Below are 56,826 nucleotides of genomic sequence, written 5' to 3' on the forward strand. Positions count from 1 at the left end.
CGTTGCGGCGGATCGCGGCCGAGCGCAATTTCGCGTTCTGCATCGCCCACCGCTTCAAGCCGATCTACGTGGCCCTGCTGGGTACCGGCCTGCCGGTGATTGGCGTGCACCATGCCTTTGGCGACTACCAGCGCAAGGGGCGGCGCCTCTTCGCCAACCTGTTCAGCAAGCGCCTGAGCCTGCTGGGCGTGTCGGACGCGGTGCGTGACGACATGCGCCGTTGCCTGCCACAGTGGCCGGCCGAGCGCATCCAGACCCTGTACAACCGCATCGACATCGAGGCCCTGCAAGCGGCCCTGGTGCCGCGTGCCGAAGCGCGCCGGGCACTGGGCCTGGATGCGCAGGCGTGGATCGTCGGAAACGTCGGGCGCCTGCACCCGGACAAGGACCAGGCCACGCTGTTGCGTGGTTTTGCCCAGGCGCTGCCCGGGTTGCCAACGGGTGCCCGCCTGGCGATCCTCGGCAAAGGCCGCCTGGAGGCTGAACTCAAGGCCCTGGCCGCCGAGCTGGGCATTGCCGGGCAAGTTGATTTCCTGGGCCAGGTGCCGGATGCACGCCGCTACTTCCAGGCCTTCGACGTGTTCGCCCTGAGCTCCGACCACGAGCCGTTCGGCATGGTCCTGCTCGAAGCCATGGTCGCTGGCGTGCCGGTGCTGGCCACGGCGTGCGGCGGTGCCCGCGAAGTGGTCGAGGGCGTTGGCGTGCTGTTCCCGCTGGGCGATGCTGCGCAGCTGGCACAGGGTCTGAAGCATATGGCCGCGCTGGACACTGCACAGCGTCAGGCGTGTGCCGAGCACATGCTGCAGCGCCTGCACCAACGTTTCTCCGACCATGCGGTGCGTGAGGCCTTCTGGCAGCTGCCGCAGGTGCGTGCGCTGGTGGGGCAGGCCTGATGCTCAATCGTATCCAGGCCTTGCGCGAGCGCGGGTGGCAAGTCATCGACGCCAAGACCTATGCCGAGGCGTGGGGCCGTTTTGGCGGCAGCGTCGCCACCCACCCGCTGGTGGTCGAGCAATTGGCCGACCTGGCCCAGATCCCGGTGCGTTACCTGGGCTGGCATCAGGCGGGCGAGCTCAAGGCCGCGATCCCGACCTGGGGCCGCCACCTGGCGCTGTCCAAGGACGTGCTCAAGCACGCCGGCAAGAAAGCCCTGTTCGACCTCGGCAATGCCGAAATCATCCTGCCGGCGGCGGCCGATGCTGCCGCCCCGCTGCGCCATACCGTGCGCTACCTGTCCGAACTGAACCAGGGCCGTTTCAGCGGCCTCAAGGCGCAGAAGGAACAGCTGGCCATGGCCCGGGCGCCTGAAGATCTGTCGAAGAAGTTCCGCTACAACCAGCGCCGCGAACTGCGCCTGCTGGAAGAGGCGGGTGGCGTGGTACGCCCGATCAGCGACTTCAGCGCGGCGGAAATCGCCAGCATGTACTGCGACCTGTTCCAGCGCCGCTGGGGCTTCCCGGCCACCGGTGCCGAGCGCATGGCCGATGTGCTGCAGCGCCTGCGCGAGCTGCTGATTGGTTCGGTGCTGCTGCTGGACGGCAAGCCGATTGCCATTCAGCTGGTGTACCGCGTCGAAGCGCCGGAATGGATCAGCGTCGAGTACATCAACGGCGGTGTCGACCCTGAAACCAAGGCCTTCAGCCCAGGCAGCGTGCTGAGCTTCCTCAATACCCAGGCCGCCTGGGAAGATGCCCGAGCCCGCAACAAACCACTGCGCTTCTCGTTCGGCCGCGCCGACCGCGAGTACAAGGACCGTTGGTGCAACCCCGTGCCGGTGTACCAGGCGTGAGCCGCAAGCAGCAGTTGCTCAAGCGCCACCGGCGCAACAAGCGCCTGGGCCTGCTGGCAGGCCTGGTTGCGCTGGTCACCCTGGGCGTCTTCACTTGGTGGTGGCTGCCACTGTTGCTGTTGCCGCTGCTCTGGGCTGCCCATGAAGCCTGGTTTGCCGACCACCTGTTCTATGCACCGGCAGAGGACTACGCGTACGACTTCGGTGAGCAGACACAGCAGGTGCCTGCCAGCTTGCATGATGGCCGGCTCAAGGCTGACTGCGTACTGCGGGGCGACGAAACCCTGATTCTTGAGCTACAGGTAAAAAGCAGCTGGCTGGGGCGGTTCCTTGATCCTCGGGTCGAGCTGACGGCTGCCGATCAAGCCGACCGACAAACCTTCGAGCGTGGCGTCGGTGGTGTGCGCTTCCTCAACCTGACCGGGCTGGCCGCGCCGCTGCAAGCCGGTACGTTGCGCTTGCGTGGTCGTCATTGCCGTCTGCTGGGCGAGCCGCGCCTGTGGATAACCCCGGCGGTCGAGCTGCAACGCCGCCGCGTGATGGTGATTGCGCCCCATGCCGACGACGCCGAGCTGGCCGCGTATGGCCTTTACAGCCAGGCTGATGAAACCTGGGTGGTGACGCTGACTGCCGGCGAAATCGAAGCCGGGCACTACCAGCAGATGGGCCTGCAACAAGCCGAGGCCGCTCGCCTGAAGGGCCGCCTGCGCGCCTGGGACAGTATCGCTGTACCGCGCTGGGCCGGTGTGCCGGAATCGCGTTGCGTGCAACTGGGTTACTTCTGCCTGCAATTGCCAGCCATGCAGGCTGCGCCCGATCAGCCGGCTGCTTCACGTGAAGCCGACCTTGCCGATATCCGCGTGTTCCGCCAGTTCAACCCGTTCACGTTGCCGGCCGACAGTGATGGTGCGCCAACCTGGCACAACCTGCTGGCCGACCTGCGCACGTTGCTGGAAATGGCCAAGCCAGAGGTACTGGTGATGCCGCACCCGCAGCTCGATCCACACCCCGACCATATCTGCGCCCAGGCCGCCGTGCTTGAAGCCCTGCAAGGCCTGGCCTGGCAGCCGCAAACCCTGCTGTGCTACGCCAACCACCTGCACGACAACGACCGCTGGCCCATGGGCGACAGCGGCGATGGCGTGGCCCTGCCGCCGCAGTTGAGCGCAGCCCAGGCCTGGGCCCCTTGCAGCCTGGTGTTGGACCTGGCTACCCAGCGCGACAAGGCCATGGCCCTGGGCATGATGCACGACCTGCAACCGCCAGCACCGTTCAAGCGCCGGTTGCGCCGCTTGCTGCAGCGTTGGCTGGCCGGGCGGCGCCCTTCGCCTTACGGGGAGAACGAGTTCTTCCGCAAAGCTGTGCGCCGACACGAACTGTTCTGGCGACGTGAGCTGTAAGCACGCCCCAATGGTTGACCGCGATGGCGCCGAGCGCCCAAGGAACGTTATGAAAGTCCTATTTCTGGTACAGAAGGAACAGCGGGCGATTCTCGACCGCCTGTACGATGGCGTCGCGGCCAATTGCGAGTGCGACCTGCGTTGGCTGACCAGCGAAGACCAGCGCAACCTGCGCCGCTATTTCAAGCGTGAAGTGCAGGCCGAGCGCTATGACCGCATCGTGTTCTTCCTGCGCTTCAAGCAAGAGATCCGGCAGGTGGCGTTCATTCGCACTGTCCCGAACCTGGTCATCCTCGAACACGACGCCTACCAGAACTACATCCCGTGCAAGTACACCGGCAAGTTCAGCGCCCATTACCGCCAGCTGCCATGGGCACGGGTGATCAGCTCTGGTTACATGGTCAGCGAGCGCCTGCGCCAGGAAGGTTTCGATGCGGTGTTCGTGCCCAAGGGCTATGACGAGCAACTGCTGGCTGATCAGGGGCGCGAGCGAGACATCGAGCTGGCCTTCGTCGGCAGTGTCAACAGCGTGGCCTATAGCGGGCGCAAGGCGCTGCTCGACGAGTTGGGGCAAGTCGAGAACCTGCTGGTCACCCGCACCAAATCGGGCGAAGACTACTGCAACACGCTCAACCGTATCCGTTTCTTCGTCAGTGCCGACGTCGGCATGGGCGAATACATGATCAAGAATTTCGAAGCCATGGCCTGTGGCTGTGTGTTGCTGGCGTATGACCAGGGCGAGGAGGAAAACCGCGCATTGGGCCTGCAGGACATGCACAACGTGGTGTTCTATGACACCATCCCGACCCTTCAGGAAAAACTCCGCCGCTTGCGTGCCGAGCCTGATCTGGCCCGGCAGATTGCAGAAAATGGCCGCCACCTGGCGGTTTCCCGTTTCAGTTTCGGCGCAGTTGGCCGTAGCATCGTCGACCACATGCGCCCGGCGCTCAGGCCCCACCCGCCATTGACTGCATGGCAGCGGCTGCGCCTGAAGCTGGGCATCTAACATAAGAGCTTTCGCACCCAGGAGCGGGTGTCGAAAGCCGATAGTCGCAATGCGGAGGGAGTCCGGTGCGCTTTTCAAATGAGAGTGACGTCACGCTCGTCGTGACCAGTTGTGGGCGGTTCGATCTGCTCAAAGACACCCTTGAGAGTTTCGATCGCTACAACACCGCGCCCATTCGCGAGGTATTCATCACCGAAGATTCCGGTGACGATGCCGTGCATGCCGCGGTGCCGGAGCATTGGAAACCGCACTGCAAGGTGTTCGTCAACCGGCCCAAGCTTGGCCAGTTGCCGTCTATCGACCTGGCCTACAGCCAGGTTAAGACGCCGTACATCTTCCACTGCGAAGACGACTGGCATTTCTATCGCCAGGGCTTTGTCGAAGATTCCCAGGCCATCCTGGAGGTCAGCCCCAACCTGTTGCAAGTGTGGCTGCGCAGCCATGCCCATGACCTGGCCATCCACAGCCCGTACATTCACCTGGGCGATCGTCAGGTGATTGCCGGTGTGCCTTGCTACCCGCTGCTGTCCGACAAGGCCGAGTGGCAAGCGTTCTCGCTCAACCCCGGTTTGCGACGCTTGAGCGATTACCAGCGCTGTGCGCCATTTGCCGCCTATGCTGGAGAAAAGGCACTTTCCCGACGCTACGCTGAGTTAAATCTGACAGCGGTCACCTTGGAGGGTGATGCAGTATTGCACACTGGATTTGGTAATCACGTGACCTTGCCCATTGAAGTGGAGCGCAAGGCCAAGCGTCGTCAACGTGATCGGATAAAGCTGGCATTGACGCTGGTGGCGGGTGCCTTGATCGGCATGGGTATCACCATTTTTGTTCAATGAAGTCGCTGTCCCACCTGACATGAGCGGGAGAGGGCCCATGAACATCGTCAATATGATGTGGGCGGGTGGAACGCCGTACATGTCCATCCACAAGGTTCATCGGCAAGTGTTGTCGAACGCAGGTGCCGATGCCCGGATAAGTAACTGGCTGCTGCTGGGCAGCGGGCTGTGCTGTGGGCTCGGCTCGACCCGGGAGTGGCACATGCCGGCACGTGCCCTGAAGGGCCGTCATTTGTGGCGCCTGCTGCGGCCGTGGTTGCGCATGCGTCTTCGCAAGGCGCTGGCCGAGGCCGGGGCGGAAGTCGTGTTGCTCGACGGTATTGGCGTTGCGCGCCTGGTACTGCCGTTGTTGCAGAGCTTTCCCGACGTACGTGCAAAGGTGCTGTTCCATGGCAAGACGCGTCTGCAGGCCAGCGATATCCGCATGCTGCGTATGCTGCCAGCTGAGCGCCTGAGCATTGCCGCAGTGTCGCAGACGTTGGCCGAGTCGCTGGAGCGTGACCTGGGCAGGCCGGTACAGACCCTGCGCATGGCGCTCGACCCACTGGCCTTCGCTGCACCTTTGCTGAGCCGTGACAAGGCCCGGCAGGCCCTGCACCTGCCACAGCCTGCCGGGTTGATGTTGGGTGCGGTAGGGCGCCTGGTAGAGAGCAAAGGTTTCGAGATGCTGATCGATGCCTTCGCCAGGGCCAGTGCCCGGCAACCGGGCCTGCAACTGGCGATTATTGGCGAGGGGCCGCAGCATGTCGCGCTGCAGGAGCGTATTGCTGCACTGGGCCTGGCCGGTCGTGTTCACCTGTGCGGTCACCGTGATGACCTGCAGCAGTTGTATCGCGCGTTCGACTGGCTGCTGGTGCCTTCGCGTTCCGAAGGCCTGGGGCTGGTGGTGCAGGAGGCGGTAATGGCCGATGTGCCGGTGGTGTGCAGCGACCTGCAAGTGTTCCGCGAGCAGTTGCGTGAAACCGGTGGCTACCTGCCGATTGCCGACGAGGGCGCCTGGGCCGAGGCGATCGAGCGCTGCACGGCGCTCAGCGCCTCGGCGGTAGCAGCGAAACAACGCCAGGCGCTGGCACCGGAGCAGGCCTGGCAAGCGTTCTGCAACGGCTCGCAGAGCCTGCTGCGCAGCTGAGACTCAGCGTGCCAGCAGGGCTGCCTCGAAGTCAGCAAGGGGGAACCGGTCGCCCAGGTTCTCCCGTTCGATATAGCGCACCATGTGCTGCACATTGCGACGAATCATGCGCGCCGACAACGGCGGGCGCAGGAAGCGCATGTCGGCCACATCGATCAGGCCCAGGCGCTGGTCAGGGGTGACCACCACATTGCCCAGGTGCAACGAGCGGAAGTACACCCCGCTGCGGTGCAACTGGCGGACCAGCTCGGTCAGTTGCGGGAGGAAGGTGTCCCAGCTGAAGCCCTCATCGCGCGACATTTGCAGCAGCGTGCGCCCTGGCAGCGGCCGATACAGCACGGCGGTGCGGCCAGGCAAGTCGAGCTTGTGCTGGCTGATCACTTCGAGCGTGGGGATGCCCAACTGCGCAAGGCGCGCGGCGTTATCGACGAAGCGTTGCGAGTACGGGCGCAACAAGGCAGATGAAATCAGCCGCTTCCTACGAAAAACCTTGAGGAAATTACCATCCTTGAGCAGGTAGACTTTGGCGCCATGGCTGTCTGCCTCAAGCACCTGTGCGCCTTGTGTCAGCTGATCGAAGTCGACCTGGGTGAGCCGGGAGCATTGCATGAATAGAGCCTTGTCGTCTGGCGAGCAAAATGACCGGCAATAATGCCGAAAATAATGCTGTAGCACCATGGATGGTGTCTTTGATTCATCGGGGGAAAGGATGTTGTATCAAAAAAACTGGGCACGGGCCTGGTTAGGGGTGGGTCTGGTCTGGTTCCTGGCAGCGATTGCCCTGGCGCCCAGCAACAAGGTTTATCAGCAGGGGCTGGTGTTGTTCCTGTGGCTGCCAACGCTGGTTCTGGCGTGGTCTGCCCGCGAGGTGCTGGTGCAAGCCTGGAAGCGACAGCCGGCGCTGTGGATAAGCCTGCTGCTGTTGTTGGGTTGGAGCGGGCTGAGCCTGGCCTGGTCGCCCGCCGAAGACCCGGGGCGTGAGATCAAGCGCCTGGTCTACATCCTGGTGTTCCTGTTGGCGTTCCCGCTGTTGGCCCAGCTTGGCCATGCAAGGATTCGCCAGTTGCTACTGCTTGGTAGCGCATTGCTGGCTATTGCCGCGCTGGTTTCAGTCATCCGTTTCTATGGCGTGCAAGGCATGCCGTTGCTGACCCGGCTCCAAGGCATCGGCGAGATATCGCACCCGATCCTGGGGGCATACGTCATCGGTGCAGCGGTACTGTTCCTGCTTTACGAGCCGCCCCGGCCGCGTGGCCTGCAGCTGTTGTGGCTGCTGGCACTGGCCTGTCTGGGGGCATTCGCCATGCTCAGCCAGAGCCGCGGCGCGCTCCTTGCGCTGGTGCTCACTGTCATCATGGCGCCGCTGTGGTTCCGTGACCGCCATAGCCAGGTGTTTGCCATCCTGGCGGCCATCACTACCGGGCTGGCTTTCTATGCAGTGTACGACCTGATCGCCAAGCGTGGCTCATCGTATCGGCCGGAAATCTTCCATGCCGTGGTCGACATGATTGCCGCGCACCCCTGGACCGGCCTGGGGCTGGGAGCAAGCTACGAAGTGAGCGCCGTCGGCAAGCACTTCGACCATACCCACAACATGTTCACTCATGTCGCCGTGGAAATGGGCCTGCCCGGCATGTTCCTGTGGGTAATGGTGTGGCTCTACACCTTGGGTGAAATCATTCGCGCACGCGGTACGCTGTTCGGCAAGATCCTGCTGGGCTTCTGGGTGTACTCGACCCTGGCCATGCAGTTCGATGCCGCCAGCCTCACCGGCACGCCGCGTGCCGAGTGGTTCATTAGCTGGCTACCTGTGGGCCTTGCCATGATGCTGCCATGGGGGCGTGCCGAAAATGGCGCCTGTGGTAAAATTTCCGGTTCAACCTGAACAGCGAGCTCGATAATGGCCGAAACACCGCGACCGGCGGAGCACACCTCCAGCCTGAAGATCTACTTCCGGCTGCTGGGCTATGTGAAACCCTATGTCGGCATTTTCCTGCTGAGCATTGTCGGTTTTGTGATCTTTGCCTCGACCCAGCCGATGCTGGCCGGCATTCTCAAGTATTTCGTCGATGGGCTGAGCAACCCCGAAGCGGTGTTGTTCCCCAACGTGCCCTACCTGCGCGACCTGCAACTGCTGCAGGCGGTACCGCTGCTGATCATCCTGATTGCGGCGTGGCAGGGCCTGGGTTCGTTCCTTGGCAACTACTTCCTGGCCAAGGTGTCCTTGTGCCTGGTGCATGACCTGCGTGTGGAGTTGTTCAACAAGCTGCTGGTGCTGCCTAACCGCTACTTCGACAACCACAACTCCGGGCACCTGATTTCGCGCATCACCTTCAACGTGACCATGGTTACCGGCGCTGCGACCGACGCCATCAAGGTAGTGATCCGCGAAGGCCTGACCGTGGTGTTCCTGTTCGCCTACCTGCTGTGGATGAACTGGCACCTGACCCTGGTGATGGTTGCCATCCTGCCGGTGATCGCGGTGATGGTGAGCGTGGCCAGCAAGAAATTCCGCAAGCAGAGCAAGAAGATACAGGTGGCCATGGGCGACGTGACCCACGTCGCCTCGGAAACCATCCAGGGCTACCGCGTGGTGCGCAGCTTTGGTGGCGAAGCCTACGAGGAGCAGCGCTTCAGCAAGGCCAGCCAGAGCAACACCGACAAACAGCTGCGCATGACCAAGACCGGCTCGCTGTATACGCCAATGCTGCAATTGGTGATCTACAGCGCCATGGCCGCACTGATGTTCCTGGTACTGTTCCTGCGCGGTGAGTCCACCGCTGGCGACCTGGTGGCCTACATCACTGCTGCCGGCCTGTTGCCCAAGCCGATTCGTCAGCTTTCGGAAGTCAGCTCCACGATCCAGAAGGGCCTGGCAGGTGCCGAGAGCATCTTCGAGCAGCTGGACGAAGAGCCCGAAGTGGACACCGGCACCGTCGAGAAGGAGCGGGTGCAAGGGCGCCTCGAAGTGCGCAACCTGAGCTTCACCTACCCGGGGACCGAGCGTGAAGTGCTGAGCGATATCAGCTTTGTCGCCGAGCCCGGGCAGATGATCGCCCTGGTCGGCCGCTCCGGCAGCGGCAAGTCGACGCTGGCGGCGCTGATCCCGCGCTTCTACCACCACGATCGAGGGCAGATCCTGCTGGATGGCGTGGAAATCGAGAATTACCGCCTGCGCAACTTGCGCCGCCACGTTTCCCAGGTGACCCAGCACGTCACCCTGTTCAACGACACCGTGGCCAACAACATCGCCTATGGCGACCTGGCCGGCGCCCCGCGCGCCGACATCGAGGCCGCTGCGGCCGATGCCTATGCCAAGGAGTTTGTCGACCGGTTGCCGAAAGGCTTTGATACCGATGTGGGTGAAAACGGCGTGCTGCTCTCCGGTGGCCAGCGCCAGCGCCTGGCAATCGCCCGGGCGTTGCTGAAGAATGCGCCGCTGCTGATCCTCGACGAAGCCACCTCGGCGCTGGATACCGAGTCCGAGCGGCACATCCAGGCGGCCCTGGACCATGTAATGCAGGGCCGCACCACGCTGGTGATCGCCCACCGCCTGTCGACCATCGAAAAGGCCGACCAGATCCTGGTCATGGACCAGGGCCGCCTGGTCGAGCGCGGTACCCATGCCGAGCTGCTCGCGGCCAATGGCCATTATGCCCGCCTGCATGCCATGGGGCTGGATGAGCCGGCCAAGGCCGATATCACCTGACCCTACCTGATCGGGGCCGTTGCGGCCCCGATTGTCACGGGAATTTTCCGGGGGTGATCTGGCCATAAAGCCGTCGCTTCCCCTGTGCTAATATCCTGCCCCTGTTCATTATTTCCATATGGGTTGCCCATGAAGTTGTCCATGCCGCGTTTCGATCAAGCCCCGGTACTGGTGGTCGGCGATGTCATGCTCGACCGCTACTGGCATGGCGGTACTTCGCGTATCTCGCCTGAAGCGCCAGTGCCGGTGGTGAAGGTCGATCAGATCGAGGATCGCCCCGGCGGCGCGGCCAACGTTGCCTTGAACATCGCCGCCCTGGGCGCACCGGCTTCATTGATCGGTGTCACCGGCCAGGATGAGGCCGCCGACAGCCTCGCCAACAGCCTGCAGGCTGCTGGCGTGCGCTCGGTGTTCCAGCGCATCGCGCACCAGCCGACCATCGTCAAGCTGCGGGTCATGAGCCGTCACCAGCAGCTGCTGCGTATCGATTTCGAAGAGCCGTTCGCCACCGACCCGCTGTCGCTGGGCGCGGAAGTCGACAGCCTGCTGGAAGGCGTCAAGGTGCTGGTCCTGTCTGACTACGGCAAAGGCGCACTGAAAAACCACCAGAGCCTGATCCAGGCGGCGCGGGCCAAGGGCATTCCGGTGCTGGCCGACCCCAAGGGCAAGGACTTTTCCATCTACCGCGGTGCCAGCCTGATCACCCCGAATCTCAGCGAGTTCGAGACCATCGTTGGCCGTTGTGCCGATGAGGCTGACCTGGTTGCCAAAGGCGTTCAGCTACTGCAAGACCTGGACCTGGGCGCCTTGCTGGTAACCCGCGGCGAGCACGGCATGACCCTGCTGCGCACCGGCCAGCCTGCGTTGCACCTGCCGGCGCGGGCGCGTGAAGTGTTCGATGTGACCGGTGCCGGTGATACCGTCATCTCCACCCTCGCGGCGGCCATTGCGGCTGGCGAGGACCTGCCGCACGCGGTTGCCTTGGCCAACCTGGCTGCAGGCATCGTGGTCGGCAAGCTGGGTACGGCGGCTATCAGCGCCCCCGAACTGCGCCGTGCCATCCAGCGTGAAGAAGGCTCCGAGCGCGGCGTGCTGGGCCTGGAGCAACTGCTGCTGGCCATCGATGATGCGCGGGCGCACAAAGAGAAAATCGTCTTCACCAACGGCTGCTTCGACATCCTGCACGCCGGGCATGTCACCTATCTGGAACAAGCGCGGGCTCAAGGCGATCGCCTGATCGTCGCGGTCAACGACGACGCCTCGGTCAGCCGCTTGAAAGGGCCGGGCCGGCCGATCAACAGCGTTGACCGGCGCATGGCGGTACTGGCCGGGCTGGGTGCGGTGGATTGGGTCATCAGCTTCCCTGAGGGCACGCCGGAAAACCTGCTGAGTCAGGTGAAACCGGATGTGCTGGTCAAGGGTGGCGACTATGGCATTGACCAGGTGGTGGGGGCCGACATCGTCAAGGCCTATGGCGGCACCGTGAAGGTGCTGGGGCTGGTCGAGAACAGCTCGACTACCGCCATTGTCGAGAAAATTCGCAAGAACTGATCGAGCGCCGCTCTTTCACTGGTCCGTGTAGGAGCGGCCTTGTGTCGCGAAAGGGCTGCACAGCAGCCCCAGCTATTTGTGCATTGGCGGTGGAATCCTGGGGCTGCTGCGCAGCCCTTTCGCGACACAAGGCCGCTCCTACAGGGACCACGCAGGTTTCAGAATCTTATTTGTGAAGTGAGGTACGGGCCCGCTCCAGCAACTGCCGTGCCTTGTCACTAAACCGCTGCAGGTGCGACGCCTGCACCGGCTTGCTCTCCACCAGCCCCTGCTGCTTCACCCAGTCCCTCCAGCGCACCCGCTCATCCGTCACTACCCAGCCTTCCTGCCGGGCAAAGCTTTCTGCCAGGTACAGCCCGCGCGTACTTGCCGGCACCAGCTCATCCTTCTTCAGCGTGTACAGCTCAGCCAGCGGCTGGCCGTCCTTCAGCGGCATCAGGTACAGGTCCGGCCGTTTGCGGTTGAGCCGCGCCACCAGCTGGCCGCCCTCCAGCCGCTCGTCAACGTGGAACAGGCTGAGTTTCTTGACTTCCCGGGGTACCTGCAGGCGCATGTCGTAGATCAGCTGTAGCGAAGCGGTGGGCAGGTGCACATAGGCCCTCGGCCGCTCCAGCAGCATCAGGTTACCGCAGTGTACGGGCCGGGCAGCGCCGGATTCCGGAGCCAGCAAGAAGTGCGGTGTTTCGCGATAGTGCAAGGCTGCGGCGTAGGGTACGGGCAGCCAGGTATCGTTGAAACGCCCGCCCAGCCAGCCTTCCGGGGTTTCCAGCAGGCATTCCTCAGCCACTTCCTGTACCGCCGTGTGCAACGGCAGGTTCAGTTCCTGAGCAGGTACATAGCCGGAAATCAGTTTCAGCACCACATCGCCGCGGTCTTGCCGGCGCTGGCGTACCAGTACCCAGTAATCGCGGTTCTGCCAATGCAGGGTAAGGCGCACCGACACACCCAGGTTGGCCAGTTCGACCACGAAGCGCTGCGTGTCGGGCAGCTGGATAGCCTTGCGCCGCTGCTGGGTCTGGGCAAAGTTCAGCGGCATGCCGATGCTCTGGTAGATCAGCCCTTCGGGGGTGGCTTCAACATGCAGTGGCAGTGTCTTGAAGTTGCTCGGGTTCTTGCGGATCAGCGTTCGCGCCACGAGGCTCCTCCTTGCGTCGGGTCATTCGCCTGGCCCTTGGGCCGGGGGCAACTCAGTGCTGGCCCAAAATACGGGCGACGGTGGCCACGTTGTGGGCCAGGTGCAGCGGGTTGATGGTGCCGACGATAGCACTGCTGACGCCCGGGTGGGCGAACAACAGCTCGAAGCTGGCTTGCACAGGGTCAACGCCCGGTGCCAGGCAGACATGCCCACTGGCCAGGGCCTTCTTTACCAGGATGGCCTTGCCATGTTCGGCAGCGTAGTCCAGCACCGGGCGTTCTGCCTGCTCGTTGAGGTTGTAGGTGACCATGGCGCAGTCGCCCTGCTCCAGTGCCTTCAGGCCGCCGGCCACGGTCTTGCCAGACAGGCCGAAGCCGAGGATCTTGCCCTCCTGCTTCAGCGCCGCCAGGGTCTGGTAGACCTCCTGCTGCTCAAGAATCGCCAGGTCGTTGCCGTCGGAATGCACCAGCACCAGTTCGATGCGGTCGGTTTCCAGGCGGCGCAGGCTGCGCTCCACCGAGCGGCGGGTGTGGGCGGCAGTGAAGTCGAAGTGCGACTGGCCGTTGTCGAATTCCTCACCGACCTTGCTGACGATTACCCACTCATCACGTTGGCCGCGCAGCAACGGGCCGAGGCGTTCTTCGCTGCGGCCATAGGCCGGAGCGGTGTCGATGAGGTTGATGCCCAGCTCGCGGGCCTGGGCCAGTAGCAGGCGGGCTTCGTCGTCGCCGGGGATGGTAAAGCCGGTGGGGTACTTCACACCTTGGTCGCGACCCAGCTTGACCGTGCCCAGGCCCAGCGGTGAAACCTTGAAACCGGTGCTGCCCAACGGGCGGTGGAAGTCATGCAGGGTAGGCAGGCTCATGGCAGCAGTTGCTCCCAGGCCGGCACGCCAAGTGGCGGGCGTGGCAGGCCAGCCAGGTCGGCTTGGGCCTGTGGGCGAATACCGTCGCGCTCCAGGTGGCTGATGACCCGGTCGCTGAAGTCTGGCGCCAGCGCCAGCTTGGTTGGCCAGCCGACCAGCAAGCGATCCTGGTCGGCAAGGAAGGCGTTGTCCGGGCGCACCAGGCCTGATTGTGCAGGTTCAGCGCGGTCCACCCGCAGGGTGGCCCAGCGCACCTGGCTTTGGTCGACCCATGGCAGCAGGCTGGCGATTTCCTTTTGTGCTGCGGCAATCTGCGCGGCCGGCTCGCGGGCGACGCCATCGGCTTCGGCCAGGTCGCCACCCAGATACCAGACCCATTGGCCATCGGCGGCCGGGTGGGTAGTGACGGTCACCCGCGGCTTGGGCCCGCCGCCCAGGCAGTGGGCATACAGTGGTTTGAGGTTGGCGCCCTTGGCCATGACCATGTGCAGCGGCCGTGTTTGCATGGCTGGCTGGTTCAGGCCCAGGGCGTGCAGCAGGCCCTCGGTGCCAGCGCCAGCGCTAAGCACGACGCGCTGGGCACGGATGTCGCGGCCATCGACGCGCAGGCCGACCAGTTCGTCATTTTCGCGCAGCGGCTCGATGCGTTCCCCGGCCAGCAGGCTGTCGCCTGCCAGTTCAGCCAGGTTGGCCAGCAAGGTGGGCACGTCGATGACCAGCTCGGCCAGGCGGTAGACCTTGCCCTTGAAGGCACGGTCTTGCAGGGCCGGCGGCAGTTGCTCGCCCTTCACCTGGTCGACCCGGCCACGCACGGCCTTGCTGGCGAAGAAGCTGGTGAGGTTGCCGGCCAGGGTGCCGGGCGACCACAGGTAGTGGGCATCGGATAGCAGGCGGGTGCCGGCAAGATCCAGCTCGCCGCTGCCGCTCAAGGCTTCGCGCCAGCGGCGCGGCATGTCGGCAATGGCTTCCGAGGCGCCGGTCAGCGCACCGTGCAGGGCGTATTTGGTGCCGCCATGGATAATGCCCTGGGACTTGATGGTCTGCTCACCGCCAAGGCTGGCGCGCTCCACCAGCACTGTCGAATACCCCATGCGGCGCAGGCGTGCATTGAGCCAGAGGCCTGCGACCCCGGCGCCGACGATCAGCACGTCAGTGGAAATGGCAGATGGCATGGCGGTACCTCGAAGACTGGGACAGCTGGCAAGTATACAGGGTCGGGCAAAAGGGGGCTGCTATGCAGCCCATCGCGACACAAGGCCGCTCCCACAGGAAACGTGCAAATCCTGAAGCCTACGCGGTTCCCTGTGGGAGCGGCCTTGCGTCGCGATGGGCCGCAAAGCGGCCCCAAGATCCAGAGGCCAACATCAATGCCCAGCCGTCTTCGAAAACAGTTGAATCACCACCACCCCGCCCACGATCATGGCCATGCCCAGCATCGCCGGCACATCCAGCTTCTGCCCGTAGATCACCAGCGCCGCCACACTGATCAGCACAATCCCCAGCCCCGACCAGATTGCATAGGCGATCCCCACGGGAATGCTGCGTACCACCAGGGTCAGCATCCAGAACGCGATCCCATAGCCAACGACCATCAGCAGCAACGGCAAAGGCGTGCTCAGGCCTTTCACCGCTTTCATCGAGGCGGTGGCGATCACTTCGGCGCAGATGGCGATGGCGAGGTAGGTGTAGGCATTCATGGCGGGATTCTCCGGTAACTGGTCGGGCATTCTAGACGTTACGTAGATGGGGTAAAGTCATTACCTATCAATAAGGGAGATAGGTCGATGGCCGAGCAGTGGAATCTGGAACAGCTGCGTACTTTCCTGCGTGTCGCTGAACTGCGCTCGTTCTCCGCCGTGGCACGTGAGCAGCACAAGGCGCAGTCGGCTATCAGCAGCGCAATTGCCATGCTGGAAACTGACTTGGGTGTCACCTTGTTCGAGCGCAGCAGTGGCCGGCAACCCAAGCTGACCGAAAACGGTAGTGCGTTGCTGGAGGACGCCCGTGAGCTGCTGCGCCAGTGCGAGCGCCTGAATGGCCGCGCCCTGGCACTGATGCGCGGGCAAGAGGCCTTGCTGCGGGTGGCCCAGGACGAAGCCATGCCTTACCAGCCAGTGATCGACAGCCTGGACGAACTGGCCAGTCGCTTTCCATTTCTGCAAGTGCAACTGGCCAGTGGCGCTCAAGGGGATGTGGCGCGCAAGCTGGTGGAGCGGCGCGCCGACCTGGGCCTGTTCTTCCACCACGAAAGCATGCCGGCATCGCTGGAGCGGCGCGCCCTGGGCAGCGTGGAAATGGTTACGGTGTGCGCAGTCGGCCACCCGCTGGCCGGCGAAAGGCGGGTCACCCTGCAGCAACTGGCACGTCACCGGCAACTGCTCATCACCCCGCAGCAAAGCGGCTACCCCGGCGGCGAGGCGGTCAGCCCGCAGGTGTGGCGTGCCGACAGCTTCTACGCCATGGCCGAGTTGCTGATGCGCGGCCTGGGCTGGGCCTGGTTGCCGCGGCACGTGGTGCAGTATCCGACTTACCAGGCGCATATGGTCGAACTGGACAGCGAGTGGCGGCCACCGGCGTTGGTGGCGGAACTGGCCTGGCGCCGCGACGAACCCCTGGGGCCTGCTGCGCAGTGGCTGGCCGAGCGCTTTGCAGTGCACCTGCGTGCGATCGGGTAAACTCCGCCGCCATGAACAGAACTCTCTATACCTTGCTGTTTCACCTGGGCCTGCCGCTGGTTGCGCTGCGCCTGTACCTGCGCGCGCGCAAGGCGCCGGCCTATGGCCAGCGTATCGGCGAGCGCTTTGCGTTCAAGCTGCCAGTCATGCGCCAAGGTGGCATCTGGGTGCATGCGGTGTCTGTGGGCGAGAGCATCGCCGCCGCGCCAATGGTGCGGGCCTTGCTCAAGGCCTACCCGCAATTGCCGATCACGCTTACCTGCATGACGCCGACCGGTGCCGAGCGCATTCGCGCCATGTTCGCCGACGAACCACGTGTGCAGCATTGCTACCTGCCTTATGACCTGCCATGGGCCGCTGGGCGTTTTCTAGACCATGTGCAGCCCAAGCTGGGGATCATCATGGAAACCGAGCTGTGGCCCAATCACATCCACCAGTGTGCCAAGCGCGGTATTCCGGTGGCGCTGGCCAATGCGCGATTGTCCGAGCGCTCGGCCCGTGGTTATGGGCGTTTTGCCAAGCTGACCCGGCCGATGCTGGCAGAGATGAGCCTGATTGCCGTGCAAACGCAAACCGAGGCGCAGCGCTTCCGCGATCTGGGGGCGCGTCCTGAGTGCGTGCAAGTCACCGGTTCGATCAAGTTCGACCTGAAGATCGATGAGCAACTGCTACCCCGTGCCAAGGCATTGCGTGCGCAGTGGGGGGCGCAGCAGCGCCCGGTGTGGATTGCGGCCAGCACCCATGAAGGTGAGGACGCGTTGATCCTGCAGGCGCACCGGCAGTTGTTGCAGGTGCATGGTGATGCCTTGCTGATCCTGGTACCGCGCCACCCCGAACGCTTCAACGCGGTGCATGCGCTTTGCAGCGAACAGTTCACGACCGTGCGCCGCTCTGCTGGCGCCCCTGTTGATGCGCAGACGCAGGTACTGCTTGGCGACACCATGGGCGAGTTGCTGTTCCTTTACGCCTTGGCCGACATTGCCTTTGTCGGCGGCAGCCTGGTGGCAACCGGTGGTCACAACCCGCTGGAGCCGGCGGCGCTGGCGCTGCCGGTGATCATGGGGCCGCATGTGTTCAACTTCCTCGAAATCAGCGCAATGTTGCGTGATGCGGGGGCGTTGCAGCAGGTGGACGATGCCGACGGGCTGGCCGGGGAAGTGCGGCGGTTGGTCGAGTTGCCGCAGGATGCGCAGCGCATGGGCGAGGCGGGCAGGGCGGTGATGCGGGCCAATCAGGGGGCGTTGCAGCGCTTGCTCGATGGCCTGGCTGCGCTAATCCGCTGATAGTTGCGTTGGCTTCTTCGCGGGCTCGCCCGCTCCCACAGGATTGATGCAGGGTTCGAGGGCTGCGCAATCCCTGTGGGAGCGGGCGAGCCCGCGAAGAAGCCAAAACCTATCTCAGGGCCTACGCTCAAAGTTCTTGGCGGCAGCAGCAGCCAAATCCGGCGGCAGGAAGTCCTTGTCCGGGTTGTAGTCCGGCTTGAGGTAACGCTTGAGGTCCGTCAGGTCCTGCGGGCTCAAGGTCCCTGCCGCCTGCTTCAGGCTCAGGTTGTCGAGGATGTAGTCATAGCGGCTGTTGTTGTAATCCCTCACCGAGGTGTACAGCTGGCGCTGGGCATCAAGCACGTCAACGATGTTACGGGTACCGACCTGGTAGCCGATTTCAGTGGCCTCCAGCGCACTCTGGTTGGAGATGATCGACTGCTTGCGTGCCTGTACCTGTTCCACGTCGGTGTTCACCGCGCGGTGCAGGTTGCGGGTGTTTTCCACCACCTGGCGGCGCAGGCTTTCGCGCTGTTGTTCGCTCTGGCTCAGGCGCTGGTAGGCCTCACGTACCTGCGAGCTGGTCAGCCCGCCGCTGTAGATCGGAATGTTCAGTTGCAGGCCAACGCTGGTCTGTTCGACATCGCCGCTGTAGCGCACGCCCAATTGCGAAGGGTTGGTAAAGCCGAGGCTGTCGTTGTCCCCCTTCTGGTACTTGGCCACTGCATCCAGGGTCGGGGCATGACCGGCCTTGCGCTGGCGCAGGGTTTCTTCGGCGGCAGAAACCGAATAGTTGGTGGCCAGCAGGTTGAGGTTCTGGCGCCCGGCGGTTTCGACCCAGGCCTTGGCGTCGTTGGGGGTAGGCACCTGCACGGGCAGGGTATGCACCACGCCTTGAATCGAGGTGTACTCACGGTTGGTCAGGGTGACCAGCGCTTCAAAGGCGTCCTGCACCTGGCGCTCGGCAATGATCCGGTTGGCCCGGGCCGTGTCGTAGCTGGCCTGGGATTGCAGCACGTCGGTCTTGTCCGACAGGCCCACATCGAAACGCTCGTTGGACTGGTCCAGCTGGCGCTTGAACGCCGCTTCTTCGGCCTTGGTAGCGGCCAGGTTGTCCTGGGCGCGCAGCACGGCGAAGTAGTTCTGTGCAGTCTGCAGGATCAGGTTCTGTTCAGTGGCCGACAGCTCCAGCGCGGCCTGCTCGTTGACTGCCTCGGCTGCCTGCAACTGGAACCATCGGTCAGCGCGGAAGATTGGCTGGGCCAGGGTCGCGCTCCATGAGTTACCGCTGCGGTTGGAGGTGATGGAGGGCTCGTCGAGCTTGGTGCGGGTGTTCATCATTTCGGCGCCAGCCGACAGGTTGGGCAACAGCCCGGCGCGGGCCTGGGGTACCACTTCGCGGCGGGCGCCATAATCGGCGCGGGCAGCCGCCAGGTCGGCGTTGTTGTCCACCGCCTCCTGATAGACGCTGACCAGGTCGGTTTTCACTGTTGGGGGCATGTCCGCTGCCCAGACCACTCCGTTGGACGCACAAGACACGGCTATCGCCAGTGAGAGTTTGCGCAGCATAGAGGCAATCCTTGTACGAAAGTAATTACTGAACTGTTGAGTATCGAGCGACGGGCCAGTGTAGTGCCATGCGCCCCCGGCAACAATCGCCTGGTGTGCCTTTCATCAATCGCGCATTTACCCGCTTGGCTTTGCCGACCACTCCAGCTTAGACTGCGCATGTTCTTGTCGGGGTGCCTTGAAGCAAAGGCTGAGATCGCAGAGGTGCGGATCCCGTTGAACCTGATCAGGTTAGCGCCTGCGTAGGGAACAAGATTGCTCGCCTTCCCGGGGAGCCTCTTGTGCCAGGTCCGGGAATGTCGCAGCTGCATGCAGCTTCAGGCACCCCCATATCCGGCACTGCACCCGTCAAGGGGTGCGTCCGCGTCTTTCAGGTTCTCCCCCGACATTCCACTGCTAGGAAGCCGTCTGGAGAGCCTGTGATGACCAAACAAGAAAAAGCGATCAACCTCAGCGAATCGGCACAAGTCGATCAGCAGTCCGTGCAACCGTTCCGCCGTTCGCGCAAGATCTATGTCGAAGGCTCGCGTCCGGACATCCGCGTACCCATGCGCGAAATCAGCCTGGACGATACCCCTACCGATTTTGGTGGCGAAACCAACGCCCCGGTATTGGTCTACGACACCTCCGGCCCGTACACCGACCCCAACGTGATCATCGACGTACGCAAAGGCCTGGGCGATGTGCGCTCGGCCTGGATCGAAGCGCGTGGTGACACCGAGCGCCTCGACGGCCTGAGCTCCGACTTCGGCCAGCAGCGCCTGAACGATGCCGAGCTGGCCAAGCTGCGCTTCGCCCACGTGCGCAACCCGCGTCGGGCCAAGGCTGGCGCCAACGTCTCGCAGATGCACTATGCCCGCCAGGGCATCATCACCGCAGAGATGGAATACGTGGCCATCCGCGAAAACATGAAGCTGCAGGAGGCCCGCGCCGCAGGCCTGCTCAAGGAGCAGCACGCCGGCCACAGCTTCGGCGCCAATATTCCGAAAGAAATCACCCCCGAATTCGTCCGCGAGGAAGTCGCCCGCGGCCGCGCGATCATTCCGGCCAACATCAACCACCCGGAAGTGGAGCCGATGATCATCGGCCGCAATTTCCTGGTGAAGATCAACGGCAACATCGGCAACAGCGCCCTGGGCTCCTCGATCGAGGAAGAAGTGGCCAAGCTGACCTGGGGCATCCGCTGGGGCTCGGACACGGTCATGGACCTGTCGACCGGCAAGCACATTCACGAAACCCGTGAGTGGATCATTCGCAACTCGCCGGTGCCGATCGGTACCGTGCCGATCTACCAGGCACTGGAGAAGGTCAACGGCGTGGCCGAAGACCTGACCTGGGAGCTGTTCCGCGACACCCTGATCGAGCAGGCCGAGCAAGGCGTGGACTACTTCACCATCCACGCCGGTGTGCTGCTGCGCTATGTGCCGCTGACCGCCAAGCGCGTTACCGGCATCGTCAGCCGTGGTGGCTCGATCATGGCCAAGTGGTGCCTGGCGCACCACAAGGAAAACTTCCTGTACACCCACTTCGACGAAATCTGCGAAATCATGAAGGCCTACGACGTCAGCTTCTCGCTGGGCGACGGCCTGCGCCCTGGCTCGATTGCCGACGCCAACGACGCCGCGCAGTTCGGTGAGCTGGAAACCCTCGGCGAGCTGACCAAGATTGCCTGGAAGCACGACGTGCAGTGCATGATCGAAGGCCCGGGCCACGTGCCCATGCAGTTGATCAAGGAGAACATGGACAAGCAGCTGGAGTGCTGCGACGAGGCGCCGTTCTACACCCTCGGCCCGCTGACCACCGACATTGCCCCGGGCTACGACCACATCACTTCGGGTATTGGTGCGGCGATGATCGGCTGGTTCGGTTGCGCCATGCTCTGCTACGTCACGCCCAAGGAGCACCTGGGCCTGCCGAACAAGGACGACGTGAAAACCGGCATCATCACCTACAAGATCGCCGCACATGCCGCCGACCTTGCCAAGGGCCACCCGGGCGCGCAGATCCGTGACAACGCCTTGTCCAAGGCACGCTTCGAGTTCCGTTGGGAAGACCAGTTCAACCTTGGTCTGGACCCGGACACAGCGCGTGCCTTCCACGACGAGACCCTGCCGAAGGAATCGGCCAAGGTCGCGCACTTCTGCTCGATGTGCGGGCCGAAGTTCTGCTCGATGAAGATCACCCAGGAAGTGCGTGAATACGCCGCCAGGATCGAGACGGTGGACGTGTCGGTCGAAGAGGGCATGCGCGAGCAGGCCGAGCGGTTCCGCCAGGAAGGCAGCCAGCTGTACCACAAAGTCTAAACCGCAGCCTCTTTCTCTGTGGGAGCGGGCGTGCCCGCGAACAAGGGCGAAGCCCTTGCCATGCACCGCGGTGCTTGCTTCGCGGGCACGCCCGCTCCCACAGGATGCAGTCTGCAACTCCTACTTTTTCCGGCGAACATAACAATGACCACCCCCAGCCAGTTCTCACCCGACCACCCGGTCCCCACCCACCAGCGCATCTTCGGCGCCCGCGATCTCTTCTCGCTGTGGTTTTCCCTCGGCATCGGCCTGATGGTGCTGCAAGTCGGCGCCATGCTCGCGCCAGGCCTTGGTCTCGCCGGCGCGGTGCTGGCCATCGCCCTGGGCACCGGCGTGGGTGTGCTGTTGCTGGGGGCGGCCGGGGTTATCGGCAGCGACACCGGCCTGTCCGCCATGGGCACCCTGAAACTCAGCCTGGGCAGCCACGGCGCACGTTTGCCGGCGCTGCTCAACCTGCTGCAACTGGTGGGCTGGGGGGCGTTCGAGATCATTGTCATGCGCGATGCCGCCAGCCTGCTGGGCGCGCGTGCGTTCGGCGAGGACAGTGCCTGGAACAGCCCGATGCTCTGGACCCTGTGCTTCGGCGCCCTGGCCACCCTGCTGGCGGTCAGCGGGCCACTGGCCTTCGTGCGCAAGGTGCTGCGCGCCTGGGGTATCTGGTTGCTGCTGGGCGCCTGCATCTGGCTGACCTGGAACCTGTTCGCCAAGGCCGACCTGGCTGCGCTGTGGAACCGCGCCGGGGACGGCTCGATGTCGCTGGCGGTCGGCTTTGATATCGCCATTGCCATGCCGCTGTCGTGGCTGCCGCTGATTGCCGACTACTCGCGTTTCGCCCGCAATGGCAAGCATGTGTTCGGCGGCACGGTAGTGGGTTACTTCATCGGTAACACCTGGCTGATGAGCCTGGGCGTGGCCTACACACTGGCCTTTGCTGCCAGTGGTGAAGTCAACGCCCTGCTGCTGGCCCTGGCGGGCGCCGGCATGGGTATCCCGCTGCTGCTCATTCTGCTGGACGAGTCGGAAAAGGCCTTTGCCGACATCCACTCGGCTGCCGTATCCACCGGTGTGCTGTTGCCGCTGAAGGTCGAGCACCTGGCGTTGGCCGTCGGCGTGCTGTGCACCCTCATCGCCCTGCTGGCACCCCTGGCCCAGTACGAAAACTTCCTGTTGCTGATCGGCTCGGTGTTCGCGCCGCTGTTCGGCGTGGTGCTGATGGACCACTACGTGATCCGCCGTCGTCAACTGCCGGCACAGGTGGGTGGCTTGCACTGGCAGGCGCTGGTGGCCTGGTTTGCGGGGGTGGCGGCCTATCACTTGATTGCCGCCAATGCACCGGAGCTGGGTGCAACCCTGCCAGCATTGCTGCTGGCAGGTGTACTGCATGGGCTGCTAAGCCTTAGCCGCGGCCGGGAAACAGTTCAGGCTTGAGCACGCCATTCAGGCGCGGGTACGGGATTTTCAGTTCCACGTGGCCCATGGAATAGGGCGCGATGGCGTAGACCTCGTACTTGACCACCACCGCGCCGTACGTCAGGGCGATGTGCGGCGATTTCTTGAACGGCCAGGTTTTGACGAACTCGGCGTCCTTGTCCATGCCCACGCTCATCAGCCAGGCACGGTGAGACTCCTCGACGGTTTTCCAGAAGGTGTCTTCCTGGCCGGGCACCAGCATGTCCTGCAGGGTCAGCACCTTGTCCAGCTTGCGCGAATAGTTGATGAAACCACGCCCCGGCATGCCGTGGGCGCCACCACTGTCCAGGTAGCTGGACAACTCGACGATCACCAGCCCGTCATGCTGCTCGCGTACCTTGGCTTGCAAATAGCTGCTGTTACGTTTGTCGGCACTGGCCAGGAATTGCTGCTCGTAGGCCTGCAAGGTGCCTGGGGCGGTGCCATGCTGATTGTCTTCGGTCAGTTGCAGCAGGCGCTTTTCGACGATGGCGTCGAGTTTGGGCAGGGCCGGGAAGTGGACCATGTCGATGTTCACCAGCGGGCAGTCGCTTTCGCTGCAGCCGGGTTTCACGTGCTCCCAGGCGTCGCGCTTGACCTCGAGCGGGGCCCGGTAGTTGGGCGTGAACAGGCTCTGGCAAGCGCCCAGGGCGAGTGCCAGCACGGCCACGGAAGTCAGTTTGACAAGTGTCATGATGATCCTTGCAGAACAGGGAAAAGTCGGCCTTTGACCGTCTGCGCGGCCTTCAGTTCGCCACTAAGCTAACAGAGTGAAGGCGAGCTGTCCCGAGTGTGCGAACGGTTGCCGGAAAGGGGTGAAACGCGAAAGCGTGCAGAGTAGGATGGCGCGATGCGGTAATTGAGGTAACGAGGATTTCCATGTCAGACACGTTGAATTCGGTGCCCAAGGCGGTCGAGATCGTCAAGCGGGCCAACTGCTTCCAGGGCTTCTACAAGCTCGACAAGGTGCACCTGCGCCACGAGCTGTTTGCCGGGGGCATGGGCCGCGAGATCAGCCGTGAACTGTTCGTGCGCCACGATGCAGTGTGTGTGCTGCCCTACGACCCGTTGCGCGATGAAGTCGTGCTGATCGAGCAGTTTCGCGTGGGCGCACTGGACAAGGTCGGCAACCCCTGGCTGATCGAGATGGTTGCCGGGCTGATCGACAAGGATGAGCAACCCGAAGAAGTCGCCCACCGCGAAGCCGAGGAGGAAGCCGGCCTGACGTTCAGCGCCCTGTGGCCGATGACCCGCTACTTCCCGTCGCCCGGCGGCAGTGACGAGTACGTTCACCTGTTCCTTGGCCGTTGCACCAGCGAGGGCGCCGGGGGGCTGCATGGCCTGGAAGAAGAGGGCGAAGACATTCGCGTACGCGTATGGTCGTTCGAGGACGCGTTGCAGGCCGTGCGCGACGGGCGCATCTGCAACGCGGCGACCATCATCGGCCTGCAATGGCTGGCGCTGAACCGTGATGAAGTACGAGGTATGTGGAAGTGAACCTGCTGCGCGAGCGTTATCGAGTCGACCTGGTCGGGCTGCAGGCTGCCTGCGAGGCCAACTACGCCCGGCTGATGCGCCTGTTGCCCGACATGCGCACCACCCAGAGCTCGCGCCGCATCGGCATGACCCAAGGCGACCAGATGCTCGGCGTGCTGGTGCTGGATGTAGTGCTGGCCTGCCCATACACCACCACTTTGCATGTGCGCCAGGAGCACAGCCTGCCGTGGCTGCCGGTGCCGCACCTGGAAGTGCAGGTCTACCACGATGCGCGCATGGCCGAAGTGGTCAGCGCCGAACACACCCGGCGCCTGCGCAGTATCTACCCGTATCCGAACGAGGCCATGCACCAGCCGGACGAAAAGGCCCAGCTCAACCTGTTCCTGGGTGAATGGCTGAGCCACTGCCTGGCCTGTGGCCACGAACTGGCAAGCGTTCGTTGACATGCGTCCAGACCAGACGCGCCCTGTACATGTTGTACAACTGACCGACGCCCATCTTTTTGCCGACCCGGCCGGCAGCATGCTGGGCCTCAAGACCCGTGACAGCCTGCGCCACGTAGTAGCCCAGGTACGGCGCGAGCAACCGCTTGTCGACCTGCTGTTGTGCACGGGCGATTTGTCCCAGGATGCCAGCGTTGCCTCTTATGAGGCCTTTCGTGAGCTGACTGCGCCGTTTGGCGTACCCAGCCGCTGGCTGCCGGGCAACCATGATGAAGCCCGGGTCATGGCCGAAGTGGCGCCGGAGCTGGTGCAGGCGGTAACCGATATCGGCGCCTGGCGCATTGTCATGCTAAACACGGCGGTGCATGGCGCCACCCATGGCATGCTGGAGGGTGACCAGCTGGCAGTGTTGGAGGCCGCGCTGAAAGGGGCGGACGAGCGGCATTGCCTGGTGTGCTTGCACCATCAACCGGTGGATATCGGCTGCGCCTGGATCGCGCCGATCGGCTTGCGCAATGCTCGGGCGCTGTTTGACATCATTGAAGGTTATCCACAGGTGCGGGGGTTGCTGTGGGGGCATGTGCACCAGGAATGGGATGAAGTGCGCGATGGTCGGCGTTTGCTGGCTACGCCTTCGACCTGCATTCAGTTCGCGGCTCGCAGCGAAGACTTCAAGGTGAGCGAAGAGCAGCCCGGGTACCGTTGGCTGCGCCTGCATGCCGACGGGCGGCTGGAGACCGGAGTAGAGCGGGCGCTGGACTTTGAAGTGAAGCTCGACTTCGACAGCCCCGGTTATTAAGCGGGTTGCGCAGTTAACTGTAGGAGCGGCCTTGTGTCGCGAAAGGGCCGCAAAGCGGCCCCGGCAATATCTGCGGCGAAGCTGAAATTATGGGGGGGCGCTTCGCACCCCTTTCGCGACACAAGGCCGCTCCTACAGGGTGCCCTGTTGCAGCGGGCTATGGTGAAGAAATTGTTGCGAAACCCGTGACACTGCGTCAAAACCCGGCGAACGCGCTACACTGCGCGTCCCTGCGCCCGCATCTTCAGGCGCAAAGCCACAGATTCCGGGGGCAGCATGTCGGGTTCCATCCTCTATATCCATGGCTTCAACAGCTCGCCGCTTTCCACCAAGGCGCGCCAGCTCGAAGCCGTGATGCAGCAACTGGGCCTGTCGGCACAGCTACGCGTGCCCGCCTTGCACCACCACCCGCGCCAGGCTATCGCCCAGCTCGAGGCAGCCATCGCCGAACTCGGCGCGCCATTACTGGTGGGCAGTTCGCTCGGCGGCTACTATGCCACCTGGCTGGCCGAGCAGCATGGCCTCAAGGCCCTGCTGGTCAACCCGGCGGTAACCCCGCACAAGCATTTCGACGGCTACCTGGGTACCCAGCGCAACCACTACACCGATGAAACCTGGGAGCTGACCCACGATCACGTGCAGGCCCTGGCCGAGCTGGAAGTACCGGCCCCGGTAGATGCCAGCCGCTATCAAGTGTGGCTGCAGACCGCCGATGAAACCCTGGACTATCGCCACGCCGAGCACTATTACCGTGCCTGTGCCCTGCGCATCCAGGCCGGTGGTGACCACAGCTTCCAGGGCTTTGCCGAGCACTTGCCAGCCCTGCTGGCCTTCGCCGGTATTGCCCGCGGGCAGTATGCGGCGCTCGACTTTTCTGTATTTTGACTTTTTTTGCATTCACCAGACTGACGAAGAGACCCTATGGCCAATCCCAGCGCTAGCGCCTATAACGCAGACGCCATCGAAGTCCTCTCGGGCCTTGACCCGGTCCGCAAACGGCCGGGCATGTACACCGATACCAGCCGCCCCAACCACCTGGCCCAGGAAGTCATCGACAACAGCGTCGACGAAGCCCTTGCCGGTCACGCGCGCTCTGTGCAGGTCATCCTCCACGCCGACCACTCGCTGGAAGTCAGCGACGATGGTCGCGGCATGCCGGTGGACATCCACCCGGAAGAGGGCGTGTCCGGGGTCGAGCTGATCCTTACCAAGCTGCACGCTGGCGGCAAGTTCTCCAACAAGAACTACCAGTTCTCTGGCGGCCTGCACGGTGTGGGCATTTCGGTGGTCAACGCCCTGTCGACCCAGGTGCGCGTGCGTGTCAAACGTGACGGCAACGAATACCAGATGACGTTCGCCGATGGCTTCAAGGCCAGCGAGCTGGAAGTGGTCGGGTCGGTCGGCAAACGCAACACCGGCACCAGCGTTTACTTCAGCCCCGACCCGAAGTACTTCGACTCGCCCAAGTTCTCCATCAGCCGCCTCAAGCACGTGCTCAAGGCCAAGGCCGTGCTGTGCCCGGGCTTGCTGGTCAGCTTCGAGGACAAGGCCAGTGGCGAAAAGGTCGAATGGCATTACGAGGATGGTTTGCGCTCCTACCTGGTCGACTCGGTCAGCGAGTTCCAGCGCCTGCCTGACGAGCCGTTCTGCGGCAGCCTGGCGGGCAACAAGGAAGCCGCAGACTGGGCCTTGCTGTGGTTGCCGGAAGGGGGCGACAGCATCCAGGAAAGCTATGTCAACCTGATCCCTACGGCCCAGGGCGGCACCCATGTAAACGGCCTGCGCCAGGGCCTGCTGGATGCCATGCGCGAGTTCTGCGAATTCCGCAATTTGCTGCCGCGTGGCGTGAAGCTGGCGCCAGAGGACATCTGGGAGCGCATTTCCTTCGTGCTCTCGATGAAAATGCAGGAGCCGCAGTTCTCGGGGCAGACCAAGGAGCGCCTGTCGTCGCGCGAAGCGGCCGCGTTCGTTTCGGGCGTGGTCAAGGATGCCTTCAGCCTGTGGCTGAACGCCCACCCCGAGCTGGGCATGCAGCTGGCCGAGCTGGCCATCAGCAACGCCGGGCGCCGCCTGAAGGCGAGCAAGAAGGTCGAGCGCAAGCGCATCACCCAGGGCCCGGCATTGCCCGGCAAGCTGGCCGATTGCGCCGGCCAGGACCCGATGCGGGCCGAGCTGTTCCTGGTCGAGGGTGACTCGGCAGGTGGCTCGGCCAAGCAGGCGCGGGACAAAGAGTTCCAGGCGATCCTGCCGCTGCGCGGCAAGATCCTCAACACCTGGGAAGTGGACGGTGGCGAAGTCCTGGCCAGCCAGGAAGTGCACAACATCGCCGTGGCCATTGGCGTCGACCCGGGCGCCACCGACCTTGCGCAGCTGCGCTATGGCAAAATCTGCATCCTGGCTGACGCCGACTCCGACGGCTTGCACATCGCCACCCTGCTGTGTGCGCTGTTCGTCCAGCACTTCCGGGCGCTGGTCGAGGCTGGGCATGTGTACGTGGCCATGCCGCCGCTGTACCGCATCGACCTGGGCAAGGAAATCTACTACGCCCTCGACGAGGCCGAGCGTGACGGCATCCTCGACCGCCTGGTGGCCGAGAAGAAACGCGGCAAGCCGCAGGTCACTCGCTTCAAGGGCCTGGGCGAGATGAACCCGCCACAGCTGCGTGAAACCACCATGGACCCGAACACCCGACGCCTGGTGCAGCTGACCCTGGACGACGTCGAGGCTACGTGCGAGCTGATGGACAAGCTACTGGCCAAGAAGCGCGCTGGCGATCGCAAGAGCTGGCTGGAAACCAAGGGTAACCTGGCCGAGGTCATGGTTTGATTCGGCAGCTTCTTGCCGCTTGCCTTGCACTGGTTGCCCTGCCGAGCCTGGCGGGCAACTGGCCAGAGCTGAAACTGACTGCCGAGCACCCGATCGACGGCATGCGCGGTGGCAACCTGTCTGGCTTGGCGCAGTGCCGCGGCGGGCTGTGGGGCGTGTCCGACCGCGACGACGACCGCATCTACCGCTTCGATCAGCAAAGCTCGACCTGGCGCGCGCAACCACTGACGTTCACCCCGCCACCGCCGCCGGAAAGCGGCTTGCCGTGGGGCCTGAAATCACGTAATTGGGCGGCGGCGTACATACGCGGTGGCGAGCTGGACTTCGAGGGCATCACCTGTGACCAGGCGGGCAACCTCTACTTGGCCAGTGAAGCCCATGCTGCCGTGTTGCAGTTGCCCGTGGAAGGCGAACCGGACTGGTTGAAGATCGACCCGGCCATGGTTCGCCAGGCCCGCGCCAGTGGCATGCTGCTGAACTTCAATGCCTTGTTCGAAGGCCTGGCGATCAACCCGGCGGGCGATCGCCTGTGGCTGGCCGCCGAGCGTGAGCGGCGTGGCCTGGTAGCCATCGAGCGTCAACAATCGGTGTGGACGTGTGGGCGCAGTTGCGTGCTGCTGAGCGAGGCCGGGGTCGAGATGCAGCCGGCGCAAATGCCCAATGCCCGTGCGCTGTCGCGCGATTTTGCCGACCTGGCCTTGTTCGAGGGCAAGCTGTTCACCCTCGAACGCAATGCCTACCGGGTTTGCCGGCGTGACGCCGACAGCGGCAAGGTCGAGCGTTGCTGGTCGTTCGCCGCCGAGGCGCTGGAGCCCATGCGGCGTTATGACCAGCCGTTCGGGCTGGCCGAGGCGCTGGTGATCGATGCCAAGGGCGCCTGGATTGGCCTGGACAACAACAACGGCGACCGTGCCGATGGTGAAACCCGCCCGATCGTCTGGCGCTTCGACGCACCCGAGGGTGGCTGGAGCGCCAAGCCATGAGCCAGGCACCGGGCAAGCGTGCGGGCAGGGTGCTTATGATCGTCGCCTGGGCGGCGGCGATGTTCCTTGCCACGCGCTTTTTCGGCCAGTGGGAAGACAGCCAGCGCTACCCCAACACCCAGGTGCAGTCCGAACATGGCGAAGGTTTTATCGAAGTGCGCCTGCTGAGCAACGGCCAGGGTCACTTCGTGGTGGATGGTGCGATCAATGGCCAGGTGGTGCATTTCATGCTCGACACCGGCGCTACCGACGTGGCGATCCCCGAGGCGCTGGCCCGCGAGCTGAACCTCGAGCGTGGCAGTTCGGTGTTGCTCAGCACCGCCAACGGCCGCACCGAGGGCTATCGCACGCGCCTGGCCAACCTGCAACTGGGCGATATCCGCCTGCAGGATGTGCGCGCCACCGTGGTGCCGGGCCTGGATGGGCAAACCGTATTACTGGGCATGAGTGCCCTGAAACAACTTGAATTTACCCAGCGCGGCGGCACCATGCTGTTGCGCCAGAACCTGAAATGACGAGGCCCGCATGAGCGACTCACTGGAACTCAGCCTGGATGGCGTAGAACGCCGCTCGCTGGCTGACTTCACCGAACAGGCCTACCTCAACTACTCCATGTACGTGATCATGGACCGCGCCTTGCCGCACATCGGCGACGGCCTGAAGCCGGTGCAACGACGCATCGTCTATGCCATGAGCGAGTTGGGGCTCGATGCCGATGCCAAGCACAAGAAGTCGGCGCGTACCGTCGGTGACGTGCTCGGCAAGTTCCACCCCCACGGCGACTCGGCCTGCTACGAGGCCATGGTGCTGATGGCGCAGCCATTCAGCTATCGCTACACACTGGTCGACGGCCAGGGCAACTGGGGTGCGCCGGACGATCCGAAGTCGTTTGCCGCCATGCGCTACACCGAGGCGCGTTTGTCGCGCTATGCAGAAGTGCTGCTGAGTGAAGTCGGCCAGGGCACCGTGGACTGGGTGCCGAACTTCGACGGTACCTTGCAGGAGCCGGCCGTGCTGCCGGCGCGCCTGCCCAATATCCTGCTCAACGGCACCACGGGTATTGCCGTGGGCATGGCGACCGACGTGCCGCCGCACAATCTGCGTGAAGTGGCCAGCGCCTGTGTGCGCCTGCTCGACGAGCCCAAGGCCACCATCGAGCAGCTGTGTGAGCACATCCAGGGGCCGGACTACCCGACCGAGGCGGAAATCGTCACGCCGCGGGCTGAAATCCTCAAGATGTACGAAAGCGGCCGTGGCTCGATCCGCATGCGCGCTGTGTACCGCGTCGAGGATGGCGACATCGTGGTCACCGCGCTGCCGCACCAGGTCTCCGGGGCCAAGGTGCTGGAGCAGATCGCTGCGCAGATGCAAGCCAAGAAGTTGCCGATGGTCGCCGACCTGCGGGACGAGTCGGACCATGAGAACCCGTGCCGTATCGTCATCATTCCGCGCTCCAACCGCGTGGATGCCGACGAGTTGATGCAGCACTTGTTCGCCACCACCGACCTTGAAAGCAGCTACCGGGTCAACGTCAATATCATCGGCCTTGATGGCCGGCCGCAGTTGAAGAACCTGCGTGCGATACTGGTGGAGTGGCTTGAGTTCCGTACCCAAACCGTTCGCCGCCGCCTGCAGCACCGCCTGGACAAGGTCGAGAAGCGTCTGCACCTGCTGGATGGTTTGCTCACCGCCTTCCTCAACCTGGACGAAGTGATCCACATCATTCGTACCGAGGAGCACCCCAAGCAGGCGCTGATCGCCCGTTTTGACCTGACCGAAATTCAGGCCGAATACATTCTCGAGACCCGCCTGCGGCAGCTGGCGCGTCTGGAAGAGATGAAAATCCGTGGTGAGCAGGACGAACTGCTCAAAGAGCAAGCCAAGTTGCAGGCCCTGTTGGGCAGCGAGGCCAAACTGCGCAAGCTGGTGCGCAGCGAGCTGATCAAGGATGCCGAAACCTATGGCGACGACCGCCGCTCGCCAATCGTCGAGCGCGCCGAAGCCAAGGCACTGTCGGAAAACGACCTGATGCCGACCGAGCCCGTTACCGTGGTGCTGTCGGAGAAGGGCTGGGTGCGCTGCGCCAAAGGCCATGACATCGACGCCACTGGCCTGTCGTACAAGGCTGGCGATGGTTTCAAGGCCGCCGCCGCCGGGCGCTCCAACCAGTTTGCCGTGCTGATCGACTCCACCGGCCGCAGCTACTCGCTGGCGGCTCACAGCTTGCCATCGGCACGTGGCCAGGGCGAACCGCTGACCGGCCGCCTGACGCCGCCACCGGGGGCCACCTTCGAATGCGTGCTGCTGCCGGACGATGACGCGCTTTATGTGGTGGCGTCTGATGCCGGCTACGGCTTCGTGGTCAAGGGCGAAGACCTGCAGGCGAAGAACAAGGCCGGCAAGGGCTTGCTCAGCCTGCCCAACGGGGCCAAGGTCATGACCCCGCGCCCGGTGGCTGACCGCGAGCAGGACTGGCTTGCAGCGGTGACCACCGAAGGCCGTCTGCTGGTGTTCAAGGTCAGCGACTTGCCGCAACTGGGCAAAGGCAAGGGCAACAAGATCATTGGTGTGCCGGGTGACCGGGTGGCCAGCCGTGAAGAATTTGTCACCGATCTGGCGGTGATTGCCGAAGGTGCAACCCTTGTATTGCAAGCCGGCAAGCGTACCCTGTCTTTGAAAGGGGACGACCTGGAGCATTACAAGGGCGAGCGGGGACGACGCGGCAGCAAGCTGCCGCGCGGGTTCCAGCGCGTCGACGGGTTGCTGGTGGAAGTGCCGGCGTAACCGGTTGAAATGTCTGGAACGGCAATTTCAGCGCCGTTCCGGGCAGAAATGCTGGAGTCGGACGGTTATTTCGCGGATGATATGGCCCTCGCGGTGCCGACGTAGTCGTGTGCCCGTTTGAATCTATATGTATCACTGCGGTGTGCCTGTAGGCGACCGCCTGGATGGGATGATGAAATTTCTGCGCCTTCCATTTGCGCTGTTGATGACTGGCCTGCTGGGCCTAGGCGGGTGCACCATGCACCAGCCGGTTGCCCTGTACCAGCTCGACAGTGGTGATCCTGGCCAGCCTTCGCAAAGTGCAGGCATGGCCGTGGTACTCGGCCCGGTATCGGTGGCCGATTACCTGCAGCGGGAGACGTTCCTGCAGCGTCAGGCCGATGGCAGCCTGAGCGCGGCGACCGACGGTCGCTGGGCGGGCAGCCTTTCGTCCGATATCGACCAGTTGCTGGTTCGCCAGCTCGCCTGGCGCCTGGACAGCCAGCGTGTGGTGCTGGCCCCTGCAACGGCCGGCTTCAGCCCGGATGTGCAAGTATTGCTGTCGATCACCCGCCTGGATTCGGGTAAGAACCAGCCGGCAATCCTGGATGCCCAGTGGCGCCTGCTGGATCGCCGCGGTCATGTGCGTGACAACCGCATCGTTCACCTCGAGCAGCCGCACGAGGGCAGCGAGTCGTCGCAGGTGCAGGCCCAGGGCCAACTGCTGCAGAAGCTGGCTGAGCAACTGAGCACTGCGGTCAAGCCGCTGGCCAATCAGCCTGCAATTGTTGAAGAAGCACCGAAAAAGCCCGCTGCTCCGGTGCAGGTGAAGAAGGAACCGGAGAAATCCAAGATTCCGATGGCCTCGCCGATTCGTACTGATATGGAAGTCTATCGGTTCTGATCGAACAGCCAGCCACAAAAAAGCCCGCGATCATGCGGGCTTTTTTGTGGCTGGCTGAAACTACAGGGGGCTGCTCTGCAGCCCATCGCCGGCAAGCCAGCTCCCACAGGTACAGCGCAGCTCTTGGGTGTTGCGCGGTCCTGTGGGAGCTGGCTTGCCTGCGATGGGCCGCAGAGCGGCCCCAGGGTTTCAATGTCAGGCCCGGCGTTCGTGCATGCGCGCCAGTTGCCGTTCCAGCATCGACGGGTAGGGCTCCATCAAGCGCTCCACGCAGCAGGCGCCTTCAGGGCTGGCAATCGGGCGAATGCGCGCACGTTGGCGAATCAGCGCGTCATCGCTGATCTGCCGCTCCACCAGCAACAGGTTGCGGCTGTGCTGCGACAGCGCCAGGGCGTCCTGGGCCTTTTCTGCCATCAGCAGGTCTACCATCTCCAGCCCGTGCAGGTCGTTGCCCAGGGCCAGGCCCAGCTGCAATTGCAGGGTGATGCCACTGTCGGCCACTTCAATCTGCAGGGCGTGGCCCAGGGCACGCAGCAGCTCGCCGCAGCAGATGGCGTTGGTCAGGTAGTCTTCGCCACATTCACGGCTGTGGAACAGCACCAGGGTGCTGCCGTCATTCAGCGTGTGGGTCTCACCGTCGTAGAGCGAGGCCGCGTGCTCCAGGCAATCGCGGTAGCGTTCGGTCAGTTCGGTGAGGCGTGTGCGTGGCAGGCGGCGCAGTTGCTCCTGCGAGCCCAGCTGCACGGCCAGTACGGCGCTGTACTGAGGCTCGTCGGACTCCACCGCTACGGCCTGGGGGGCGCTTTCATCGTCCAGCAGGCCAGCAAAAGCCTCGTCATCGTCGTCATCTTGCGCAACAACCTTGGCGCGCAGAGGTGTTTTCGGGGCAGCCTTCGGGGCAGCCTCGTGGACGTCGTCGTACTGCTCGTCGTCCTCTTCTTCCAGTTCGGGCTCTGGCGGTGGCGGCGGTGCCAGGCGTGCATGCAACTGGCGGGCAATGTCGCCAATCTCGTCCTGGCGGTCGGTGGCCGGGGTATAGGGTTGCGGGTCGCGCAGCCACACCCGCAGCTGCAGCAGCGGCAGGGTGATGAAGCGGCCTTGGCGCAGGCTGAGCGTGAGGGCGAGCACCAGCAAAATGGCAGCCAGGATGCCCATGCTCTGCAGGCTGATCAGCATCGGCTGCTGGAACTGGCTCATGTCCAGGCTGATGCGCAGTTGCCCGGCGGTCACGTCCTGGAAGGTGATCTTGGTCTGGTACAGGCCTTCGGCTTCACCCAGCAGGCTGTTGCGCGGGCGTTGGCCGGCCTCGGCGAGGATGCGGTTGTCCACGCTGTAGATCGCCGCATGGGCCACCAGCGGGTTTTTCACCAGGTTGCCGAGCAGCACGTTGAGGCTGAGGATGTCATTGGCCACCAGCAGTTCGGTCGCCGACGTCGCGGTCTGGGTGGTCAGGCTCTGGCCCAGGGCGTCGGCCTGCTCGTGCATGGCCTGCTTGAACTGCAGGCCCATCACGCAGGCATAGATCACCAGTGCCAGCGCCACCAGGAAGATGTTGGTGCAGGCGATGCGCAGTGCCAGCGGCACGCGACGTTGACTCAGGGCACGATAGATCATCAGGAAGAAGTTGTCTGCTTTGACGGGCGTGGGCCGGTTCACTGAGCTCGGCTCTTAATGGCATGAAGTGTGGGGCAGTATAGCGACACGGGTTTTGTCGGCAAAGTATCGTTGGCGCCCGATGGTCATGGAAAATCGGTAGAATGCGCATTTTTCATCGAAGTCGGAGCCAGGTTGTGCGCGAAATCGTCCTGATCAACATCACCGGTGAGGACCGTCCCGGTCTCACTGCGGCTATCACCGGCGTCCTGCTGCAGGGCGGTGTGAGCATCCTCGACATCGGCCTGGCGGTCATGCACGGCACCCTGTCGTTTGGCATTCTGGTCGACATCCCGGACAACGAAGTGGCTACCGCGCTGCTGCAAAGCGTGCAGGCCAAGGCGCACGAACTGAACCTGCAGGCCCGCTACACGCCGATCTCCGAGGCAGATTACCAGCAATGGGCCGACGGCCACGGCGAAGCGCGCCACATCGTGACCCTGCTCAGCCGCAAGATCACCCCCGAGCAGTTGCAGCGGGTAAGTGCGGTGATCAGCCAGTACGGCCTCACCATCGAGCGCATCGAGCGCCTGTCTGCGCGCGTGGCGCTTGATGCCGAAACCGACAAGGGCAAGGCGGCCGTCGAGATCTCCGTGCGCGGCGTGCCAAGCGATGCCCAGGCCCTGCGTGCGGATTTCTTCGCGCTGGCGGAACAACTGAGCATCGACATTGCCTTCCAGAAGGACGACCTGTTCCGTCGCAACCGCCGCCTGGCGGTATTCGACATGGACTCGACGCTGATCGAAGCCGAAGTCATCGATGAACTGGCCAAGGCGGCAGGCGTGGGTGAGCAGGTGGCGGCCATCACCGAGCGCGCCATGCGCGGCGAGCTGGACTTCCGCGCCAGCTTCAAGGAGCGCATGGCACTGCTCAAGGGCCTGGATGTGGGCGTGCTGGACGAAATCGGCGCTTCGCTGCGGCTGACCGAAGGCGCCGAAAACCTGTTCGCCGAGCTCAAGCGCCTGGGCTACAAGACCGCGATCCTGTCTGGTGGCTTTACCTACTTTGCCCGCCAGGTGCAGGCGCGCCTGGGCATTGACTACGTATTTGCCAACGAACTGGAAGTGGTCGACGGCAAGGTGACCGGTGTGGCTGTGGAGCCGATCGTCGATGCCCAGCGCAAAGCCGAGCTGCTGCAGAAACTGGCCATCGAAGAAGGCTTGCAGCTGGAGCAGACCATTGCCGTGGGTGACGGTGCCAACGACCTGCCAATGCTGTCGCTGGCCGGTTTGGGCGTAGCGTTCCGCGCCAAGCCGCTGGTGCGCCAGTCGGCCAAACAGGCCATTTCCACCCTGGGGTTGGACGGCGTGCTTTATCTGCTGGGCCTGCGTGACCGCGACGCGCGCGGCTGATTCGCCGTTGCGTTTTCAGTGCCTGTGAGATCGAGCGCCGCCCGCGCGGCGCTTCGCGGGGCAAGCCCGCTCCCACATTTGTTGCAACGTGGCCATGCCTGTGGGGCCATGGTTGTCAGCCTTGTCGGCCCGGCTCGATTTCGGGGCTGGCGCACCAGCCGCTTCACCTGACTGAAGGCATGCGCCAAGGCGGGCAACGCCGCTGCCACAGGCGTGGTCACGTTGCAACAAATGTGGGAGCGGGCTTGCCCCGCGAAGCGCCGCGCGGGCGGCGCTCGATCTCACATGCGCTGAAAATCTAAAGGCAGGTCAAACCTGCGCAGGCGCCGCCAACAGCTGCCCCATGCGCACCGCCGATCCGGCACCCAGGCTCTCAGCCCATTTCACCTGCTCCGGCCCAAACAGCACGATGGCGGTCGAGCCCAGCTTGAAACGGCCCAGCTCGGCACCTTTCTCCAGGTGGATCGGCGCACGGCTGGCTTCGTCGTAACGGAAGGTCTTCAGCTCACGCTTGGGCGGCGTCACCAGCCCTGCCCACACGGTTTCGATCGAGGCCACGATCATCGCCCCCACCAGCACAACGGCCATCGGCCCGCGCTCGGTGTCGAACAGGCAGACTACGCGCTCGTTGCGGGCGAACAGCTCTGGAACGTTCTCTGCGGTGGTCTGGTTGACCGAGAACAGGCGGCCTGGCACGTAGACCATCTCGCGCAGGGTGCCGGCCAGCGGCATGTGCACGCGGTGGTAATCCTTGGGCGACAGGTAGATGGTGGCGAACTCGCCGCCCATGAACGGCGCGGCCATGGCCGGGTCACCGCCCAGCAGCTCTTGCGCGCTGAAACCGTGGCCCTTGGCCTGGAAGATGCGGCCATGCTCGATCGGGCCGAGTTGGCTCACCGCGCCGTCGGCCGGGCACAGGATGGCGCCCGGCGTTTCGTCCAGCGGGCGGGCGCCTGGCTTCAGGGCGCGGGTGAAGAACGCGTTGAAGTGCTCGTAGGCACTCAAGTCCTCGACCAGCGCCTCGGACATGTTTACCTGGTAACGCTTGGCGAACCAGGCGGTGAAGGCATTCTTGAACCAGCGCGCGCGGCACTCGGCAATGCAGCCGGCCAACCGCGACAGCAGGTGGTGCGGCAGCAGGTACTGGCTGATGATGAACAAACGGGATTTCATGCAGGTTCCTTAGACTTCTACAGGCGTGTCCGGGTGGTTGCCCCATTCGCTCCACGAGCCGGCATAGGCCTTGACGCGTGGGTAACCAAGGGCCTTGGCCACCAGATAAGTGAAACCGGAGCGGCGATGGGTCTGGCAGTGGGTAATCACTTCCTTGTCAGGGGTGATGCCCAGTTGCTCAAGGACTTGTTGGATGTCCTTGCGGATGCGCAGGTGGTCGTTGAGGTCCATGCCGGCGGTCCACTCGAAGTTGATCGCGCCGGGGATATGGCCCCCCTTGGCTGCCAGTACCTTTTCGCCGCTGAATTCCTGCGGGCCGCGCGCGTCCCAGATGACCAGGTCATCGGCGCCCAGGCGGCTTTGCAGGTATTCGCGGGTGGCGGTGGGTGCGCTGTCGATATGCAGGTGCACCGGGGTGTTGCCGTTGGCGGGCACCTCGGTGCCCAGCTTGTCAGCCGGCCAGGCCTGGATACCGCCGTTGAGGTAGTGGTAATGCTTATGGCCGATCACGTCGAGCAGCCAGATGAAACGCCCGGCCCAGCCGCCGCCGTCATCGTCATACACCACATACACGGCGTCGTTGCGGTGGCCGAGTTCGCTGAACAGTTTTTCCAGGTCGCCCAGGGCCGGCAGCAGGCCGGGCGCGGGAGGCTGGCCAAGCTGGGTACGCTTGCCTTCGACAAAGCGTGCGCCGGGGATATGCCCGCTGACGTAGCGGTTGGCACTGCTCAGGTCGACCAGGATCAGCTGTGGAGAATCCAGGCGTGGCAGCAGGTCCGCGGCTTCGATCACCAGGGGCAGGCCGGAAAAGTCAGTCATCCACGGTCTCCAGTGTGGAAAGAGGGGCGATTGTAGCGCAAGGCTCAGCCCTTGCGGTTGGCAAACACCGACAGCGCCCGCTCGGTGCATTGCGCGGTCTTGCCGAAGGCTTGCACGCTGATATCGGCCAATGGCCGGCAACCTTGATCAGCCACCATCAGCATCAGCACCTGGTCATTTACCGCCAGCGAGCGCAGCAGCACGTGCTCGCTGCGGAACAAGGCACGCAGAGGCGCCGGTAGCAGTGCCGAGAACTGGGTGTGGTTCTGCGGGGTGATGCGCAATTGCCCGGCCTGGGACAGCAGTTTTTGCAGCAGTTTGTTTTGCGATACCTGCAGGGCCAAGGCCCCGGCCTCTTTCGGCAGGCCGGCGGTCTGCTGCACGCGCAGGTAGTCGCTGGCCTTGTCCAGGCTCAGCAGCATGATGCGTTGCATGCCGCAGGCCAGCAGGGCTTCGAGGGCCTGGGTGGCCAGGTGCACGGTATTGGTGAACGGGCTGGGCTGGGCCAGCAGGTCCTGGCACAGCTTGCGCCAGCGCGCCAGGTCGTCGCTGCTGGGCGGCGGCGGGGCCAGCATGTCCGGGTGCGGGCGGCGCTGGTGCCAGGGCCAGATCAGCGCTTCGGCCGGGTGGAACAGGGCATGCCGGGCATGGCGGCGGGCGCTGGCGGCCGCTTGCTGGTGCATTTGCTGCTGCACGTCTTCCAGCGACGTCTGCAGGTACAGCGCGGTCAGCAGCTGCCAGCGCAGCAAATGCGGGTTGTCCCAGCCAACCTGTGCGGCCAGGGCCAGGTTGTTGGCCAGCAGCACGGTATTGGCCGGCTGGTTGAACCAGCGGCGCAGGCCGGGTTCGGCGTCCAGGCGATGTTGCTGGCTGAGCAGGTCTTCATCGCGGGCGATGTTCAGTACCAGGGCCAGTTGGTCGCGTTCTTCCAGCAGCAGGCGGTAACCCTGAGTCACCCACTGGGGCAGGCGCCAGTACTCCGCCATGGTCTGGCACAGCGCCATGATGCGCACGCCAAACAACTCTTCCTCCACATGGGCAGCGTCCTCGCCTTTGTGGATAACCCGCAGCTCCCAGGTGTCGAGCAGTTTGGGATAAGCCAGTGCCAGCGGCCACAGGGGCGACAGGAACAGCAGGCTGCCCCAGTGAATTTCCTGCCACAGCCGTGCCAGGCGGCTGGCGAACAGGCCGCTGGCCTGCTGCGAGGCGTGCTGGCTGATCAGCTGGAACTGGCTGAGCACTGGCGGGATTTCTTCAGCGGGCACCGAGGGCAGGCGCTTGAGCAATTGCTCGGTGCGCCCCAGGCCCAGGCGATTGAGGGCAACTTCCAGGCTTTCGGCGGGCTCGGCCTGGCTGGCATTGGTGGGGTGATTGGCTTCGCGCATCACCGACAGCACCAGTGCCGGGCTATCCTGCATCAGTTCGGCGATGTCGCGCAGCGAGCGGCGGCTATCGTTGATGGCGGCCATGACCCGGTCGTAGCTGTGCTTCGGCACGGGGATGCGAACACTCTCTAGCAGCTTTACCCAGGCCTCTAGCGTACGCGGGGGCTGAGCGGGCACCTTGGTTTCAATTGGCATTTTGACATCAGTCCGAACTGGCTTTTCGCAATGAGTGGCTATAGTCTGGCGCAGTTCTGCCGATAAGTAGAAGAAGAGTTTTAAAGCTCCCGTCTCTTCCCTTGACCACGACAGCAAGTGCTTTGAACCTATGGCTAAAATTATCGGCATCATCGTCGTATTCGCGAGCGTGCTCGGCGGGTACGTGCTCTCCCACGGCAAGATCGCAGCGCTGATCCAGCCGTTCGAAGTACTGATCATCGGCGGTGCGGCCTTTGGTGCATTCCTGCAGGCCAACCCTGGCCACATGACCATGCACGTCATCAAGAAGTCGATGAAGATGTTCGGCTCGCGCTTCACCCACGCCTACTACCTGGAGGTGCTGGGCCTGGTGTACGAGATCCTCAACAAAAGCCGTCGCGAAGGCATGATGGCGATCGAGGCCGACATCGAGGACGCAGCAGCCAGCCCGATCTTCGCCAAGTACCCGACCGTGCTGGCCGATGAGCGCATGACCGCGTTTGTCTGCGACTACCTGCGCATCATGTCTACCGGCAACATGGCTCCACACGAGCTTGAAGGCCTGTTCGACATGGAACTGCTCAGCATGAAGGAAGAGCTGGAGCACCCGTCCCATGCGGTGACCGGCATCGCCGACGGCATGCCCGGCTTTGGTATCGTCGCGGCGGTACTGGGTATCGTGGTGACCATGGCCTCGCTCGGCGAGGGCGACCAGGCGGCCATTGGCATGCACGTGGGTGCGGCGTTGGTCGGTACCTTCTTCGGTATCCTGGCGGCCTACGGCTTCTTCGGCCCGTTGGCCAAGTGCCTGGAGCACGATGCCAAGGAAGAACTGAACCTCTACGAGTCGATCAAGGCTTCGCTGGTTGCCTCGGCCTCGGGCATGCCGCCTTCGCTGGCGGTCGAGTTCGGGCGCAAGGTGCTGTACCCCAAGCACCGCCCAAGCTTCTCCGAGCTGGAACAAGCGGTTCGCGGTCGCTGAGTCATGGAGAACAATCAGCCCATCATCGTCAAGCGCGTCAAGCGCTTTGGCGGCGGCCACCACGGCGGCGCCTGGAAAATCGCCTTCGCCGACTTTGCCACGGCAATGATGGCGTTCTTCCTGGTGCTGTGGTTGATGTCCACCGCCACGCCGGAGCAGAAGATCGCCATTGCCGGTTATTTCAAGGACCCGATCGGTTTCTCTGAAAGCGGCACGCCGTATGTCATCGATCTGGGCGGGTCGCCTGAGCTGGCGCCGGAAAAGACCATCAACCCTGAAGTGAAGTCCGAGCCGACACCCGACACCACCGTCGAGCTGAACAAGGACCAGGTCGAGACCATGGCCGAGCAGGTCGAGCGCGAACGCCTGGAACTGTTGCTGCAGGAACTGCAGAACAAGGTGGAAGAGAACCCGCAACTGCAGAAGTTCAAGGACCAGATCCTGTTCGAGATTACCCAGGATGGCCTGCGTATCCAGATCATGGATGCCGAGAACCGGCCGATGTTCGACATCGGCAGCGCCCGCCTGCAGCCGTACTTCGAAGACATCTTGCTGGCCATGGCCGACACCATCAAGGCCGTGCCGAACAAGATCAGCATCAGCGGCCACACCGATGCCAAGCCGTATTCGGGCACCGGCGAGTTCGGCAACTGGGAGCTGTCGGCCAACCGGGCCAACGCCGCACGCCGTGCGCTGGTGGCCGGTGGTTACCCGGACGGGCAGGTGGCGCGGGTGGTGGGCTACGCTTCGTCGTCGTTATTCGACCGCAAGGACCCGTTCAACCCGGTCAACCGCCGTATCGACATCATCGTGCTGACCAAGAAGGCGCAGCGTAACATCGAGGGTGAACAGGGGGCGCCGGATGCGCCGGCCGCCGAGCCTGCCGTACCGCCGGCCAGCGGCGCTGCGCCAGGGGCTGGCGCAGCGGCTGCGCCGGGCGCAACTGAACAAGCGCCGATGCAACCGCGAGAGCTGCGCCAGAAGCTGAACATCTTTGAAGATGGCACGCTCAAGATGGATGAGGCCAAGGAGCAGTAAGCCCTTTTCGTTCTGCGCGGTCCCTGTAGGAGCGGCCTTGTGTCGCGAAAGGGCCGCGCAGCGGCCCCAGAAACAAGCATTGGTGCATAAATTGCCGGGGCCGCTACGCGGCCCTTTCGCGACACAAGGCCGCTCCTACAGGGACCGTGTTGGTCACGACTGTCAGTAGCTGTCTTGCGTCAAGCTGGCAATGATCGAGCGGTAGCTGTTCATCCGCTGTGGCTTGATGCGCCCCTCGTCCAGTGCCTTGAGCAGTGCACAGCCAGGTTCGCGGTCATGCTTGCAATCGCGGAAGCGGCAAGTGCCGAACAGGTCGCGGAACTCGATGAAGCCATCTTCCACATCGTCGCGGCTGACGTGGCCCAGACCGAATTCGCGGATGCCCGGCGAGTCGATCAGGTCGCCGCCGTTGGGGAAGTGGTAGAGCCGCGCCGTGGTGGTGGTATGCGTACCCTGGCCAGACCATTCCGACAGGTCGCCGACGCGGGTGCCAGCGTCCGGCAGCAGGCTGTTGACCAGCGACGACTTGCCCACCCCCGACTGGCCGACGAATACGCTGATGTGGCCGTCGAGTTGCTGTTGCAGGCGCTGCATGCCGTCACCGTGGTGCGCCGACACCTCCAGCAGCGGGTAGCCCAGCTCGCGGTAAACCTCCAGCAACGCATGCAGGCCGGGGCCGTTTTCGTCGTTGATCAGGTCGGCCTTGTTCAGCAGCAGCAGCGGGCGCAAGCCCGCGTGCTCGGCCGCTACCAGGTAGCGGTCGATCAGGTTCGGGTGCGGCTCCGGGGCCGGGGCGAACACGATCACGATCAGGTCGACGTTGGCTGCCACGGGTTTCAGCTGGCCGTGGTTGTTTGGCCTGCACAGCTCGGTGCTGCGCGGCATCTGCGCCACGATCACGCCAATGCCCTGGTTGCCTGCACGCCATACCACGCGGTCACCGGTGACCAGTGCCGGCAGGTTGGCGCGCAAGTGGCAGCGGAACACCTGGCCTGCAGTTTCGCCGTCCTGGGCCTCAACCTCTACCTGCACACCGAAGTGCGCGATTACCAGGCCCAGTTGCTCTGGCCCCAGGTCACCGCCTTCCAGTTCCTGCAGCGCATGCTGCTCGCGTTTGGCGGCGCGAGCAGCGCGCTCGCCCTGGATTTTTTCGATCCGCCAGTTCTGGCGGCGATTGAGCTGGCGTTTGGCCATGAAGGTACCGTGATAGAGGCCCAAGGTGGGGCATTGAAAACGGCAGGCAGTTTAGCACGCCAGGCGCTGGGCCATTGCGCTTACCTTTGTGTCGTGAATGGGCGTGCCATGATCACTAGGCTAATATGACGGGCTATACGAGGAGCCCCTGCATGCAAAACCCACAGAACCTGATCTGGATCGACCTGGAAATGACCGGCCTGGATCCGGACAGCGACGTCATTATCGAGATGGCCACCATTGTCACCGACAGCGAGCTGAACACCCTGGCCGAAGGGCCGGTGATCGCCATTCATCACAGTGACGAAGTGTTGGCACGGATGGACGAATGGAACACCCGCACCCATGGGGCTTCAGGCCTGACCCAGCGTGTGCGCGAGAGCAAGGTCAGCATGGCCGAGGCTGAAGCGCAAACCATCGCCTTCCTCGAGCAGTGGGTGCCGAAGGGCAAGTCGCCGATCTGCGGCAACAGCATCTGCCAGGACCGCCGCTTCCTCTACCGTCATATGCGCAACCTGGAAAACTACTTCCACTACCGCAACCTGGATGTCTCCACGCTGAAGGAGCTGGCTGCGCGCTGGGCGCCGAACGTGCGTGACAGCTTCAAGAAGGGCAACACCCACCTGGCGCTGGACGATATCCGCGAATCGATTGCCGAGCTGCGCCATTACCGCGAGCACTTCATCAAATTCTAAGCTTCAAGCCTCGAGCTGCAAGCTACAAGCCAAGCGCTATGGTGTTGGTGGGACGTAGGCGTCCGATCAACGCGTATCGCTTGCCGCTTGAGGCTTGCTGCTTGCCGCTTTTATGGATCCGCGCCATGTTGTTGATGCTCTACCTTATCGCCATCACCGCCGAAGCCATGACTGGCGCATTGTCTGCCGGGCGCCGTGGCATGGACTGGTTTGGCGTGGTGCTGATTGCCTGCGTCACCGCCCTGGGTGGCGGCTCGGTGCGCGACGTGCTGTTGGGGCATTACCCGCTGACCTGGGTGAAGCACCCGGAGTACCTGGTGCTGACCAGTTGTGCGGCGCTGCTGACCATTTTCATTGCGCCGATGATGCGCCGCCTGCGCTCACTGTTCCTGGTGCTCGATGCCTTGGGGCTGGTGGCCTTTACCCTGATTGGCTGCATGACCGCACTGGAGATGGGGCAGGGCATGCTGGTGGCGTCGATCAGCGGGGTGATCACCGGGGTGTTCGGCGGGATCTTGCGGGATATCTTCTGTAACGACATTCCGCTGGTGTTCCGCCGCGAGCTGTATGCCAGCGTGTCGTTTGCGGCGGCGTGGTTCTACCTGGGGTGCGTGTACTTCAAGGTGCCGGCGGAGCAGGCCATGCTGCTGACCTTGTTTGGCGGGTTCCTGGTGCGCTTGCTGGCGATCCGCTTCCACTGGGAAATGCCCAAGTTCCACTACAACGACCAGCAGTGAGGCAGTCTCAGATCCGGCGCGGTCCCTGTGGGAGCGGGCATGCCCGCGAACACCGGCGCAGCCGGTGCCATCTACCGAGTTGCCTGCTTCGCGGGCGCGCCCGCTCCCACAGGGAACCTGGTCGCTATTGGATATTGTGCCGGGCCAGCGCCCACTCCACATGCTCGCGTACCAGTTCCGATTCATCCTCGCGCCGCGCCTTCAGCGCCTCGAGCACCGGTATGGTCGACGGCGCATTGCCCAAGCCCACCGCCAGGTTGCGCAAGAACCGCTCATACCCCGCCCGCCGCAACGGCCCGCCCTCGGTCTTGCGCAGGAAGGTGCGCTCGTCCCACAAGAACATTTCCGCCAGTTCGGCATTCTCCAGCCCATGCCGTGGCTGGAAATCCTGCTCCTGGCTGTGCCTGGCAAAGCGGTTCCACGGGCAGACGATCTGGCAGTCATCGCAACCGAACACCCGGTTGCCCATCATTGCGCGCAATTCGACAGGGATCGCGCCCTTCAACTCGATGGTCAGGTACGAGATGCAACGCCGGGCATCCAGCACATAAGGCCCGACAAACGCCTGCGTCGGGCAGATGTCCAGGCAGGCCTGGCAGCGGCCGCAATGTTCGCTGGTAGTGGCTTCGTCCACCGGTATTGGCAGGTCGACAAACAGCTCGGCAAGGAAGAAGTAACTGCCCGCCTTGCGGTTGAGCAGCAAGGTGTTCTTGCCGATCCAGCCCAGCCCGGCCTGCTCGGCCAAGGCCTTTTCCAGCACCGGGGCGCTGTCGACAAATGCGCGGTAACCAAACGGACCGATGGCTTCCTGGATGCGGTCGGCCAGGAACTGCACGCGCTTGCGCACCAGCTTGTGGTAGTCGCGGCCCAGCGCATAGCGCGAGATGTAGGCTTTTTCCGGCTGTGCCAGGCGTTGTGCCATCTGTGTGTCGCCGGGCAGGTAGTCCATGCGCAACGACACCACTCGCACGGTGCCGGGGATCAACTGGTCGGGGTGCGAGCGCTTGCTGCCATGCGTGCCCAGGTACTCCATTTCGCCCTGGTAGCCTGCATCGAGCCAGCGTTGCAGGTGGTGTTCATGTTCGCCAAGGTCGACCCCGGCGATGCCAACGTGGGCAAAACCGAGTTCTTGGCCCCAAATCTTGATCGATTGGGCCAGTTGGGCGAGGTCAGGCGTGCAGGCAGACATGGATGGGCAAGGCAATACGGGCTCAGGTGCGTATAATTCTGCCAGACATTGGAGCCTTTGACCCCATGGCGCAGACCAAACACCCTGGCAATGCCCCACAACTGCTCAGCAGCGTGACCGTTGCGCACCTGCCGGCACGGCATGCGCATGCCCATAAAGGCGACTTTGGCCATGTGCTGGTGGTCGGTGGCGACCTCGGCACCGCTGGCGCGGTACTGCTCAGCGCCGAAGCCGCGCTGCGTTGCGGCGCCGGGCTGGTCAGCGTGGCAACCCGGCCCGAGCACGTGGCCGCCAGCCTGGCGCGCCTGCCCGAGGTGATGTGCCTGGGCGCCAGTTCGGCCAACCAGCTGATGGGGGTGCTGGAGCGTGCCTCGGTGCTGGTAGTTGGCCCCGGGCTGGGGCAGGCGGCGTGGGGCCGCAGCCTGCTTTCGGCAGTGGCCAATGCCGAGCGACCCCAGGTGTGGGACGCCGATGCCCTGAATTTGCTGGCGCGTAGCCCATTGGCCCTGCCCAGCGGCAGCATCCTCACCCCACACCCGGGCGAGGCGGCGCGGCTGCTGGGCATTTCCACCGAAGCTGTGCAAGCCGATCGCCCTGGCGCTGCGCGCAAGCTGGCGCGCCGGTATAACAGCGTTTGCGTGTTGAAAGGCGCTGGCACCCTGGTGGCCGACCCGGCCGGGCAGTTGATGGTGTGCGGGCGCGGCCACCCGGCGATGGCCGGTGCCGGCCTTGGCGATGTGCTGACCGGCGTGTTGGCCGCGTTGTTGGCCCAGGGGCTGGATGCCTGGCAGGCCGCCGGGCTGGGGGTGTGGTTGCACGCCTGTGCGGGCGAGCGGCTGGGTGTGAAAGGTAGAGGCCTGGCGGCCAGTGATCTGGCGCCGGTCATTCGTGAGTTGTTGGAGGAGCATTCTGCGTGTCTGGCTTAAATCTGTTTCTGGCCGATGAAGCGGCCACGGTCGCCTTCGGTACAAAAATGGCCGAGGTGACCGGCGGTCGCGGCGTGATCTTTCTTGAAGGTGACCTGGGCGCTGGCAAGACTACGCTTTCCCGTGGGCTGATCCGCGGCCTGGGCCATACAGGGGCAGTGAAAAGCCCGACCTTCACCGTGGTCGAACCCTACGAAATCGGTGAGGTCCGAGCATTCCACTTCGACCTGTATCGACTGGTCGATCCGGAAGAGCTGGAGTTCATGGGGATTCGTGACTATTTCGAGGGCGACCCGCTGTGCCTGTTCGAGTGGCCACAAAAGGGTGCGGGCGTTTTGCCAAAGCCGGACCTGACCATTACCATAAGCCCCCAAGCGGGCGGACGCTCGCTGATCCTTTCGCCGCAGGGGGCTCGCGGCGAGGCCTGGTGCGTGGCACTGGCCAAACACTATAAACAGTAAGTGGGGTAGGTATGCGCATACGCGCACTGGTCGCCATCGTTGGGCTGCTGCTGACAACGGTGACCGTTGACGCTCTGGCCGTCACTCAAGTCAAGAGCATGCGCCTGTGGCGCGCGCCAGACAACACGCGGCTGGTCTTCGACCTTTCCGGCCCCGTGCAGCATAGCGTCTTCACTCTGAGCGCGCCGGATCGCCTGGTTATCGACATCAACGGCGCGACCCTGGCCGCGCCGTTGAACGTGGCCACCTCCAACACGCCGATCAGCAGCGTGCGTTCGGCCCAGCGTACCCCGACTGACCTGCGCGTGGTGGTCGACCTGAAAAAGTCGGTCACCCCGAAAAGCTTCACCCTGGCGCCGAATGCCCAGTATGGCAACCGCCTGGTGGTCGACCTGTACGACCAGGAAGCCGACGCCATTGCCGCCAGCGCGCCGCCACCGGCCCCGACGCCGGTGCAGACGCCTGCGACCACGCCGGCGGTGCCGGTAAGCCCGGCCCAACCCGCCATCAAGCTGCCGCCGGTACCTAGCGGCAAGCGTGACATCGTGGTTGCCATCGATGCTGGCCACGGCGGCGAAGACCCGGGCGCCTCCGGCTCGCGCGGCCAGCACGAAAAAGACATCGTGCTGCAGATCGCCAAGGAGTTGCAGCGCCAGATCAACAGCGAAAAGGGCTTCCGGGCCGAACTGACCCGTACTGGCGACTACTTCATTCCGCTGCGCAAACGCACGGAAATCGCCCGCAAGAAGGGTGCCGACCTGTTCATCTCGATCCATGCCGACGCCGCGCCGTCGCGGGCAGCGTTTGGTGCCTCGGTGTTCGCCCTGTCCGACCGTGGCGCCACCTCCGAGACCGCGCGCTGGCTGGCCGACACGGAAAACCGTTCCGACCTGATCGGTGGTGCGGGTAACGTCAGCCTCGATGACAAGGACCGTATGCTCGCCGGCGTGTTGCTTGACCTGTCGATGACCGCCACGCTCAGCTCCAGCCTCAACGTGGGGCAGAAGGTGCTTGGCAACATGGGCCGGGTCACCTCGCTGCACAAGCAGCGTGTGGAACAGGCTGGCTTCATGGTGCTGAAGTCGCCGGACATTCCATCGATCCTCGTTGAAACCGGGTTCATCTCGAACAACAACGAAGCCGCCAAGCTGGCCACCGCCAGCCATCAGCAGGCCTTGGCCCGTTCGATCCACACCGGCGTACGCCAGTACTTCCAGCAGAACCCGCCACCTGGCACCTACATCGCCTGGCTGCGCGACACCGGCAAGATCGCCGCCGGCCCGCGTGAGCACACGGTACGCCCGGGCGAAACCCTGGCAATGCTTGCTGTGCGCTACCAGGTCAGTGTCGCCAGCCTGCGCAGCACCAACAGCCTCAAGACCGATGAGCTGAAGGTCGGCCAGCGCCTTGATATCCCTGCAACCACATTGGCCTCGCAATGACTGGCGGTTCGCGCATCCAGCTGCTCAGCCCGCGGCTGGCCAACCAGATCGCTGCCGGCGAGGTCGTCGAGCGGCCGGCCTCTGTTGCCAAGGAGCTGTTGGAAAACAGCCTGGACTCCGGCGCCCGACGCATCGATGTGGAGGTGGAGCAGGGCGGCGTGAAGCTGCTGAAGGTACGGGACGATGGCAGCGGTATTTCCGCCGACGACCTGCCGCTGGCCCTGGCCCGTCATGCCACCAGCAAGATTCGCGAGCTGGAAGACCTTGAAGGGGTGTTGAGCCTGGGTTTCCGTGGTGAGGCCCTGGCCTCGATCAGCTCCGTGGCGCGGCTGACCCTGACTTCGCGTACTGCCAGTGCCACAGAGGCCTGGCAGGTGGAAACCGAAGGCCGTGACATGCTCCCGCGGGTGCAGCCGGCGGCGCACCCGGTAGGTACTTCGGTGGAAGTGCGCGACCTGTTCTTCAATACCCCGGCGCGGCGCAAGTTCCTCAAGGCCGAAAAAACCGAATTCGATCACCTGCAGGAGGTCATCCGCCGGCTGGCGCTGGCACGCTTCGATGTCGGCTTCCACTTGCGCCACAACGGCAAGAGCATCCTCAGCCTGCACGAGGCTCACGACGAAACAGCGCGTGCCAGGCGGGTAGGCGCCATCTGCGGCCCAGGTTTCATGGAGCAGGCGCTGCCGATCGACGTCGAGCGCAACGGCCTGCGCCTGTGGGGCTGGGTCGGCCTGCCGACGTTCTCGCGCAGTCAGGCAGACTTGCAGTACTTCTTCGTCAATGGCCGTGCGGTACGCGACAAGCTGGTCGCCCACGCCGTACGCCAGGCCTACCGTGACGTGCTGTTCAATGGCCGGCACCCGACCTTCGTGCTGTTCCTGGAGCTGGAACCCAACGGCGTAGACGTCAACGTGCACCCGACCAAGCACGAAGTGCGCTTCCGCGAGGGGCGCTCTGTGCACGACTTTTTGTACGGCACCTTGCACCGTGCGTTGGCCGATGTACGCCCGGAAGACCAGCTGGCCGCGCCTGCCGCGGTGCCAGAGGCCATCCGCCCCACTGGCCAGCAGGCCGGTGAATTCGGCCCGCAGGGCGAAATGCGCCTGGCCTCGCCGGTGCTTGAGCAGCCACGTGCCCCGCAGCAGTCGTTCTCCAATGGCGGCAGTGGCGCGGGCTACCAGTATCAGTACACGCCACGCCCGTCACAGCCGGTGCCGGCTGCCGAAGCGCAGGCGGTGTATCGCGAGTTCTACAAGCCGTTGGAAAACGGTGCGCTGCCGGCGACGGCCCTTCCCGAAAGCCAGGGGGACATTCCGCCGCTGGGCTACGCGCTGGCGCAGCTCAAGGGCATCTATATCCTGGCCGAGAATGCCGTTGGCCTGGTGGTGGTGGACATGCATGCCGCGCACGAGCGCATCATGTACGAGCGCCTCAAGGTAGCCATGGCCAGTGAAGGCCTTAGCGGTCAACCGCTGCTGGTGCCTGAGACCCTGGCCTTGAGCCAGCGTGAAGCGGACTGCGCCGAAGAGCACGCGCAGTGGTTCCAGCGCCTGGGCTTCGAGCTGCAACGCCTGGGCCCCGAGACCCTGGCGATCCGCCAGATCCCGGCCTTGCTCAAGCAGGCCGAGGCCAACCGCCTGGTGCAGGACGTGCTCGCCGACCTGATGGAATACGGCACCAGTGACCGTATCCAGGCGCACCTGAACGAACTGCTCGGCACCATGGCTTGCCACGGCGCCGTGCGCGCCAACCGGCGCCTGGCCATTCCCGAGATGAATGCCCTGCTGCGCGACATGGAAAACACCGAGCGCAGTGGCCAGTGCAACCATGGCCGTCCCACCTGGACCCAGATGGGCCTGGACGATCTGGACAAACTCTTCCTGCGCGGTCGATGAAATGAGCGGCAAGCCCCCTGCAATATTCCTGATGGGCCCGACGGCGGCCGGCAAGACCGACCTGGCTATCGAGCTGACCAAAGTGCTGCCCTGCGAGCTGATCAGTGTCGACTCGGCGCTGGTCTATCGCGGCATGGATATCGGTTCGGCCAAGCCGTCGAAAGAAATCCTCGCTGCCCACCCGCATCGGCTGATCGACATTCGTGATCCGGCCGAGAGCTATTCGGCCGCGCAGTTCCGTGCCGATGCGCTGCAAGCCATGGCCGAAATCACCGCGCGTGGGAAGATCCCGCTGCTGGTGGGCGGCACCATGCTCTATTACAAGGCGTTGATCGATGGCCTGGCTGACATGCCGGCAGCGGACGCTGCGGTACGCGCCGAGCTGGAAGCCCAGGCCGAAGCATTGGGCCTGGCCGAGCTGCACCGCCAGCTCGCCGAGGTTGACCCGGTGTCGGCGGCGCGTATCCACCCCAACGACCCGCAGCGCCTGATCCGGGCGCTGGAGGTGTACCGGGTGAGTGGCGAGAGCATGACGGCCCATCGCCAACGTCAATTCGCGGAAAGTCGCGGCGCAGACGCAGGCGCTGACGGGCATTTGCCCTATACTGTCGCCAGTTTGGCGATTGCTCCTACAGATCGTCACATTTTGCATCAGCGAATTGCGTTACGATTTTCGCAGATGCTGGAACAGGGCTTCGTTGACGAGGTCCGATCGCTGCGAGCCAGAAGTGACTTGCACGCCGGGCTACCGTCTATACGGGCAGTGGGATATCGGCAAGTCTGGGATTACCTGGACGGCAAGCTGACTGAGAATGAGATGCGTGAACGCGGTATCATTGCAACCAGGCAGCTGGCCAAGCGGCAGTTCACCTGGTTGCGTGGCTGGCCTGACGTACACTGGCTTGACAGCCTGGCCTGCGACAATCTGTCCCGCACCTTGAAATACCTTGGGGCCATCTCCATATTGAGCTGAGTCCCTGCTGATTGCCGTCTATTCTTGCGAAGGGGCGGCCTAATTTATCGTTTTTATTGATTTTCTATTATTTATCCTTACAGGAGTGCGGCATATGTCAAAAGGGCATTCGCTACAAGACCCTTACTTGAACACCTTGAGAAAAGAAAAGGTTCCGGTATCCATCTACCTGGTCAACGGCATCAAGTTGCAGGGTTCGATCGAATCGTTCGACCAGTTCGTGGTACTGCTGAAGAACACCGTCAGCCAGATGGTCTACAAGCACGCCATTTCGACCGTTGTACCGGCCCGTCCGGTCCGCCTGCCAAGCCCGACCGACGGCGAGCACGGCGACAGCGAGCCAGGCAACGCCTGATAGGAGCCTGCATTGTTCTTTGAGCGCCACGGTGGTGGTGAGCGGGCGTTGCTCGTTCACTTGGAAGGTCATAACCCTGAGGCGCGCGAAGACCCGCAGGAGTTTCAGGAATTGGCATTGTCGGCCGGTGCCGACATCGTTTCGCTGGTCACGGTGACAAGGCATCAGCCTTCCGCCAAATACCTGATTGGCAGTGGCAAGGTCGAAGAGCTGCACGACCTGGTCCATGCCGAACAGGTAGACCTGGTGATTTTCAATCACACCCTCACGCCCAGTCAGGAGCGCAACCTCGAACGTGTGTTCGAGTGCCGTGTGCTTGACCGTACCGGGCTGATCCTCGATATCTTCGCCCAACGGGCGCGTACCCATGAAGGCAAGTTGCAGGTCGAACTGGCCCAGCTTGACCACATGAGCACGCGGCTGGTGCGCGGCTGGACTCACCTTGAGCGACAAAAAGGTGGTATCGGCCTGCGTGGCCCGGGTGAAACCCAGCTGGAAACCGACCGCCGCCTGCTGCGGGTGCGTATCCGCCAGATCAAGTCACGCCTGGAGAAAGTGCGCAGCCAGCGCGAGCAGGCGCGTCGCGGTCGCCAGCGCGCAGATATCCCCTCGGTGTCGCTGGTGGGCTATACCAACGCCGGCAAGTCCACGCTGTTCAACGCCCTGACCGAATCCGAGGTGTACGCCGCGGACCAGCTGTTCGCCACCCTCGACCCGACCCTGCGCCGGCTCGAGCTCAACGACCTGGGCCCGATCGTGCTGGCCGACACCGTGGGCTTTATCCGCCACCTGCCGCACAAGCTGGTCGAGGCATTTCGGGCTACGCTCGAAGAGTCGAGCAATTCTGACCTGCTGGTGCATGTCATCGACGCCCATGAGCCCGAGCGCATGGAGCAGATCGAGCAGGTCCTGGCCGTATTGGGCGAGATTGGCGCCGAAGGCTTGCCGATCCTCGAGGTGTATAACAAACTCGACCTGCTTGAAGATGTCGAGCCGCAGATCCAGCGCAATGCCGATGGCAAGCCGGAACGGGTCTGGGTATCGGCACGCGATGGGCGTGGCCTGGAGCTTGTAGGCCAGGCGATTGCCGAGTTGCTGGGGGACGATCTGTTTGTCGGTACCCTGTGCCTGGAGCAGCGATTTGCCCGCTTGCGCGCGCAATTCTTTGCCTTGGGTGCGGTGCAGAGTGAAGAGCATGATGAAGAAGGGCGCAGCCTGCTGAGCGTGCGACTGCCCATGGTCGAACTGAATCGCCTGGTCAGTCGTGAAGGCATGGAGCCGCAAGTGTTTGTCGAGCAACACACTTTGCAATAAATGCCCGTCGAGGTCGCCGGGCAGCAGTGACAGGCATTCTGTAGCATTGGACGGCGCGCCGTGGGCGCGTCTTTGCTTTATCAGATGGAGAGCGCTATGGCTTGGAACGAGCCGGGTGGCAACTCGAACAATCAGGATCCCTGGGGCGGCCGCCGTGGTGGCGGTGGCGGTGGTGGTGACAAGAAAGGTCCGCCGGATCTGGACGAGGCCTTCCGCAAACTGCAGGACAGCCTCAATGGCATGTTCGGTGGCAGCAAGAAACGTGGCGGCGGTGACCGCAATGTCGGCAAGGGCGGTGGCCTGGGGCTGCTGGGCATAGGCCTGGCGGTGCTGGCGGCCATCTGGCTGTACAGCGCCGTGTACGTGGTCGACGAGCAGGAGCAGGCCGTGGTGCTGCGCTTCGGCAAGTACTATGAGACGGTCGGTCCCGGCCTGAACATCTACTTCCCGCCGATCGATCGCAAGTACATGGAAAACGTCACGCGTGAGCGTGCCTACACCAAACAGGGCCAGATGCTGACCGAAGACGAGAACATCGTCGAGGTGCCGCTGACTGTCCAGTACAAGATCAGCAACCTGCAGGACTTCGTGCTTAACGTCGACCAGCCTGAGGTGAGCCTGCAGCATGCGACCGACAGCGCCCTGCGCCACGTGGTGGGTTCCACTTCGATGGACCAGGTGCTGACCGAAGGCCGTGAGCAGATGGCCGTGGATATCCGCGAACGCCTGCAGCGCTTCCTCGACAACTACCGTACCGGTATCACCGTGACCCAGGTCAACGTACAGAGCGCGGCAGCCCCGCGTGAAGTGCAGGAAGCCTTCGACGACGTGATCCGTGCCCGCGAAGATGAACAGCGTGCCCGCAACCAGGCCGAGTCCTACGCCAATGGCGTGGTACCGGAAGCCCGTGGTCAGGCCCAGCGCATCATCGAGGACGCCAACGGTTACCGCGACGAAGTCATCGCCCGGGCCAAGGGTGAGGCCGACCGCTTCACCAAGCTGGTTGCCGAGTACCGCAAGGCACCTGACGTAACCCGTCAGCGCCTGTACCTGGAGACCATGCAAGAGGTCTACAGCAACACCAGCAAGGTCATGGTGGCCACCAAGGATGGGCAGAACAACCTGCTCTACCTGCCCCTGGACAAGATGGTCGAAGGCAGCCGCAACCCGTCCGCGCCAACCTCCAGCGTGTCGCCATCGGTCAACGATGCGGCCGCCCGTGCGGCGCAGGACCTGCAACAGCAACAGCCGGTGCGTACTAGGGAGAGCCGCTGATGAGCAATAGATCGCTGATCGCCCTGATCGCCGCCGTGGTTCTGGGCATCGTCGCCTGGAACAGCTTCTACATCGTGTCCCAGACCGAGCGTGCAGTGATGCTGCGTTTCGGTAAGGTGGTCCAGGCAGATGTCCAGCCAGGCCTGCACGTGAAGGTCCCCTACGTGAACCAGGTGCGCAAGTTCGACGCCCGCCTCATGACCCTCGACGCCCCGACCCAGCGGTTCCTGACCCTGGAGAAGAAGGCGGTGATGGTCGACGCCTACGCCAAGTGGCGCGTCAAGGATGCCGAGCGCTTCTACACCGCCACCTCCGGCATGAAGCAGATCGCCGACGAGCGTCTGTCGCGTCGTCTGGAAAGCGGCCTGCGTGACCAGTTCGGTAAACGTACCCTGCACGAAGTGGTATCCGGTGAGCGTGACGCGCTGATGGCTGACATCACCGCATCGCTGAACCGCATGGCCAACAAGGAGCTGGGTATCGAGGTGGTCGACGTGCGCGTCAAGGCCATCGACCTGCCGAAGGAAGTCAACCGCAGCGTGTTCGACCGCATGAGCACCGAGCGTGAGCGTGAAGCCCGCGAGCACCGTGCCAAAGGTAATGAGCTGGCAGAGGGTATTCGCGCCGATGCTGACCGTCAGCGTCGTGTACTGCTGGCCGAGGCTTACCGCGAAGCAGAAGAAACCCGCGGTGACGGTGACGCACAGTCGGCCGCCATCTATGCCAAGGCCTACACCCAGGACGCCGATTTCTACGCGTTCTACCGTAGCCTGCAGGCGTACCGCGAGAGCTTCTCGAGCAAGAGCGACGTGCTGGTCCTGGACCCGAAGAACGAGTTCTTCCGCTACCTGGACAAGAGCAGGCCGTAATGCTCAGGCCCTGATTTTCGTGCAGCGGCGCCCCGCCTGGCAGCTAAAACACCAGGCGGGGTGCATCCTGAATGAAAAGGGGTGTATGATGAGGCAGCCGGGAAATTTCCCGGCTTTTTTGCGTCTGCAAGGTTGATTGGCAAAGCGCCAGTTGACGGTTTGGTCAGCTCGCAAGGCAATTTGAGGGTATCGGGTACGGTGGCTGCGCTGGGATCAGTGCTGCCCGCTGCTGTGCGCGATACCGGCTTTACTGACGGCTCGCCTGCTGGCAAGCCGCCCGGACCAGAGGGGAAATGGCGTAATGGCAACGGTAGACCGCTGGCTACTGCCAGATGGCATCGAGGAAGTACTGCCACCTGAGGCTGCGCGCATCGAGATCGCGCGTCGCCAGGTGTTGGACCTGTTCCAGAGTTGGGGCTACGAGCTGGTCGTCACCCCGCATATCGAGTACCTGGAGTCGCTGCTGACCGGCGCCGGCCAGGACCTGGATCAGCGCACCTTCAAGGTGGTGGACCCGCAGTCCGGCCGCCTGATGGGCTTCCGCGCCGACTTCACTCCGCAGGTGGCACGTATCGACGCCCACACCCTGCGCCGTGAAGGCCCGAGCCGCCTGTGCTATGCCGGTAGCGTGCTGCACGCGCAGCCGCGTGCGCTGTCTACTTCGCGCAGCCCGATCCAGCTGGGTGCCGAGCTGTACGGTGATGCCAGCCCGACCAGTGACGTGGAAGTCATCAGCCTGATGCTGGCCACGTTGCAACTGGCCGATGTGCCGGATGTGCACATGGACCTGGGCCACGTCGGTATCTACCGCGGCCTGGCCCGTGCTGCCGGGCTGTCGGGTGCGGTCGAACAGCAGCTGTTCGACGCCATGCAGCGCAAGGCCGTAGATGAAGTGCAGGCGCTGACGGCGGACCTGCCGAAAGACCTGGGCAACATGCTGCGCGCCTTGGTCGAGTTGTGCGGTGGCCGTGAAGTGCTGGCCGAAGCCCGCGTGCGCCTGGGCCGTGCCCCGGCCAGCGTGCTGGCCGCGCTGGACGACCTGTTGGCGATCGCTGACCGCCTGGCGTCGCGCTACCCGGACCTGCCGCTGTATTTCGACCTGGGCGAGCTGCGCGGTTACCACTATCACACTGGCGTGGTGTTCGCCGTGTTCGTGCCGGGCGAAGGTCAGTCGATCGCCCAGGGCGGGCGTTACGACGACATCGGCGCCGATTTTGGCCGGGCGCGCCCGGCCACCGGTTTTTCCACGGATTTGAAGACCCTGGTCACACTGGGGCGAGCGGAGGTCGTATTGCCAACTGGCGGCATCTGGATGCCGGACAGTGGCGACGCGGCCCTCTGGCAGCAAGTCTGCCAGTTGCGCAACGAGGGCCAGCGTGTGGTCCAGGCTTTGCCTGGCCAGCCGTTGAGTGCTGCTCTCGAGGCGGATTGTGATCGGCAATTGATTCAGCAAGACGGGCGCTGGCAGGTTCTGCCGCTGGCCCAGTGAGTTTCTGCGTCGGCAGTAGGCCGGCAACCAAGTTTGCGTGAATGAGGACCAATGTAATGGGTAAGAATGTCGTCGTCCTGGGCACCCAGTGGGGTGATGAGGGCAAAGGCAAGATCGTCGATCTGCTGACCGAACATGCTGCCGCCGTAGTGCGCTACCAGGGTGGCCACAACGCGGGCCACACCCTGGTGATCAACGGTGAAAAGACCGTTCTGCACCTGATTCCGTCCGGCATCCTGCGTGAAGGCGTACAGTGCCTGATCGGCAACGGCGTGGTCGTTGCCCCGGATGCGCTGATGCGTGAAATCACCAAGCTGGAAGAGAAGGGCGTACCGGTGCGCGAGCGCCTGCGCATTTCCCCGGCTGCGCCGCTGATCCTGTCGTACCACGTGGCCCTGGACCAGGCCCGCGAAAAAGCCCGTGGCGAAGCCAAGATCGGCACCACCGGCCGTGGTATCGGCCCAGCCTACGAAGACAAGGTTGCGCGCCGCGGCCTGCGCGTAGGCGACCTGTTCCACC

Annotated in this window: 51 protein-coding genes and 1 riboswitch (2 of these 52 running past the window's edge); of the genes, 38 read left to right on the plus strand and 13 right to left on the minus strand. The window is 63.7% G+C overall.

Annotated elements, in window-relative coordinates; genetic code table 11:
- The 6 genes from ACIQUI_RS09125 to ACIQUI_RS09150 all read left to right on the plus strand — a co-directional run.
- Positions 1–893: the 3' portion of a glycosyltransferase gene (locus tag ACIQUI_RS09125; protein ID WP_403197330.1), read on the plus strand. 238 nt of this gene lie to the left of the window's left edge; the window shows 893 of its 1,131 coding nt (coding positions 239–1,131); its start codon lies beyond the left edge, outside the window; its stop codon occupies positions 891–893.
- A complete protein-coding gene (locus tag ACIQUI_RS09130; protein ID WP_403197333.1) occupies positions 893–1,789 on the plus strand; it encodes an antimicrobial resistance protein Mig-14 in 897 nt (298 codons plus the stop codon). Before ACIQUI_RS09125 ends, ACIQUI_RS09130 begins: the two co-directional genes overlap by 1 nt.
- On the plus strand, positions 1,786–3,189 hold the full coding sequence (locus ACIQUI_RS09135) for a PIG-L deacetylase family protein (protein WP_403197551.1): 1,404 nt from the start codon (positions 1,786–1,788) through the stop codon (positions 3,187–3,189). The genes ACIQUI_RS09130 and ACIQUI_RS09135 overlap by 4 nt, the downstream gene beginning before the upstream one ends.
- Positions 3,190–3,238: 49 nt before the next feature.
- Positions 3,239–4,195, plus strand: coding sequence for a glycosyltransferase (locus ACIQUI_RS09140; RefSeq protein ID WP_403197335.1), 957 nt, complete (start codon positions 3,239–3,241; stop codon positions 4,193–4,195).
- Between the two features lie 65 nt (positions 4,196–4,260).
- Positions 4,261–5,034, plus strand: a complete 774-nt coding sequence (locus tag ACIQUI_RS09145) for a glycosyltransferase family 2 protein (protein WP_403197337.1) — start codon at positions 4,261–4,263, stop codon at positions 5,032–5,034.
- Positions 5,035–5,071: 37 nt separating this feature from the next.
- Complete coding sequence (locus ACIQUI_RS09150) at positions 5,072–6,163, plus strand: glycosyltransferase (RefSeq protein ID WP_403197340.1); 1,092 nt, start codon at positions 5,072–5,074, stop codon at positions 6,161–6,163.
- Positions 6,164–6,166: 3 nt separating this feature from the next.
- Here the strand turns inward: ACIQUI_RS09150 and ACIQUI_RS09155 are convergent, their stop codons facing one another.
- Positions 6,167–6,772, minus strand: a complete 606-nt coding sequence (locus ACIQUI_RS09155) for a toluene tolerance protein (protein ID WP_403197342.1) — start codon at positions 6,770–6,772, stop codon at positions 6,167–6,169.
- A 100-nt stretch (positions 6,773–6,872) separates the two neighbouring features.
- On the opposite strand from ACIQUI_RS09155, the gene ACIQUI_RS09160 reads away from it, so the two are divergent.
- The 3 genes from ACIQUI_RS09160 (at position 6,873) to hldE (ending at position 11,423) form a co-directional block, all read left to right on the plus strand.
- Positions 6,873–8,048, plus strand: coding sequence for an O-antigen ligase family protein (locus ACIQUI_RS09160; RefSeq protein ID WP_403197344.1), 1,176 nt, complete (start codon positions 6,873–6,875; stop codon positions 8,046–8,048).
- A 15-nt stretch (positions 8,049–8,063) separates the two neighbouring features.
- The gene (gene msbA / locus ACIQUI_RS09165; RefSeq protein ID WP_403197347.1) at positions 8,064–9,872 is read left to right on the plus strand and encodes a lipid A export permease/ATP-binding protein MsbA; all 1,809 of its coding nucleotides are present in this window, start codon (positions 8,064–8,066) and stop codon (positions 9,870–9,872) included.
- 129 nt (positions 9,873–10,001) lie between these two features.
- Entirely contained in the window at positions 10,002–11,423 is a 1,422-nt protein-coding gene (hldE, locus tag ACIQUI_RS09170; protein WP_391129575.1) for a bifunctional D-glycero-beta-D-manno-heptose-7-phosphate kinase/D-glycero-beta-D-manno-heptose 1-phosphate adenylyltransferase HldE, read from the plus strand.
- A 166-nt stretch (positions 11,424–11,589) separates the two neighbouring features.
- Here hldE and ACIQUI_RS09175 read toward each other — a convergent pair whose 3' ends face one another.
- The 4 genes from ACIQUI_RS09175 to ACIQUI_RS09190 all read right to left on the minus strand — a co-directional run bounded on the left by ACIQUI_RS09175 (position 11,590) and on the right by ACIQUI_RS09190 (position 15,120).
- Positions 11,590–12,558 carry a metal ABC transporter ATPase gene (locus ACIQUI_RS09175; RefSeq protein ID WP_403197350.1) on the minus strand — a complete coding sequence of 323 codons (969 nt, stop codon included), beginning with the start codon at positions 12,556–12,558 and terminating at the stop codon, positions 11,590–11,592.
- 52 nt (positions 12,559–12,610) lie between these two features.
- Positions 12,611–13,423 carry an aldo/keto reductase gene (locus tag ACIQUI_RS09180; protein WP_403197351.1) on the minus strand — a complete coding sequence of 271 codons (813 nt, stop codon included), beginning with the start codon at positions 13,421–13,423 and terminating at the stop codon, positions 12,611–12,613.
- The gene (locus tag ACIQUI_RS09185) at positions 13,420–14,595 is read right to left on the minus strand and encodes an NAD(P)/FAD-dependent oxidoreductase (RefSeq protein WP_403197354.1); all 1,176 of its coding nucleotides are present in this window, start codon (positions 14,593–14,595) and stop codon (positions 13,420–13,422) included. Before ACIQUI_RS09185 ends, ACIQUI_RS09180 begins: the two co-directional genes overlap by 4 nt.
- Positions 14,596–14,787: 192 nt before the next feature.
- Positions 14,788–15,120, minus strand: coding sequence for a multidrug efflux SMR transporter (locus ACIQUI_RS09190; protein ID WP_008095055.1), 333 nt, complete (start codon positions 15,118–15,120; stop codon positions 14,788–14,790).
- Between the two features lie 87 nt (positions 15,121–15,207).
- Between ACIQUI_RS09190 and ACIQUI_RS09195 the strand changes: the two genes are divergently transcribed.
- Entirely contained in the window at positions 15,208–16,098 is an 891-nt protein-coding gene (locus ACIQUI_RS09195; RefSeq protein ID WP_403197357.1) for a LysR family transcriptional regulator, read from the plus strand.
- A gap of 11 nt (positions 16,099–16,109) precedes the next feature.
- Complete coding sequence (gene waaA / locus ACIQUI_RS09200) at positions 16,110–17,381, plus strand: lipid IV(A) 3-deoxy-D-manno-octulosonic acid transferase (RefSeq protein WP_403197359.1); 1,272 nt, start codon at positions 16,110–16,112, stop codon at positions 17,379–17,381.
- Between the two features lie 114 nt (positions 17,382–17,495).
- On the opposite strand, the gene ACIQUI_RS09205 is transcribed toward waaA, so the two are convergent.
- On the minus strand, positions 17,496–18,929 hold the full coding sequence (locus ACIQUI_RS09205; protein ID WP_403197362.1) for a TolC family outer membrane protein: 1,434 nt from the start codon (positions 18,927–18,929) through the stop codon (positions 17,496–17,498).
- 159 nt (positions 18,930–19,088) lie between these two features.
- Positions 19,089–19,195, plus strand: a riboswitch (TPP riboswitch).
- 156 nt (positions 19,196–19,351) lie between these two features.
- On the opposite strand from ACIQUI_RS09205, the gene thiC reads away from it, so the two are divergent.
- Together thiC and cytX are read left to right on the plus strand one after the other, a co-directional pair.
- Complete coding sequence (gene thiC, locus ACIQUI_RS09210; protein WP_403197365.1) at positions 19,352–21,232, plus strand: phosphomethylpyrimidine synthase ThiC; 1,881 nt, start codon at positions 19,352–19,354, stop codon at positions 21,230–21,232.
- 144 nt (positions 21,233–21,376) lie between these two features.
- Positions 21,377–22,660 (plus strand): putative hydroxymethylpyrimidine transporter CytX, encoded by a 1,284-nt coding sequence (gene cytX, locus ACIQUI_RS09215; RefSeq protein WP_403197368.1) that lies wholly within the window; start codon positions 21,377–21,379, stop codon positions 22,658–22,660.
- Here the strand turns inward: cytX and ACIQUI_RS09220 are convergent.
- Positions 22,629–23,375, minus strand: a complete 747-nt coding sequence (locus tag ACIQUI_RS09220; RefSeq protein ID WP_403197370.1) for an RsiV family protein — start codon at positions 23,373–23,375, stop codon at positions 22,629–22,631. The genes cytX and ACIQUI_RS09220 overlap by 32 nt on opposite strands.
- A gap of 185 nt (positions 23,376–23,560) precedes the next feature.
- Between ACIQUI_RS09220 and ACIQUI_RS09225 the strand changes: the two genes are divergently transcribed.
- The 9 genes from ACIQUI_RS09225 (at position 23,561) to ACIQUI_RS09265 (ending at position 32,896) form a co-directional block, all read left to right on the plus strand.
- Entirely contained in the window at positions 23,561–24,178 is a 618-nt protein-coding gene (locus tag ACIQUI_RS09225; RefSeq protein ID WP_391129544.1) for an NUDIX domain-containing protein, read from the plus strand.
- Complete coding sequence (locus tag ACIQUI_RS09230; RefSeq protein WP_016501905.1) at positions 24,169–24,621, plus strand: DUF1249 domain-containing protein; 453 nt, start codon at positions 24,169–24,171, stop codon at positions 24,619–24,621. The genes ACIQUI_RS09225 and ACIQUI_RS09230 overlap by 10 nt, the downstream gene beginning before the upstream one ends.
- Before the next feature lies 1 nt (position 24,622).
- Positions 24,623–25,420 (plus strand): 3',5'-cyclic-AMP phosphodiesterase, encoded by a 798-nt coding sequence (gene cpdA / locus ACIQUI_RS09235; protein WP_403197374.1) that lies wholly within the window; start codon positions 24,623–24,625, stop codon positions 25,418–25,420.
- A gap of 276 nt (positions 25,421–25,696) precedes the next feature.
- A complete protein-coding gene (locus ACIQUI_RS09240) occupies positions 25,697–26,305 on the plus strand; it encodes a YqiA/YcfP family alpha/beta fold hydrolase (protein WP_403197377.1) in 609 nt (202 codons plus the stop codon).
- A 36-nt stretch (positions 26,306–26,341) separates the two neighbouring features.
- Positions 26,342–28,246: a DNA topoisomerase IV subunit B gene (parE, locus tag ACIQUI_RS09245; RefSeq protein WP_391129535.1), complete on the plus strand. Its 1,905-nt coding sequence runs from the start codon at positions 26,342–26,344 to the stop codon at positions 28,244–28,246.
- On the plus strand, positions 28,243–29,229 hold the full coding sequence (locus ACIQUI_RS09250; RefSeq protein WP_403197381.1) for an esterase-like activity of phytase family protein: 987 nt from the start codon (positions 28,243–28,245) through the stop codon (positions 29,227–29,229). The genes parE and ACIQUI_RS09250 overlap by 4 nt, the downstream gene beginning before the upstream one ends.
- Positions 29,226–29,744, plus strand: a complete 519-nt coding sequence (locus ACIQUI_RS09255) for a TIGR02281 family clan AA aspartic protease (protein ID WP_403197383.1) — start codon at positions 29,226–29,228, stop codon at positions 29,742–29,744. The genes ACIQUI_RS09250 and ACIQUI_RS09255 overlap by 4 nt, the downstream gene beginning before the upstream one ends.
- A 10-nt stretch (positions 29,745–29,754) precedes the next feature.
- Positions 29,755–32,013 (plus strand): DNA topoisomerase IV subunit A, encoded by a 2,259-nt coding sequence (parC, locus tag ACIQUI_RS09260; RefSeq protein ID WP_403197385.1) that lies wholly within the window; start codon positions 29,755–29,757, stop codon positions 32,011–32,013.
- Positions 32,014–32,185: 172 nt separating this feature from the next.
- Positions 32,186–32,896 carry an ABC-type transport auxiliary lipoprotein family protein gene (locus tag ACIQUI_RS09265; protein ID WP_391129523.1) on the plus strand — a complete coding sequence of 237 codons (711 nt, stop codon included), beginning with the start codon at positions 32,186–32,188 and terminating at the stop codon, positions 32,894–32,896.
- A gap of 195 nt (positions 32,897–33,091) precedes the next feature.
- Here ACIQUI_RS09265 and ACIQUI_RS09270 read toward each other — a convergent pair whose 3' ends face one another.
- Entirely contained in the window at positions 33,092–34,552 is a 1,461-nt protein-coding gene (locus ACIQUI_RS09270; protein ID WP_403197389.1) for a histidine kinase, read from the minus strand.
- A gap of 134 nt (positions 34,553–34,686) precedes the next feature.
- Here ACIQUI_RS09270 and serB point away from each other — a divergent pair, with 134 nt between their 5' ends.
- A complete protein-coding gene (gene serB, locus ACIQUI_RS09275) occupies positions 34,687–35,901 on the plus strand; it encodes a phosphoserine phosphatase SerB (RefSeq protein ID WP_403197392.1) in 1,215 nt (404 codons plus the stop codon).
- Positions 35,902–36,210: 309 nt separating this feature from the next.
- Here serB and asd read toward each other — a convergent pair whose 3' ends face one another.
- The 3 genes from asd to ACIQUI_RS09290 are packed head-to-tail and all read right to left on the minus strand — an operon-like array spanning position 36,211 to position 39,473.
- Positions 36,211–37,074, minus strand: a complete 864-nt coding sequence (asd, locus tag ACIQUI_RS09280; RefSeq protein ID WP_403197394.1) for an archaetidylserine decarboxylase — start codon at positions 37,072–37,074, stop codon at positions 36,211–36,213.
- A 9-nt stretch (positions 37,075–37,083) separates the two neighbouring features.
- A complete protein-coding gene (locus ACIQUI_RS09285) occupies positions 37,084–37,893 on the minus strand; it encodes a rhodanese-like domain-containing protein (protein ID WP_403197396.1) in 810 nt (269 codons plus the stop codon).
- 44 nt (positions 37,894–37,937) lie between these two features.
- The gene (locus ACIQUI_RS09290) at positions 37,938–39,473 is read right to left on the minus strand and encodes an HDOD domain-containing protein (RefSeq protein ID WP_403197398.1); all 1,536 of its coding nucleotides are present in this window, start codon (positions 39,471–39,473) and stop codon (positions 37,938–37,940) included.
- Positions 39,474–39,603: 130 nt separating this feature from the next.
- On the opposite strand from ACIQUI_RS09290, the gene motA reads away from it, so the two are divergent.
- Positions 39,604–40,455 carry a flagellar motor stator protein MotA gene (gene motA, locus ACIQUI_RS09295; protein ID WP_016712329.1) on the plus strand — a complete coding sequence of 284 codons (852 nt, stop codon included), beginning with the start codon at positions 39,604–39,606 and terminating at the stop codon, positions 40,453–40,455.
- Between the two features lie 3 nt (positions 40,456–40,458).
- A complete protein-coding gene (motB, locus tag ACIQUI_RS09300) occupies positions 40,459–41,493 on the plus strand; it encodes a flagellar motor protein MotB (RefSeq protein ID WP_403197400.1) in 1,035 nt (344 codons plus the stop codon).
- A 162-nt stretch (positions 41,494–41,655) separates the two neighbouring features.
- Here the strand turns inward: motB and rsgA are convergent, their stop codons facing one another.
- The gene (gene rsgA, locus ACIQUI_RS09305) at positions 41,656–42,687 is read right to left on the minus strand and encodes a small ribosomal subunit biogenesis GTPase RsgA (protein WP_391129504.1); all 1,032 of its coding nucleotides are present in this window, start codon (positions 42,685–42,687) and stop codon (positions 41,656–41,658) included.
- A gap of 152 nt (positions 42,688–42,839) precedes the next feature.
- Between rsgA and orn the strand changes: the two genes are divergently transcribed.
- Positions 42,840–43,382, plus strand: coding sequence for an oligoribonuclease (orn, locus tag ACIQUI_RS09310; RefSeq protein WP_403197403.1), 543 nt, complete (start codon positions 42,840–42,842; stop codon positions 43,380–43,382).
- 125 nt (positions 43,383–43,507) lie between these two features.
- Positions 43,508–44,119: a trimeric intracellular cation channel family protein gene (locus ACIQUI_RS09315; RefSeq protein ID WP_013974442.1), complete on the plus strand. Its 612-nt coding sequence runs from the start codon at positions 43,508–43,510 to the stop codon at positions 44,117–44,119.
- Positions 44,120–44,243: 124 nt separating this feature from the next.
- On the opposite strand, the gene queG is transcribed toward ACIQUI_RS09315, so the two are convergent.
- Positions 44,244–45,308 (minus strand): tRNA epoxyqueuosine(34) reductase QueG, encoded by a 1,065-nt coding sequence (queG, locus tag ACIQUI_RS09320; RefSeq protein ID WP_403197406.1) that lies wholly within the window; start codon positions 45,306–45,308, stop codon positions 44,244–44,246.
- A 65-nt stretch (positions 45,309–45,373) separates the two neighbouring features.
- Between queG and ACIQUI_RS09325 the strand changes: the two genes are divergently transcribed.
- From ACIQUI_RS09325 to ACIQUI_RS09375, 11 genes are all read left to right on the plus strand, one after another.
- Positions 45,374–46,234 (plus strand): NAD(P)H-hydrate dehydratase, encoded by an 861-nt coding sequence (locus ACIQUI_RS09325; RefSeq protein ID WP_403197408.1) that lies wholly within the window; start codon positions 45,374–45,376, stop codon positions 46,232–46,234.
- A gap of 2 nt (positions 46,235–46,236) precedes the next feature.
- A complete protein-coding gene (gene tsaE / locus ACIQUI_RS09330; RefSeq protein ID WP_403197555.1) occupies positions 46,237–46,695 on the plus strand; it encodes a tRNA (adenosine(37)-N6)-threonylcarbamoyltransferase complex ATPase subunit type 1 TsaE in 459 nt (152 codons plus the stop codon).
- 11 nt (positions 46,696–46,706) lie between these two features.
- Entirely contained in the window at positions 46,707–48,137 is a 1,431-nt protein-coding gene (locus ACIQUI_RS09335) for an N-acetylmuramoyl-L-alanine amidase (protein ID WP_403197410.1), read from the plus strand.
- The gene (mutL, locus tag ACIQUI_RS09340; RefSeq protein WP_403197412.1) at positions 48,134–50,032 is read left to right on the plus strand and encodes a DNA mismatch repair endonuclease MutL; all 1,899 of its coding nucleotides are present in this window, start codon (positions 48,134–48,136) and stop codon (positions 50,030–50,032) included. Before ACIQUI_RS09335 ends, mutL begins: the two co-directional genes overlap by 4 nt.
- A 1-nt stretch (position 50,033) precedes the next feature.
- Positions 50,034–51,005, plus strand: coding sequence for a tRNA (adenosine(37)-N6)-dimethylallyltransferase MiaA (gene miaA / locus ACIQUI_RS09345; protein WP_403197415.1), 972 nt, complete (start codon positions 50,034–50,036; stop codon positions 51,003–51,005).
- Positions 51,006–51,099: 94 nt separating this feature from the next.
- Positions 51,100–51,360: an RNA chaperone Hfq gene (hfq, locus tag ACIQUI_RS09350; protein ID WP_012274457.1), complete on the plus strand. Its 261-nt coding sequence runs from the start codon at positions 51,100–51,102 to the stop codon at positions 51,358–51,360.
- A gap of 12 nt (positions 51,361–51,372) precedes the next feature.
- On the plus strand, positions 51,373–52,674 hold the full coding sequence (gene hflX, locus ACIQUI_RS09355; protein WP_403197418.1) for a ribosome rescue GTPase HflX: 1,302 nt from the start codon (positions 51,373–51,375) through the stop codon (positions 52,672–52,674).
- A 96-nt stretch (positions 52,675–52,770) separates the two neighbouring features.
- Entirely contained in the window at positions 52,771–53,949 is a 1,179-nt protein-coding gene (gene hflK, locus ACIQUI_RS09360) for an FtsH protease activity modulator HflK (protein ID WP_403197421.1), read from the plus strand.
- A complete protein-coding gene (gene hflC / locus ACIQUI_RS09365) occupies positions 53,949–54,818 on the plus strand; it encodes a protease modulator HflC (RefSeq protein ID WP_403197423.1) in 870 nt (289 codons plus the stop codon). The genes hflK and hflC overlap by 1 nt, the downstream gene beginning before the upstream one ends.
- Positions 54,819–55,119: 301 nt before the next feature.
- Positions 55,120–56,307, plus strand: coding sequence for an ATP phosphoribosyltransferase regulatory subunit (locus tag ACIQUI_RS09370; protein ID WP_003249540.1), 1,188 nt, complete (start codon positions 55,120–55,122; stop codon positions 56,305–56,307).
- A gap of 56 nt (positions 56,308–56,363) precedes the next feature.
- Positions 56,364–56,826, plus strand: the start of a protein-coding gene (locus ACIQUI_RS09375) for an adenylosuccinate synthase (protein ID WP_403197426.1). 830 nt of this gene lie beyond the right edge of the window; 463 of the gene's 1,293 nt are visible here — the first part of the coding sequence; the start codon lies at positions 56,364–56,366; its stop codon lies off the right edge, out of view.

The organism is Pseudomonas sp. NPDC090592 (assembly GCF_044769185.1).
Classification (GTDB): Bacteria; Pseudomonadota; Gammaproteobacteria; order Pseudomonadales; family Pseudomonadaceae; genus Aquipseudomonas.

Bases quoted from the DNA above. Each gene is read 5' to 3' on its own strand.
- ACIQUI_RS09160 (WP_403197344.1), top strand. From the start codon at position 6,873: ATGTTGTATCAAAAAAACTGGGCACGGGCCTGGTTAGGGGTGGGTCTG.
- hflC (WP_403197423.1), top strand. From the start codon at position 53,949: ATGAGCAATAGATCGCTGATCGCCCTGATCGCCGCCGTGGTTCTGGGC.
- msbA (WP_403197347.1), top strand. From the start codon at position 8,064: ATGGCCGAAACACCGCGACCGGCGGAGCACACCTCCAGCCTGAAGATC.
- ACIQUI_RS09370 (WP_003249540.1), top strand. From the start codon at position 55,120: ATGGCAACGGTAGACCGCTGGCTACTGCCAGATGGCATCGAGGAAGTA.
- hldE (WP_391129575.1), top strand. From the start codon at position 10,002: ATGAAGTTGTCCATGCCGCGTTTCGATCAAGCCCCGGTACTGGTGGTC.
- rsgA (WP_391129504.1), bottom strand. From the start codon at position 42,687: ATGGCCAAACGCCAGCTCAATCGCCGCCAGAACTGGCGGATCGAAAAA.
- parC (WP_403197385.1), top strand. From the start codon at position 29,755: ATGAGCGACTCACTGGAACTCAGCCTGGATGGCGTAGAACGCCGCTCG.
- ACIQUI_RS09185 (WP_403197354.1), bottom strand. From the start codon at position 14,595: ATGCCATCTGCCATTTCCACTGACGTGCTGATCGTCGGCGCCGGGGTC.
- mutL (WP_403197412.1), top strand. From the start codon at position 48,134: ATGACTGGCGGTTCGCGCATCCAGCTGCTCAGCCCGCGGCTGGCCAAC.
- thiC (WP_403197365.1), top strand. From the start codon at position 19,352: ATGACCAAACAAGAAAAAGCGATCAACCTCAGCGAATCGGCACAAGTC.
- ACIQUI_RS09140 (WP_403197335.1), top strand. From the start codon at position 3,239: ATGAAAGTCCTATTTCTGGTACAGAAGGAACAGCGGGCGATTCTCGAC.
- ACIQUI_RS09290 (WP_403197398.1), bottom strand. From the start codon at position 39,473: ATGCCAATTGAAACCAAGGTGCCCGCTCAGCCCCCGCGTACGCTAGAG.
- ACIQUI_RS09150 (WP_403197340.1), top strand. From the start codon at position 5,072: ATGAACATCGTCAATATGATGTGGGCGGGTGGAACGCCGTACATGTCC.
- miaA (WP_403197415.1), top strand. From the start codon at position 50,034: ATGAGCGGCAAGCCCCCTGCAATATTCCTGATGGGCCCGACGGCGGCC.
- hfq (WP_012274457.1), top strand. From the start codon at position 51,100: ATGTCAAAAGGGCATTCGCTACAAGACCCTTACTTGAACACCTTGAGA.
- ACIQUI_RS09190 (WP_008095055.1), bottom strand. From the start codon at position 15,120: ATGAATGCCTACACCTACCTCGCCATCGCCATCTGCGCCGAAGTGATC.
- ACIQUI_RS09285 (WP_403197396.1), bottom strand. From the start codon at position 37,893: ATGACTGACTTTTCCGGCCTGCCCCTGGTGATCGAAGCCGCGGACCTG.
- orn (WP_403197403.1), top strand. From the start codon at position 42,840: ATGCAAAACCCACAGAACCTGATCTGGATCGACCTGGAAATGACCGGC.
- ACIQUI_RS09180 (WP_403197351.1), bottom strand. From the start codon at position 13,423: ATGAGCCTGCCTACCCTGCATGACTTCCACCGCCCGTTGGGCAGCACC.
- ACIQUI_RS09225 (WP_391129544.1), top strand. From the start codon at position 23,561: ATGTCAGACACGTTGAATTCGGTGCCCAAGGCGGTCGAGATCGTCAAG.
- waaA (WP_403197359.1), top strand. From the start codon at position 16,110: ATGAACAGAACTCTCTATACCTTGCTGTTTCACCTGGGCCTGCCGCTG.
- hflK (WP_403197421.1), top strand. From the start codon at position 52,771: ATGGCTTGGAACGAGCCGGGTGGCAACTCGAACAATCAGGATCCCTGG.
- motA (WP_016712329.1), top strand. From the start codon at position 39,604: ATGGCTAAAATTATCGGCATCATCGTCGTATTCGCGAGCGTGCTCGGC.
- queG (WP_403197406.1), bottom strand. From the start codon at position 45,308: ATGTCTGCCTGCACGCCTGACCTCGCCCAACTGGCCCAATCGATCAAG.
- cytX (WP_403197368.1), top strand. From the start codon at position 21,377: ATGACCACCCCCAGCCAGTTCTCACCCGACCACCCGGTCCCCACCCAC.
- asd (WP_403197394.1), bottom strand. From the start codon at position 37,074: ATGAAATCCCGTTTGTTCATCATCAGCCAGTACCTGCTGCCGCACCAC.
- ACIQUI_RS09205 (WP_403197362.1), bottom strand. From the start codon at position 18,929: ATGCTGCGCAAACTCTCACTGGCGATAGCCGTGTCTTGTGCGTCCAAC.
- ACIQUI_RS09325 (WP_403197408.1), top strand. From the start codon at position 45,374: ATGGCGCAGACCAAACACCCTGGCAATGCCCCACAACTGCTCAGCAGC.
- ACIQUI_RS09240 (WP_403197377.1), top strand. From the start codon at position 25,697: ATGTCGGGTTCCATCCTCTATATCCATGGCTTCAACAGCTCGCCGCTT.
- cpdA (WP_403197374.1), top strand. From the start codon at position 24,623: ATGCGTCCAGACCAGACGCGCCCTGTACATGTTGTACAACTGACCGAC.
- ACIQUI_RS09155 (WP_403197342.1), bottom strand. From the start codon at position 6,772: ATGCAATGCTCCCGGCTCACCCAGGTCGACTTCGATCAGCTGACACAA.
- ACIQUI_RS09255 (WP_403197383.1), top strand. From the start codon at position 29,226: ATGAGCCAGGCACCGGGCAAGCGTGCGGGCAGGGTGCTTATGATCGTC.
- ACIQUI_RS09335 (WP_403197410.1), top strand. From the start codon at position 46,707: ATGCGCATACGCGCACTGGTCGCCATCGTTGGGCTGCTGCTGACAACG.
- ACIQUI_RS09315 (WP_013974442.1), top strand. From the start codon at position 43,508: ATGTTGTTGATGCTCTACCTTATCGCCATCACCGCCGAAGCCATGACT.
- ACIQUI_RS09130 (WP_403197333.1), top strand. From the start codon at position 893: ATGCTCAATCGTATCCAGGCCTTGCGCGAGCGCGGGTGGCAAGTCATC.
- ACIQUI_RS09265 (WP_391129523.1), top strand. From the start codon at position 32,186: ATGAAATTTCTGCGCCTTCCATTTGCGCTGTTGATGACTGGCCTGCTG.
- motB (WP_403197400.1), top strand. From the start codon at position 40,459: ATGGAGAACAATCAGCCCATCATCGTCAAGCGCGTCAAGCGCTTTGGC.
- ACIQUI_RS09220 (WP_403197370.1), bottom strand. From the start codon at position 23,375: ATGACACTTGTCAAACTGACTTCCGTGGCCGTGCTGGCACTCGCCCTG.
- parE (WP_391129535.1), top strand. From the start codon at position 26,342: ATGGCCAATCCCAGCGCTAGCGCCTATAACGCAGACGCCATCGAAGTC.
- ACIQUI_RS09195 (WP_403197357.1), top strand. From the start codon at position 15,208: ATGGCCGAGCAGTGGAATCTGGAACAGCTGCGTACTTTCCTGCGTGTC.